The organism is Rudanella paleaurantiibacter (genome assembly GCF_009184635.1).
Lineage (GTDB): Bacteria > Bacteroidota > Bacteroidia > Cytophagales > Spirosomataceae > Rudanella > Rudanella paleaurantiibacter.
This window is the reverse complement of record NZ_WELI01000003.1, coordinates 692,058-749,728: the sequence shown is the minus strand read 5'-3', so window position 1 is coordinate 749,728 and position 57,671 is coordinate 692,058. Positions and strand designations below refer to the sequence as shown.

The following is a 57,671-nucleotide window of genomic DNA, read 5'->3' as shown; positions in this document are numbered from 1 at the left end:
ACGGCACCCCGAACGGCTCGGCTTCGATGCCTTTACCCTACCGTTCTACGAACGTTTTAAGAAGTACCTCACCACGGAGGGCTACAGCCTGAACACGATAGGTTCAACGATCAAGAATATTAAAATCCTGCTCAAACAGGCATACCGGGCCGGGTATCATGCGAACATGATTTTTCGGCACGAAGATTTTAAGAAGTGCTCGGAGGAGGTTGATAACGTGTATCTCGATGAGGAGGAACTACAACGGCTTTATGATCTTGACCTCAGCAAGAGCCAGAAGTTAGACCGGGTTCGTGATTTGTTTCTGATTGGTTGCTACACGGGCTTACGTTTCTCAGACTTTACGCAGTTGACACCCGAAAACGTGACGTTTGGGGGCCAAATACTTAACGTGGTGACACGAAAGACGGGGCAACGGGTTTGCATACCATTAAACCCGAAAGTGTCTGTTATTCTCCATAAATACGCCTATCGGCTACCTCGCACGATCAGCAACCAGAAGTTTAACGAGTACCTAAAGGAGTTGGCAAAGTTGGCCGAAATTGCGGAGCCTGTACAGCGGAGCCGAACAGAGGGCGGGGTCAAGATTACGCGCAATGCGGAAAAGTGGGAGGTTGTAACGACGCACACAGCCCGACGCTCGTTTGCTACCAATGCCTACCGCGCTGGCATTCCTACCATTGATATTATGCGGCTGACGGGGCACAAAACAGAGACCTCGTTTATGAGGTACATAAAAATCACGGCAGAGGAAACGGCTATTAAGTTGCTCAACCATCCTCACTTTCGGCAATCAGCAATCCGAATCGCCTAAACACACCTCGCCCCGTCCCGATCTGGCCGGGGCTTGTCTCTTTTCCTCATTTTACAACTGGCTCGGAAATGAAATTTCTGCACCTAAACGCATGGTTGAGTAACCTACACCAATGTCTTAGAATTGATACAAATATTCATTCGGAAAATGAGTATGATGATTATGTGAAACGCACCAAACGGTATATAGAAGATACGGTTTGGGGCTTGCTGATTTCTCATGTAATCCCATCGGATGAATTGTTTGAACTGTTCAGACAGGAAATTGAGGAGAACGTTACGACTGACCACCGGGCCGACAAATACGCGGAACTGCTGAGAATAAAATCAGACGAATTGAGGAGGGATTTAACCCGCTTTGTTTCGATTGCTGGCCTATTGCTCGACGTGCCGACACAACTACTTTACCAGAAATGTGCTGACGTACCTTTTTGGGCGTATGACGATGCCGACAGGGGAGAGAGTTACACCACAGTGGATTACGTTTGTTGCGCTGTTTCGGCTTGTCTCCAAACCCTCACCGTGATAGATGACTATTTGAGTGTTTACGGATCACAACCCACAACCCCGCAACAGGAGCCACCACAACCGGAGCCACCACAACCGGAGCCGGGGGTAAAACTTCGTTGGAATGCAAACAAAAGGGTTCTATATGACTTGTTTGCTCAACTGACATTGACAAATACCTATTCAGGCAAACCGCTAATTGACAACTCGTTGAAAGATATTGCTCTATTTCTCGCTCAGAGTATAGAGGGGTTTCCAAAGGCCTCAACAATTGAAAGAGAGTTAGAAAAAATGAGAGAAATAGAAGGTATTGAGAAGGTCAAACGGGGGCGTATTGACCTGAATATTTATAGAGAGTAACCATCTCCATTTTGTTACGGGAAATATTACACCCGTAAAACTCTACCACTTCACCCCCGCCAAATTTGAGCTGTAATCAAACCCCATTACGGCCATGTACGGCACAGTCACACAAATTCAAGTCACCCCCGACCAGCTCACGGAACTGGTACTGGGGGCCGTTCGCTCGGAGTTAGCGAACTACACCCCACCAGCCCCAGCGCACCCCGATCTACCGGAATACCTGACGCGCAAGGAAACGGCCAAACTGTTACGTATTGCGCTGGTAACACTCCACGAATGGACAAAGGCGGGTACGTTGCAATCATTCAACATGAACGGCCGAATCCGTTACCGTCGAGACGACGTGGTAAACCTCATTGCTCAAGTTGACACCCTCAAATACAAACAGAAATGAGCAACAACCAGAGCCCAGCACAAGGTTTACCACCGATTCCACCAATACCCCCGATTCCGCCTTTGCCTATTCCTACGGTGTGCCTGCCGTTATCGTCACGGCCTGATGAACACGGCTTGAGCGACTACGGTATCTTGTTCTATGCCATTGATGAGCTACATTTTGATTTACAGCTTGAGCAAGAACAAGGCTACGGGGATAAGGAATATTGGAAGGCAATAGAGCCAATAATTGACCGACTAAGGGCCAAACTCACAGAGTACGCCAAACCAGCCATTAAAGGCAAACCGTTACCGTGTATGGGTTTAGGTTATTTGACCGACGGGCACGGCCTGAGTGAGTGTAAGGTTGTTTTTGATGCCTTGGCAACCTATAAATTCGAGTTGCAGAACCAAGAAAATTGCTCGGCTTCTGCTGACTCTGACTATTTCAGATGTGCCTTTAGTTGGGTTGATTCGATGTTGCACGACCTTACGGAGGGGCTTATTCGTGTTATTGGAGAAGTGAGCCAAACCAATACCCAACCTGCCCAAGTAAACACCGTTGCCCGTGCTGAATCAGAGGAGTATCTTGATACCCTGGTCAATGATGGAAGTGAGGAGTTTCTTGATGCCCTCAACGCTGGCAATGCGGAGTTTCTTGATGCCCTCGGCTTCAACGAAAATCAGAAGGGAGGGCCGGAGCAATGATTTATCTACCCGCTTCGCACCTTATCACGTTTGCGCTCGATGCCGACAAAGGCCGTTACACCGTAGTTACCTGCTCACCCGGTTTTACCCGCGTCCCCCGTGAGGTTATCGTAGAAGATAGGCGGTTTAACGACGATATAAACGCCAACCTCATACTACGGGGACCAAACACCACCAAGAAGGAAAACGGGCGCAAAATCACCTTCTTTACCGGGCTACAGGAAACGAAATATAAAGGGGTTTACCTCGGCAATGTGATGACCTACGGCCGGGCGGGTGAACGAATCCGTAACGGGGTTATCGTGCGATTCTCCGACGATGCCGGGCGGCTCACCCTCCGCTACTTTCCGGCCTACTACCCCTACCCCGATGGCCGGGCCGCGTTTGTGGCAGAGGTTGTAGGCCGGGGCTTGATCTGACACTACTCACCACACCCGGCATAGGTACGGCCGCGCTCGATCACCGGGCCGTTTGTCCCTATGCCGGGCCTTTTTCATTCTGCCATGTTTGACGGTATCAAGATACTCGATGTGTCGGTGAGTGCTCACGCCCTGCTCATGCACCACAACCTGACGTTTGGGGGTAAAGTCGATTTGCAGACCGGGGCCGTGCTCGATCACACCCAGCGGGCCAATGACCGGGGGCTAACATTCAAAATCATTCCTACGAACCGGAGCCGGAGCGGAGCCGACAAATACCGGGCCACGTATGGCCGCGTTGAGCTGGCGGGGAGCCTGCACCGCTACGGCCGGGGCGGTCTGCACAATGCCGACGATTTTACGGCCGACGATGTAAGGCGGGTTGTTGAGGAGTTGGTGAGCACCTACGGCATAAACGCCCAAACCTCAACGCTCAACAACTTGGAGTTTGGCGTAAACCTCAGACTACCCTACCCGGTTAAAGACCTGCTACGGGCCTTAATTTGTTACAAGGGGGTTCCGTTCGCTCGATACACCGATAACGGGTTTGAGTACTATCAGGCCGCGTTTTCTCAGTATGCCGTGAAGGTCTACAACAAAGGCGAACAGTACGGTTTAGGGGCGAACCTGCTACGGTTTGAGGTGAAGGTTTTAAAGATGCAACACCTACACGGCCGGGGTATCAAATTGGGTACGCTGGCCGACCTGCTCAACACCGACCTTTACCCGGCATTGGGGCGGCTACTGGCAGAGGTGTTTACGGGCATTTTGTTTGATGAGCCGGGCGTGAGCGTTGACGATGTGCCCACCCGTCACCGTGAGCTACTGCTACAGGGACGAAACCCGCGTTACTGGCAGTTGCCCAACGACCTAAAAGGGAAAGAGTACGACCGGGTACGGAAACGGCTCAGACGGGAGGAGGAGCAATTTAGGAAACTGTTAGCCGATCGCAGGCCGGGCAATGAATGGCAGAGCGAAACGGCCGAGCTACTGATTCAGAAATGGGAGGAGTTGACCCGCCCGACGTGTCCGAAATTTACAGACTTGTCAGACCGTGGAACACTTACCCAACCGGGCGTAAATTGTCCGAAATTTACCGACTTGTCAGAAGGGTGTGAAAGGGGCAGTTTGTCCGAAATTTACCCTTTATATGTAGGGGCAATTTCGGACAAAGTGGGTTCACGGGAGGGGGCCAAACCGGGGAGCCGTGGAACACTCCCAAACCCGCGCCCAACGGCTACAATGTTACGGGCGTGTCCTGCCTTGTTGGAGGAGGTCGAACGGGGCCGCAGATGTTACCGTAAAGGCTCGAAAGAGGAGCGTGCAGAACGGGCGGCTCACCTACTCCGCAACGACCAGAGCAACCCACGAAACAACCTCAAACGCTCGATTAACAAGATTTACAGACAGCCTACTTTGTTCGATGTGGCTGATACGTTGCGGCTCGACCCTCGGCAACAGTCAGTATTAGGGGACAATAACGGTAACGGGTAAGGGCCGGGCAACAAAAAAGGCCGGGGGAACCACCCGGCCGGAGAGCCGGAGGAACCACCCGCCCGACTCTGCTCAAACCAGATACCGGAATAGTATCTGACACGGCAAACTTACTTAATTCGGGTGTTTCGGTTGTTTCCGTTGTAAAAAAGAAACTTTGCCGTTTGCTAATAAAAATATTCCTGTTTCGTCCGTAACTGCTCTAAACCGTCCGTAAACCCGTCCGCAATACAAAATTGTGAATAGTAAATAGTTGAATTACAGAGAATTATATCCAAAAGTGGGGGTCCTGGTTGGCCCACAAACCCCCATTTGCCGTTGGCAGGTGGGGGTTTGTTTTTTTAAGGCATCCGTCGTAAATCGCTGGGCATCACGCACAGGCCGACGCCCACCTGGGCCCGGCCTCAACCTAATCGACAAACGAAAAATGACCCTCAAAACTATTGATACCGGCTTCTTCAAACTCGACGGGGGAGCCATGTTCGGTGTTGTGCCGAAACCCCTCTGGAATAAACTCAACCCGGCCGATGCTCAAAACCGCTGTACCTGGGCCATGCGCTGCCTGCTCGTGGAGACAACCGATACCGACGGACGCCCTCGGCTTGTGCTGGTTGATACGGGTCTGGGCGATAAGCAGGACGACAAATTCTTCGGGCACTATGAGCCCCACCACGGCGACGGCCCCGATAAGGCCGAGCTGATTGCTTCCATTCGGCGGGCGAGCTATTCGGAAGCTGATATTACGGATGTATTGCTCACGCACCTGCACTTCGACCATGTGGGCGGGGCCATTCGGCGCGTGGCCGATCGCCTGGAGCCTACATTCGGCAACGCTACTTACTGGACCCACAGCGCCCATTGGCATTGGGCCACGCACCCCAACCCGCGTGAGAAAGCGTCGTTTCTGAAAGAGAATATTCTGCCGCTGGAAGAAAGCGGGCAGCTTCGGTTTCTGGATGAAGGCGGGCTGCCTTTATCCGGTATGGATCTGGTATATGTAGATGGACATACCGAGAAGATGGCCCTGCCGAAGCTTACCGTAGGGAACCAAACGGTGTTGTATTGCGCCGACCTGATTCCGTCGGCGGGGCACGTGCCCTTGCCTTATGTGATGAGTTATGATGTGCGGCCCCTGCTCACAATGGACGAAAAAGCGCGGGTGCTTACCCAGGCCGCGGCCGAAAACTGGGTACTGATGTTTGAACACGACCCCGTAACGGAAGCCGCTACCGTGGAGAAGACCGAAAAAGGGGTTCGGGTTAAAGATAAAGGCCCGCTCTCAGCGTTTATAGGGTGAGCAACCGGGCTTGTGTAAAAGCCTGGGCTCAACAAACCACTCACGTACGATTCGTTTATGGAGATAGGTCTGGTTTTGTCGGGTGGGGGAGCCCGTGGTATCGCCCATCTGGGTGTTATGAAAGCCCTCAATGAACAGGGGATTACCATTAGTCGGATTGCCGGCACCAGTGCGGGGTCTATTGCCGGAGCGTTGTTTGCCAACGGCTACACTCCCGAGGAGAGCCTTAAAATTGTCGAGTCATCGTCGTTTACGAAGTATCTGCGGCCCGCCTGGAACCGAATGGGCTTGCTCCGGATTGACACCGCCATTGATCTCTACCGGCAGTATTTACCGCACGACCGGTTTGAGCGTTTACAAATTCCGTTGCACGTAGCGGCCGTTGATCTGAATGAGGGTGATTTGGACGTGTTTGAGTCGGGTGAACTGATCCGGCCGGTACTGGCGTCCTGCTGTTTGCCGGGCATTTTTGAGCCGATGCTGATTAACAAGCGGCAGTACGTAGACGGTGGTGTGCTGAATAACCTGCCGGTTGAACTGATCGAAAACAAGGTCGACATTGTGCTGGGTTCGCACTGCAACCCGTTTGGGCTGACTAAGCCAATTACATCCATGCGTGGGGTGATTGAGCGGAGCCTGATTCTGGCGGTGCAGAGCAAAACAAAAGAACGATTTGCGAAGTGTAATGTCTTGATTGAGCCGCCCGAGTTAGCTAATTACGGCTTGTCGGATATAAAACGAGCCCGCGAATTGTTCCGAATTGGCTATCAGCATACCAAAGGAATGGCCCGCCAGATTGAGAAACAGATGCAGGCTTTGGCCTAACGAAAAACCCAGCTCACCGGCTGGGTTTTTTGTTGGGGTACCTGAGGTCGAAGTAAACGTCCGAAGTGGGACTACTTACTCAATCCTGTATGAAGGGTTGTTCATTGTGGGAAAAGTACAATCATGATGCGATTTTGAGAGATTTCTGTTGCCTTTTATGACCTATAAGAATGAGTAATTTTACTATAAGAAAATTTAATAACTGTTGGTTATAATGTAAATAAAGTAAAATAAAATTTGGCAAATGTTGATTTAATGAAATATAATTAGGTAAGTTTTTTGATTAGGCAAAATATTGCATTGTATGTATCTGCTCCTATTTTTGCAGGAATTCTACTTGTATTCTTCAATCTCAAACAAACTGTTCTTATGAGGAAAACTCTACTGGTGAGCCTACTGGTGTTATGCTCACTCTGGGCCTGGGCTCAGGAGAGAATCGTCACCGGTCAGGTCATTTCGGCCGACGACGGGGCGCCGATGCCGGGGGTATCGGTCGTTTTGAAAGGCTCCACAAAAGGGTCGAATACCGACGCTTCGGGGAATTATTCAATTAGTGTTCCTCAGAAGGGCGGGCGGCTTGTCTTTAGCTTCGTGGGCTCGGCCTCGCAGGAAGTCGAGGTGGGTAATCAGACCAAAATTGATATCAAGCTTGTTTCCGACAGCAAGGAGCTTGGCGAAGTGGTTGTAACGGCGCAGGGTCTTGTTCGGGAGAAGCGGGCACTCGGTTATGCCGTGAATGCCGTTGATAAAAAATCAATCGAAGACCGGCCGCAGGCCGACGTGGGTCGGGTACTGCAAGGTAAAGTACCGGGTGTGAACATCACGGCAACGTCGGGTGTGTCGGGTACGGGTACCAACATTACCATTCGTGGCTATTCGTCGATTACGGGTTCGGTACAGCCTTTGTTTGTGGTCGACGGGGTTCCGTTTAACTCAAGCACCAACACGCGGGGTGGTTTTACCAGCGGTGGTCAGACCTCATCGAGCCGGTTTTTGGACCTTGACCCTAACAACATTGAAAACATCACGGTACTGAAAGGCCTGGCGGCTACGGTAACCTACGGTGATCAGGGCCGGAACGGGGTAATTCTTGTGACAACTAAGAACGGTAGCAAGAAAGCCCGCAAAACCGAATTTACGGTGACGCAGTCGTTCTTTACCAACACAGCGCATCTGCCCAAGTATCAGAACGACTACGTGGGTGGTTTTCAGCAAAACCTCGGTTATTTCTTCAGTAACTGGGGCCCTACGCTTGATGAAGCCCGTATTTACCCATCGCAGAATACCAACACGGCTCTCACCAATCACCCGTACGCGTTTTTGTCGGTAGCAGCTACGCGGGCGGCCATGGCCCCCTATGTGGCTTCGGTGAGCCCATACACTATGCAGGTGTTCCCTAATAACGTGAGCGACTTTTTCCGCACCGGCAACATCTCGAACACGGGTCTGAATATTTCGGGCGGTGGGGAAAAGGTGAGCTACAACGTGTCGGTGGGGTATAACAATGAGCAGGGCTATATTCCAGAGAATGGCCTGAAGCGCTTAAACCTCGGCTTGGGTCTGAATGCCCAAATGAGCAAGCGGCTCACCATGCAAACGTCGATCAACTTTGTCAATACGGATCAGTTTTCGCCACCGCTCAGCTCAGGAACAGGTAACAACGCCAATGATTTCCCCTCGGTACTGGCCAACGTAATGTACACGCCCCGGCAGGTCGACCTGATGGGATGGCCTTACGAGAATCCGGTAGATGGCAGCTCGGTGTATTTCCGGAGCGGCAACGATATTCCGAACCCCCGCTGGGTGTTGGCCAACTACAAAACGACGGGCGTGGTAAACCGGATTTTTGCCTCTAACACGGCTACCTACGATTTCGGCAACGACTTGACGCTGTTGTTCAAAACGGGTCTGGATACCTACGACGAGACCCAGGACTTTATGATCAACAAAGGGGGCGTGCAGCTGGTAAATGGTCTGTACAACACCGTTAATTTCAAGAATACCATTTGGGACAACACCGCCATTCTGTCGTACAGCAAAGCGCTGACCGACAAGCTGAGTGTGTCGGCTAAAGTGGGCGGTAACCTGCGGAACGACCGGTTGAGCGTGTTCAACATGAACAGCCAAAACCAACTGGCCCGTAACCTGTTCCGGCACAATAACTTCATTGATAACGTGTCGTTTAACCGGACCGAAGAACAAACCCGGATGGGGGTTTTCGGAGAAGTTACGGCTGATTTCAACAACTACCTGTTTTTGAATTTCGCTGGCCGGAACGACTGGACCTCGACCGTAGAGAAGGCTAACCGCCGGATTTTCTATCCTTCGGGCAGTATTTCGTTCGTACCTACCACGGCCTTCAACGGGCTGTCGTCGGGGTTCATGAACTTCCTCAAACTGCGGGCTGGTGTGGGTACGTCGGCTGGTTTCCCGAGCCCCTACAACACGCGTAACATCCTGGCACAGAATGCCCGGGGCTGGCTCAATGCCGCCGGTGCACCGGTGCAAACACACTCGGTCGATAACACCCTGGGTAACCCTAACCTGAAGCCTGAGTTGCACACTGAATACGAGTTGGGTGCTGAAGGGAAATTCCTCAACAACCGGGTAAGCGTTGACCTGACCCTGTACCGTCGGATTACGCGTAACCTGATTACCAACGCTCCGCTCGATGCCGCTACGGGCTTTACCGGAACTACCATCAACATCGGTAAGATTCGGAATCAGGGTATCGAACTGAACCTGACGGCTAATCTGGTGCGGCGAGGGGCCTTCAGCTGGGATGCAACCGGTGTGTTCAGCCGCAACGAACCACTCGTGATGGACCTCGGCGGTACGTTACAGGAAGTACAGATCACAGGTTTTGCCGGTTTAGGTAACTTCGCGGTGGTGGGTAAGCCCTTCAACATCATCAAAGGAACGGGTTACCGCCGGAACGATCAGGGGCAGTTCCTGATCGACGGACAGGGGTATCTGCAAACCACCACTACCCCAATTGTCTTGGGCGACCCGAACCCGGCCTTTACCACGAGCCTGATCAACGAGCTGAGCTACAAAGGCTTGTCGTTCAGTATGATGTGGTCGTACCGGCATGGCGGAGCCATGTACTCATCGTCGGCCGGTGCCCTGATGGGACGGGGTCTGACGTATGATACGGGCCTGAAAAATGGCTATGACCGCGCTCAAACGTACATTTTCCCCGGTGTGAAAGCCGACGGGCAGCCCAACGATATTCAGATTACGGCATCTGACGTAGGCTTCAATAACCTCTATTTCTTCGGCGACGAAGGCCGTATGTACGATGGATCGACCATCCGTTTGCAGGAAGTGTCGCTGGCTTACCAGCTGCCCAAAACGCTTATCGGTAAGCTGGGTATCAAAGGGGCTTCGGTTGCCCTGACTGGTAACAACCTCTGGTACCGGGCACTGCACTTCCCTCCGGGCCTCAACTTCGATACGGATAACCTGGGTCTGGGGGTAGGTAACGGCCTCGGTTTCGAGTTCCTGACGGGGCCAAGTGCACGCCGGTTGGGCGGTACGCTTAAACTGACGTTCTAACCGATACCTCTTGGGAAGAGACCTAATTAACAGACTTAAAAATCATTGCAAACGATGATCAAATCCATAAAACTGTTTGTGCTGGCGTTGTGTACGGTGCTCATTAGTTCCTGCGAACTAGACCTGCTCGACAACCCCAATGCCGTAACGGCCGCAAACACCGATATTAATTACCTGCTCAGTCAGGTTGAGTTGACGTATGCCGGGCACTTCAATCAGCTCAGTGACCCCGGTATGCGCCTTACCCGGATGCTTAATCAGGGCGCGGCTATTTACGACAACGCCGTGACGCCCATTAGCAACGACGGAACCTGGACGACTGCCTACGCGGGCCTCCTGAATGACGTGAAAGCCCTGATTCCGTTGGCCGAAAAAGGCGAACTGTTTGTACATGCCGGTATTGCCCGCACGCTACGGGCGTCGGCGTTGGCTAACATGGTGGATGCCTTCGGCGATATCCCATACACGGAGGCCCTCAACTCGGAGAACTTCAACCCCAAAATCGACGGCGGAGCGGCCATCTATACCGCTGCCATCGCTGATCTGGATGAAGCCATCAAGAATTTCAGCGCCACGTCGAAAGGGGGTGCTACCGGCGATCTGTTCTACGGCGGCACACCCGACAGCTGGATTCGGGTGGCTAACACCATCAAGCTGAAAATGCTGCTGAACCGGCGCCTTATTGATAAGGCGGGGGCTACCTCGGCTATCAACGCCCTCATCACCGGTGATAAACTCATCAGCACAGCCGCGCAGAACTTCTCGTTCAAGTTTGGCTCGAACCTGACCAACCCCGACACGCGCCACCCGCGTTATGCCGGGCAGTACTCGCCCACGGGTGGTGGCGACTACCAGTCGAACTCATATATGGGCGTGATGCACGACAGCAAAGGATTCCCCGATCCGCGCATCCGGTACTATTTCTACCGGCAGGTAACCCGCAACACGGCCGACGTGAACGAACTCCGGTGCATCACGAACCAGAAACCCGCTCACTACGGCCCGAATGATGTGTTCTGTCTGCCCACCATGATTGGTTACTGGGGCCGCGATCACCTCAGCAACGAGGGTATTCCACCAGATGGTTTGCGCCGTACGGCCTGGGGCTTGTATCCAGCCGGTGGTTCGTTCGACAACGACGCGGGGCGTCCGGTAACGCTGGGTGCCGGTGCTGGTGGCGCGGGTATCCACCCGATCATGATGCGCTCATTTGTTGACTTTATGCTGGCCGAATCGGCTCTGACGCTCGGAACCTCGGGTTCACCCCGCGCCTTGTTACGCTCGGCAATCGAAAAATCGATGGCTGATGTGCGGGCTCTGGCGATGGGCTCAACGGAGGCTGGTAAGATCAGCACCTTCGAAACCGACCAGAAAATTGTGTGGGCCGATCAGGTGACGCGCTACGTGAACAAGGTACTGGCTGATTACGATGCCGCTACCACCGACGATGCCCGTCTGAACATTATTGCTACCGAATACTGGCTGGCCCTGTACGGCAACGGTGTTGAGGCTTACAACCTTTACCGGCGTACCGGTAAGCCAGCCAATCAGCAACCGGCGCTGGAAGCTAACCCCGGTCCGTTTGTACGGTCATACTACTACCCAACTTCGTTTATTACCCGGAACTCAAACGCCAAGCAGAAGCCGAACGTGACGGTACCCGTTTTCTGGGACAACAACCCGGCTGGTTTTGTGAAGTAATCCGTACTGTAAACGCAAACTTTGAATCAAAAGAACATGAAATACATCCATACATTTTGGGTAATGTTGCTGGTGATGGTTGTGGCCACCTCCTGCAAGACCGAGATGATCGAACGCATTGATGAGTTTAGTCTGGAACAGGGTGGGTATATGCGTACCGTGACCCCGTTCCCGGTTGCTGCATCGACGTTTAGCGTCAGCAAAGCCAACATGGGCGGCACCCGGATGCAGCTTGTGGCTGAGGCCGTAACCCCCGATATGGGCGCCTTATTTGCCTCGTACGACTTGTCGATCCGGTTTGTGGGCGTAGGGGCCAATGCGAACAAAACGACTACGTACGCTCCCCTGCGGTCGATTCCGGCTTCTGCCTACGCCAAAGACCCCACTACCGGCTATCCACGGGCTACCATCACGGTGACCGGTACCGAAGCGCTGACCGCAACCAAGCTGACAGCGGCCGACGTAGCGGCCGGTGATCGGTTTGAAATTACGGCCGTGATGAAGCTAACTAACGGCAAACAGTTTACAGCCGCTAATACCGGGGCAAACATCACGGGTGGGGCTTTTTACAGCTCGCCGTTCTTTTATCGCCTGAATATCGTGCAGTAAGCTGCCCCTGATTTGCTTACCGAGACCCTACCGGATGGCCATACTGGCTGCCCGGTAGGGTCTTTTGCTTTGAGCCTGTAAACGGTAACGGTTTATCTGTGTAATTATCCTCAGTGAACGAACCATTGATTAGGGGAATGGTGACTCATTGGCCGTTTCAACAAGTTGCAGCAGAATGTTGTCGGCTGTCGAATGAGGTCAAACCAGTGAAGCGGCTTTAACTATAAGGCTTCAAAGAAGTTAATAAAAATGACTGACTGGAAAAATAACGGACAAAAGCGGGTAGAGCAGCGAAAAAGTGGCTTGAAATGGCTGAAAAAGTGCAACAACGTTCAATTTGACGTGTCTTTTCTGAGAGTTACAGGCTTTAAGTAGAATTACACGAATTGCCTTAAATGCAGAAAGTCTATAAAGTTTTACAAACAATCTGTATTAAGAAATGGTAAAGAAATAATTTTGCGACCTGTCAAGTAAATACAAACAATCAATATAACTAATTATCCATGAGACACCTTCTATTTGTCTTATTGGCGTTGTGGGGACTATCGCAGAGCCCTGCATATGCTCAAGACCGACGGGTAACCGGAAAAGTTACCGATGCTACCGATGGCGCTCCGATTCCGGGGGCAACCGTACTCGTGAAAGGCACGACGCGGGGCACCCAAACCGACGCCCAGGGTAACTACACCATTCAGGTGCCAAACACCGGCACAACGCTGGTGTTCAGCTTTGTTGGGACTACCAGCCAGGAAGTTACGATTGGCACCCGCTCACAAATCGACGTTCGTTTGTCGAACGATGCCCGTTCGCTCAACGAAGTGGTGGTAGTTGGTTACGGTACGCAACAGGCGCGCGACGTAAAAGGCTCTATTGCCTCGATCAAAGCGGCCGACCTGAACAACGTACCGGTACAAACCTTCGAGCAGGCACTTGCCGGCCGGGCGCCGGGTGTACAAGTTACCCAGAGCAGTGGTAAACTGGGTGCCGGTCTGCAAATCCGGGTGCGGGGAGCCGCATCAATCTCGGCGGGTAACGACCCCCTGTACGTAGTGGATGGTATCCCCATTACGTCGCAGGACGGAAGCACCTCGACAACCGAGCCATACAGCCCTCTGGCTGATATTGACCCGAACGATATTGAGAGTATCGATATCCTGAAAGATGCTTCGGCGTCTGCTATCTACGGTTCGCGGGCCAGCAACGGGGTTGTGCTTATCACCACCAAAAAGGGCCGCGCCGGCCGTACCAACGTAAACATTGGTTATTACACGGGTATCACGAAGGCGACCAAGTTGCGTCAGTTCCTCAACCGCGATCAGTATATCGAGCTGTTCAGCGAGGCTGCTACCAACATGGGTTACGACCCAGCCGAAGAGTTCGACGGTGCGGGCATCGACATCACATCGACTACCGACGAGCGTTGGTCAGAAGCCGCTTTCCGGCAGGGTTCGGTCAACCAGTTTAACTTTAACCTGAGTGGGGGTAGCGAGAAAACTCGCTTCTACCTGAGTGGGGCTACCAACCGGCAGATTGGTATGATCAAGGCGAACGACTTCGGCCGGAACAACATCCGTCTGAATCTCGACCACACGGTGAGCGATCGTCTGTCGCTGGGGGCAAGCTTTGCCATTTCGCGTTCGATCAACAACAAGACTGCCGACGATAACGCGTTCTCGAACCCCGTACAGTTGAACGCCCTGCCGCCGTTGCAGCCTGCTTTTGACCCCGCCACGGGCGAACTGAACCGCCGGACGCTGTATTACAACGCCCTGATCGAAGTGACCGACGCCTTCAACCGGGCTACCAGCTACCGCTCATTCGGTAACCTGAACGGAACGCTACGTTTGGCCAAAGGACTCAACTTCCGCACTGAATTCGGGTATGACCTGCTGAACCTGCAGGAGGAAATTTACCGCACCCGTCGGACCGAAGACGGTGCCCCCACAGGTTACGGCTACCAGAACCAGCTGCGCAACATCAACTGGACAACCAACAATACCTTTAACTACAACAACTCGTTCGGCGACCACGCCATCGACGCGTTGGCGGGTATCACGTACCAGGAAAGCGACATTCAGAACGTGAATGCTACGGGTCGGGGTTTCCCCAACGATCAGTTTACGAAACTGGCCAGCGCGGCCCGGATTATTGGTGGTAGCTCAACCCAAACGGGCTACAGCATTCTGTCGTACATTGCGCGGGTCAACTACCGCTTCCGCGACCGGTACCTGTTGGGTGTGTCGGGTCGTATCGACGGTAGCAGCCGTTTCGGTGCCGAAAACCGCTACGGGGTGTTCCCATCGGTATCGGCTGGCTGGATCATCAACGAAGAGTCGTTCCTGCAAAACAATACGACCATCAGCCTGCTCAAGTTGCGGGCCAGCTACGGTCTGACGGGTAACTCTGAAATTGGCAACTTTGCCTCACGCGGGCTGTACTCTGCCGTATTCTATGCCGATCAGGCGGGTATTATCCCTTCGCAACTGGCTAACCCCCAGCTGGGTTGGGAAACCACGGCTCAGTTCGACGTAGGGCTTGAGTTTGGTTTGCTGCGCAACCGCATCAACGGTCAGATTGATTTTTACAATAAAGACACGCGCGATCTGCTTCTGAACCGGCCGCTGCCGGGCATCAGTGGCTACACGACCATCGCTCAGAACGTGGGTAGCCTCCGCAACCGGGGTGTCGAGTTCAGCATTACGTCGCAGAATACCACCAAGGCATTCCGCTGGTCGACTAACTTCAACATTGCCGTAAACCGCAACAAGGTAACGCAGTTGAATGGTCAGCCAATTGAGCCAGGTTCGCGTTTTCTGGGTCGGGTAGCCGTGGGCGAGCCCCTGGGCTATTTCTACGGCAAGAAGTTCCTCGGTGCTGATCCGCAAACGGGTGATGCTATCTACGAAGGAGCCGATGGGAAGCCAACCAACAATTACGCGGCTGCTCCGAACATGAAAGTGGGCGACCCGAACCCGGATTTCATTGCGGGTTTGACCAACAACTTCTCGTACAAGGGCTTCGACCTGAGCGTACTGCTCCAGGGCGTGTTTGGCAATGATCTGTACAACGTGGCTGGTTTCTTCCAGTCGGTCAATGGCGATTACTTCGACAACCAGACCGTCGATCAGATGAACCGCTGGCAAAAGCCCGGCGATATTACCATGGTACCCCAGGCTCGTTTGTACGAGGGCAACGGGGCGGGTGTATCGTCGCGCTGGGTGCAGGATGGTACGTTTGTGCGCGTGAAAACGGCATCGTTGGGGTACACCATCCCATCGTCATTGCTCCGCAAAGTGTCGATGCAGTCGGCGCGGGTGTATGTGTCGGGTCTCAACCTGTTCACGTTTACCAAATACACGGGCTACGATCCGGAGGTGAACACACAGTACTCAGCCACGTCGAACCAAAACGCCAACGTGACGCTGGGACACGATTTCTACACCCCACCCCAGCAGCGGACTATCACGTTTGGTATCAACATCGGGTTCTAGGCCAGAGCTGACTAAGACAGACATTTAAGCCATGAAAAAAACATTCGTATATATCTGTACCGCTCTGATGCTGGGCCTTACTGCCTGCGACGAACGGCTCGACATTCAGCCGCAGCAGAGCATCGATGCGGCTCAGGCGCTCAGCACCGAGCAAGACCTGCAAAGCGCCATTATTGGGGCGTATGGTCAATTGGGCAGCGGTGCCCTGTTTGGTACCAACTTCAACCTGCTGGCTGAGCTTCAGGGTAGCGAAGGCTACATTACCTGGCGGGGTACGTTTGTTAGCTTCCGTGAGGTAGCCAACAAAACAATGACCTTTGCCAATGCCGAAGCGGGCCGCACCTGGCTCACGGGCTATCAGGCCATCAGTACGGTCAACAACGTACTGGCTAACCTGAGCAAATCGACCAACGAAGCTACGCGCAAGCGGATTGAGGGCGAAGCTCGGTTTATCCGGGGCACCGTGTTGTTTGAGCTGGTGCGTTACTACGCCCTGCCCTGGGGTGCTACAACGGGCAACAGCCATCCGGGTCTGCCCCTGGTGCTGACGCCTTCAAACACCGTCGATCAGGCCAATACGCAGGTTCCGCGCTCGACCGTGGCTCAGACCTACGCGCAGGTGATCGACGACCTGACCAAAGCCGCCGGGTTGCTGCCTAACGACAATGGTACCCGGGCCGATAAGTTTGCGGTGTTGGCGTTCCTGTCGCGGGTGTACCTGCAACAGGGCGATTATGCCAAGGCGCTCGATGCCGCCAATCAGGTAATTGCGTCGGGTAACTACCGGCTGAACCCCGGTGTATCGGCAGTGTTCCGGAACCGGAATACGAGCGAGAGCATTTTTGAGCTCCAGCAAAACGACCAGAACAACGCCGGTACCAGCAACGATGGTCTGACGACGTTCTACGCCAGCCTTCCGGTCGATGGATCGGCGGTAGGTCGGGGCGACGTACAGGTGAACAATGCGTTTGTAAATTCATACGCAGCTACCGACGCCCGCCGGAACGAACTGTTCTACATCGGTTTCAAAGGAACCAACCGCTACTACACGGCTAAGTTTACCGATTTTGGGGCCAATATTCCCATTATTCGTCTGGCCGAAATGTTGCTGGTGCGGGCGGAGTGTAACCTGCGCCTGAACTCGGCCGTAGGGGCAAGCCCAGCCGCCGACCTGAACGCTGTACGTACCCGCGCGGGCCTGGCACCCATTGCCACTCCGACGCTGGCCAACGTATTGCAGGAGCGTCAGCTCGAACTGGCGTTTGAAGGTCTGCGGATTCACGATCTGAAGCGTCTGCGGCAGAGCACAGGTAACTATGCCTGGAACTCACCCTCGCTGGTATTCCCGATTCCGAAGCGGGAAATCGACGTGAACCCCGCCCTCACGCAAAACGAAGGCTACTAATGGAATTGAGCGAATGAGTGATTGGGCGATTTTTGTACTGAGAAAAATAGGTTTTATAGATATGCCCAACAGCATTAACCATTTGCGATACATTTAGGGTTAAGACTCGTCAGAAGCTGGCGGCTGGGATTATTCCGGCCGCCAGTTTTGTTTTTAGGCCGTTGGCCCGGTAGGGTGGGGATTCTAAACGCTTACTTCGCAGATCCGTTAAACCATTCAATACCCAACCGACTCTAAGCGTTACTAACAGAAAGTAGGTGTGGTTTTTGGGAAAGTTATTCGTGTTTTACAGCGTTAAAAACCAGAACCGAAACCGGCTTAATCAGTAAACACAGCTATGATGAAAACGCGACTTCTTTTAGCCCTGTTGCTCTCGGTATGGATTGGGAGCGGGGCGTGGGCACAGTCTGTTCAGTACACCACTGAGCAGCCCCGGGTCGATGAAGCCAACGACCCGGATGTGATTATTCAGCGCGTTGAGCTGACGAGTCAGTACACGATCATTTACATGCGGTACCGGTCGTCGAAAAAGTCGATGTTCCCCCGAAACACGCCCCGGCGATTGCCTTTCCCCTTGCCCAAAGATCTGGAGGGATATGAACAAGCGAACAGCAATACGATTACGTTTGTGGCTTCGGCACGGCTGTACGTGAATCAGGGCGAGAAAGCATTTAAGTTTATCCGTGCTGAGAATATTCCGGTGGAACGCCAACCAAACGATCGTCGTCGGGATGTCGAAGCCGGTGAACGGGTTGATTTTGTGGCGTATTTTGAGCGTATTACGCCCGGCTACGAGGTATTTGATCTCTTTGAGTGTAGCGACCGGAACCGGCCCGGCCAAACCTGTTTCAACTTCTGGGGGGTGCACATAACCAACCCAGCAAAGCAAAACCGCACTCCGCCCGCTCGTGTGCCCGATGTGCAGACCCGGCGTACTCCTCCGCCTGCTACCCCTACAAAGCCAGCCCCGGCCCCCAAAGTAGAGCCGACGCCCGAGCCAGAACCCATGCCAGCTCCGGCGCCTTCGGTATCGATGAAGGGAACCGTGCGTGATGCCAAAACGAAGAAACCGCTGGTAGCTACGGTCACGTACCAACTGTTGTCGGGGGCAGAGTCGGACGGGAATAATTCGGCCGATTCGGTACTGAGTGGCCGGTTGGCGGGTAATTATCAGATTGCCGCGGAGCCGCTGTCGGTGTATGCTGTTACGGCCAAAGCGAAGGGGTATTTCAGCCAAAGCGACACCTTGACGGTGACTAAAGCCGACAAGCTGCGCGATTTTGACCTGGTGCCCATTGAAGCTGGCACGAAGGTGACGCTGAAAAATATCTACTTCAACGTTTCGAAGTTTGACCTGAAACCTGAGTCGTTCCCCGAACTGGATCGGCTGGTGCAACTGATGCGCGAGAATCCCGGTATGAGTATCCGGCTCGAAGGCCATACAGATACCGTGGGCGATTTCGACGCGAACGTCGAACTGTCGCGCAACCGGGTGAACGAGGTGAAGGCCTATCTGGTGCGCAAAGGCATTGCTGCGGCCCGAATCGAGACGATTGGATATGGTCCCTCACGGCCGATCAACACCAACCGGGGGCTGAAAGAACGACCCGAAAACCGGCGGGTAGAATTGGTGATCACGAAGTCCTGAACAATGTGTGGGGGCTGGGGTTTTCTCTTTCAGGTCTCGCCGGTTCCGAACCGGATGCTGAACCGGGCGACCCTGGCCCCTCAACGTGAAACCAACTTTCCATCTCGACGTCGTACTCGACGCCATTGCCCATGCGGTAGCACCCTTCCCTAAGGCTGCCATGTTTGAACTGGCTGAGCGGGGGTACAATACCCTGTTCGAACAGCTTATTTCCTGTATTGTCTCAATCCGAACTCTCGACGAAACCACCATTCCGGTATCCTTGCGCCTTTTTGAAGTGGCCCGGACCCCGGCACAACTGGCCACACTGACCGTCGAACAGCTAACCGAACGACTCTACGGCACTACCTACCCTGACCAGAAAGCGTACACTCTGCTCGGTATTGCTCGCCGGGCTCTCGATGAGTTCGACGGGCAGCTACCTGCCGATTTTGACGTGCTGACTTCGCTCAAGGGTGTGGGGCCTAAATGTGCCAATCTGGCGCTGGGCGTGGCTACGGGGCAGGCGGCTATCAGCGTCGATGTACATGTGCATCGGGTGGTGAACCGCTGGGGCTATGTGCAGACGAAGCAACCTGAGCAAACCCTGAAAGAACTGGAACACAGGGTACCCCGCGAACGCTGGATTGACGTGAATCGGTTACTGATGCCGTTTGGGAAGCATATCTGTACGGGCAACTTACCCAAGTGCTCAACCTGCCCGGTATTAGCCTACTGCGAACAGGTAGGGGTGGAGCGGCATCGGTGAATCGAGCGCCCCTAGCCGGATTTACGGACTGTTTTCTGTATTACTTCGTACCTAACGCGAGTTATGAATAGGATACGCCGTACATGTTTATCTCACAAATAGTTGCTGGCGCGTGGGCCTTCGACAGGCTCAGGCTGACTATAAGCTTGAGTGTTGCCAGTCAGCCTGAGCCTGTCGAAGGCCCACGCGCCAGCTATTTTCCACAACTCATAAATGAGGCTCAATTAGGGCAAATAAGAGAGATAGTGGCTCTGCCGGGAATCGAAGGCGAACGCGCCCCCGGCCGGATCTAGCGTTTGGAAAACGCTTATTGGGTAAAGTGGTGGCTCTGCCGGGAATCGAACCCGGATCTAGCGTTTAGGAAACGCCTATTCTATCCGTTGAACTACAGTGCCATAAAAAACCTGCAAGGTTTTAAAAACCTTACAGGTTGGATGCAAAATTGAGCAAAAAAGGGCAGTTCAGCAACTATGCTTCCGTCGTTGCTCCCTCTAGGCCGTAGCCGTCTCCCTCCTCGGTAAAGTCGGTCAGCGGAATATCGAGCCAGTTGGGGTAAATCTGGTAATGCCGTTCGCGAACCAGCTTATACAGCAAATCGCGCAGCTCCTCAATGTTCTCCCGAGTCTGGGCCGAGATAAACACCACATTGTCGGCTTTCTTCGTCAGATACGTCTTTTTAAGGTATTCCAGAGCCGTTTTTTTGCGGGTGGAAACCGCCAATGGCTCGTCGCCTTCTTCATCGTATTCAGGGGCCCACTCTTCTTTCGGGACAAACTGATCTACTTTGTTGAAGACCAGAATAGTCGGTTTTTCGGCGGCTTTGATGTCGGCTAGAGTCGCGTTGACAACCTCAATATGCTCCTCAAACGAAGGGTGCGACACATCGACCACGTGCAGCAGAATATCAGCTTCGCGTACCTCATCGAGCGTCGATTTAAACGACTCGATCAGCGTTGTGGGTAGTTTTCGGATAAATCCAACCGTATCGGTCAATAGAAACGGGATGTTGCCCAGAACCACCTTCCGCACCGTTGAGTCGACGGTAGCAAACAGCTTATTTTCGGCAAACACATCGGTTTTGGCCATTGTCCGCATCAGGGTCGATTTGCCCACGTTGGTGTACCCTACGAGCGATACCCGCACGAGCCGGTCGCGCTCTTTCCGGCGGGTTTGACTCTGTCGGTCAATCTTCTCCAGTTTTTCCTTCAGAAACGCGATTCGGTCCTGCACAATCCGGCGGTCCGTTTCGAGTTCTTTCTCACCGGGTCCGCGCATCCCCACGCCCCCTTTCTGGCGGCTTAAGTGGGTCCACATACGGGTTAGGCGCGGGTACATGTACTGGTACTGAGCCAGCTCGACCTGCACGCGGGCCTGCGCGGTTTGCGCCCGCATCGAGAAAATATTCAGAATCAGCAAACTCCGGTCAAGAACCTTGATATCCTTAAACGTCGCTTCGAGGTTGCGCACCTGCGCGGGGGTCAGGTCATCATCAAAAATGATGGTGTCGACCGGGTTATCGATAATATAGGTCTGAATCTCTTCGAGTTTCCCCTTGCCCACAAACGTTCGGGTATCGGCCCGTTCGAGTTTTTGGGTAAAGGTTTTCTTGGTAACAATCCCGGATGTTTCGGCCAGGAACGCTAATTCGTCTAAGTATTCCTTCGTCTGTTCGGAGGTTTGCTTTTGGGTAACCAAAGCAACCAGAACAGCGGTTTCAGCCGGGCCGCCAGTGAATTGTTTTTGTGTTTCAATCATATAGAAATAACGGGTCTATTTTTGTAAAAGTTTCTGACATGAATGGCACGCGGATAACACCGATTAAAAGGGAGTAGCACCTATTTTGATGGTGTTTATGACCCTTTCATTATCTGTTGGCATAGAGATAATACGGATGTGGAAATCCGTTTTTATCCTTTACATCCGTTTGTTCCGCGTTCCTATCACACCGTAACGGCTTTCCACCGGCCTCGGCGAAATACCACGATTGCACATATCGCCAGCAGCGACTCGCTGAAGGCCACCGACCAGAATACGCCCTCGGGGCCCCAATGTAGCCATTCGGCTAGGGCATAGGCGAGCGGAATCTCAATCAGCCAGAAGCACACAATATTAATCAGCGTTGGCGTGCGGGTGTCGCCTGCCCCGTTGAGCGCCTGCGTCAGCACCATGCCATACGCATAGGCTACGTACCCAAGGCAGAAAATCCGCAGGCACTGCACCGCTACAGCCACCACGGCGGGGTCGCGGTTGAAAATGCCTACCACCTCGGCCGCGAAGATGTAGAACCCGATGCCCACTAAAACCAGAAACACCATATTGCCAATGGCTGCCCGCCAGGCTGAGGTTTCGGCCCGGTCGGGTTGCCCCGCCCCCAGGTTTTGCCCAACCAGCGTAGCGGCTGCATTGGCTAACCCCCACGAGGGCAGAATGGTGAAAATCAGAATCCGAATCGCAATCGTGTACCCCGCCACGGCATCGCTCCCGAAGCTCGACACGAGCCGCGTCAGAAACACCCAACTTGCCGACCCGATCAAAAACTGAGCTGTTCCGCCTGCCGAGAGGCTCAGCAGATTCCGAATCAGGTCGGTGTTTGGGGTAAGGTCGGCCCGGCGCACCTGCACAATGCCGCCCCGGCGCGTCAGGGCAGCCAGTTGATACAGCGCACCCGACGCCCGCCCGATGGTGGTTGCCACCGCCGAACCCATTACGCCCAGTTCGGGGAATGGCCCCCAGCCGAAAATGAGCACCGGGCACAGCAGAATATTGATGCCATTGGCGAGCCACAGCGACTGCATGGCTACCGAGGCCATACCAGCCCCGCGCAGGCAACCACTCAGGGTATGCAAAAGCATAATGGCCGGGGCACTGGCAAAAATCATGCGGGTGAAACCGACCCCGTTGGCAATGAGCCGTTCACTGCCGCCCATGAGTCGCAAAATGGTTTCGGCCCACAAAAAGCCGGGAAGCCCCAGCGCAATGGCAGCTGTCAGCGAAATCAAAATAACCTGACCAATGGCCTGCTCGGCTCCGCGTGGATTGTTTTCGCCAATGCGCCGGGCTACCAGAGCCGTTGCGGCCGTACTCATGCCAATGGCAAGGGCGTACACTACCGTCAGTACCGACTCCGTCAGGCCGACGGTGGCAACGGCTTCGGTGCCAATGCGGGCAACAAAAAATACGTCGACTACGGCAAATAGTGATTCCATCACCATCTCCAGAATCATCGGTACCGATAGCAGAAAGATAGCCCGGTTGATGCTGCCCGACGTAAAATTGGTTTCTGTACCGCGCAATGCGGCCAGAAATAACTCGAAAAACTTAGTCATTGTGAAAAAGTCAGAAAGGCCGGACGTAGCCCGCTGGCTATCGGCAACCCATGAAAAAAAGAGAGGAGCCACCGCTGAGGGTGGTTGTCGGAGAGAAAAGAAAACCCGCTTGGGGCTTTAAGCAATTAGCTTCATGGGCATTGGCGACCCGCAGATACCGGGCGCAGTTTAGAGGTACAAAAGTAGGAAAAAGAAAATCCCTTTGTCAAGCCCAACTGAGTAAACGGGTGGTGTATTAGCTCGGTTCTTGAAACTAATAGATTGATAGTCTGTTGGTTGTGTATGGGTAAAAAGATGTTGTCTCTTGAGGGGTTAGCCGCGTGGATGGCCGAACTATTGCGTACTGAACGGTACACACCCGACGAAAAGGGGGGCGTTTTTCGGGCATCGGAGCGGCCGGTTGAGCGTTTGGGGCTGGCGCTTGAGCCCGTTGCTGAGATCGGTGAATGGGTAAGCCAACACAAGCTCGATGCTGTTTGGCTGCACCGACCGTGGCAGCTTCCGGTCGATGCCCTCCCGCCCGATGTGGGTGTTTTGGCGCACCACCTGCCGTTTGATGAAACGTTTACGATGGGCTACAACGTGGCTTTAGCCGAAGCGTTGGCGTTGGGGCCACTCGAAGAAATTGGCTACAAACAGGCTATAGACCCTGGTGGCTCTGAGCTGCCCCGACGGGCCATCGGCATGATAGCTGATTTCCGGGAGCCTCGTTTGTTGGGGGATGTAGCCGGGCAGATTCAAACCTGTTTCGGTGGGTGGGATGATTGGGTTGGTAACCCCGAAAAGCGGGTGAGTCGGGTGGCGGTGGTGGGTGCCATGACGCCAGCCCTGGTGCAGGAGTCCGCCGACCGGGGCGCAACCCTGTACCTGACTGGGCAGTACCGAAAAGCGGCCGAAGCCACCGTGCGGGCGAGTGGGATAGGCGTACTGGCCGTGGGGCATCACCGCAGCGAGCAATGGGGCCTGCGGGCCATGGCCGATGTGCTGGCAAGCCAACTTACGGTGGAGGTGAGCCTCGCGTGAGGTTGCGCCCGCTGGGTTGTGGATCAGGGTTATAACTTGTTCAGTTCGGCCTGTAGCATCGGTACCGAATCATGGTCGGGTTGCTGCCGTGAAATGGCGTCGCGGAGTTGTCGCTGAGCCTCGGTTCGCCGGCCGGCCCGGTTGAGGAGCCGGGCGTGCACGAGCACCGTACTGGGGTGGTTGTGCAGTTGCACCGCTCGCTCAGACCAACGCAAGGCCTGCGCTAAGTCTTTTTTATCAGCCGATTGCTCGGTTAAGTTGCGGGCGAGGTCGCATAGTTGCAGCGCCGTCAAACGCGATACCGCCGACCGGTCGGCTTGCGGGGTCGTTGTTGCGGTTGAGTCGGTTGATTGGGTCGCTACCCCCGAATCTATCCGTTGCGATTGGAGGTACGCAAGCGAATCGGCGCGGGCCAACTCCGTTGCGGTGCGGGTCATGAGCCGGGTTTCGGCAATTTTTTTGGCCAGAGCAATGTAGTGAGCCGGTAGCCGCGATGCCCGGTAAAATCGAAGCCGAACGTCGTCGGCCTCGCGCTCCAAAATGGCTTTTTGCTCAACGGGTGTTTTGGCCAAAGCTGGGTTTTGAGCCTGTTGGCGGGCGTTGATATGCTTGATGAGTTGTTCGAGCTGTACTTCGTCCTGACTTGCCACGGCATCCTGAAAATCAAACTGTTCGGCCCGGCTCAGGGCTTTGGTCAGACCGGGTAAGAGGGGTTGTTTGGCCGCTTGCCCCGCTACCGAAGTGGTTTGCCTGGCGAGCAGCAAATAAGCCTTGGTGTACGTGGTCGACAGGACATCGCTCAAAAACTTGATTTCATCGGCCGCAAGGGTATCGGCTTTGGGCAGGATTTTTACGTAATCGTCGAGTACGTCGGCGGTGGCCCGGTCGTATTCGGTTTGTTTGAGCAGCATACCCCGCAGGAATTTAGCCGAGCGCTCGCCCCGGTCGTATTCGGCATTCCAGATGGCCATTGTACGGGCCTCTTTGGCGTCGGAAATAGCTTTTTGGGCTTCGGCCAGAAACTTGTCGATCCCATTGTAGCCGATGGCCCGGTGCAGCAGTTTGCCGTCGGGCGTCAGAAACAGCGACGTCGGGTAGCCCTGTACCCCGTACCGTTTGGCAATGCTTTGTCCGTCGCCTTTTTCAGCGTCGAGTTTGTAGTTAACAAAGTGTTCGTTCATGCGGGAGGCCACCCGTGGGTTTGGGAATGCCTGCGACGTCATGAGTTTGCAGGGGCCGCACCAGGTGGTGTACACATCCACAAAAATGGGCTTGTTCTGGCGCTTGGCTTCACTCAAAAGTTGCCCCCAGGAGCCCTGAAAAAACCGAACACCATCGGCCATTGCGGTTAGCCCAGTGCTCAAAACAAACACACTCAGAAGTAAAAATCGACGCATGGGACTGAGATTACAGTTTACAGTTTGTGGTTTACAGTCTACGGTTTGCAGTTCACAGTTTGGGGTGCCCAACTTTCAACTATCACTAACGCTTAACCACCAACTCCTAACTCGTTTCAATTGCTGGCAGAAAGATACGAAACGTAGCCCCTACACCCGGCTCGCCAACGGCGGAAATATATCCACGGTGATTTTCGACGATGCGACGGCATATAGCGAGCCCAATCCCCGACCCATCGTGCCGACTCCGTGATTTGAGCCGCAAAAAAGCCTGAAATACCTGCTCGTCGCTGGTGCCCTCAAAGCCGGTCCCGTTGTCGCTCACGCTTATTTCATGGTACAGAGCCGTACCCGTTGGCTCGGCCTGCCCGGTTGTTTGTATGGCTACGTTGGGCAGCTCAGTGTACGGAATAAGGCGTGCCCTGATCTCAATCTCCGGCGTGATGCCCGCCCGCCGAAACGTGAGCGCGTTGGTGAGCAGGTTGAGCAGTAACTGGCGAATCTGCGCGCGGTTGGCCGTGAGCACCGGCAGTTGACCAATCGTAAGCCGTGCTCCACTCTGATGAATGAGCGGCCACAGGTCTTCGGTTGCCAACTCATTGATTAAAGCCGAAAGCTCGAACGACTCCATGTGCTGGGTTTGCGCACTCAAGCGTGAGTAAGCCAGCAGATCGTGCAGAAACATATCCATACGCCGGGCGGCCGTTTGTACGCGCCGGAGCACATCAATCCCGTCGGGCGGAAGTTTGTCGGAATACTGTTGTTGCATCAATTCGGTGAACGACAGAATCTTACGAAGCGGAGTGATGAGGTCACCGGAGGCTACCTGCGCAAATTGGCGGAGGTTCTCGCCCGAGCGCCGGAGGTCGAAATTGCTGATTTCGAGTTGCTCTCGCTGGGTTTGAAGGTCTGTAACGTCGAAGGCCGAGATAGTCAGCGAGTAGTTCAGGGGGGCAATGGCCATATCGTACTGCCGGTTTCCGAACGAAAAAATGGTTCGTTCGGGCATCCCTGACTGGAGCACCCGCTGACAGACGTCGAAAAAGGCGTTGCCGGAAACCGCCATGCCAATCGGCATGAACGTCTGGGTCATCCGGTCGAGGGCCGACAGGTTGAACCAGTGACGGGCTGTCTGGTTAGCGAGCGTCACCTGCAAATCGAGCAGGTCGCCGGTTTCGCTCAGTTCGGGCCGGAGGACCAAAATAGCACTTTGGGTGGTATTGAGGACTCGTTCGAGCAGGGCCGCCTGATCGTGTTGTTGTAGCTCGCGCTGTTTCTGTTCCGTTACATCGTTAAACGACTCGATAAGTACATCGCTGTAGCGGACAGTGCGGCTTTCGTACCAGCGGGTTTGGCCGTTGGGAAGCGTAAACGAGTTCAGAAACTGCGTTGGCTGACCAGTTTGGTAGGCTTCGAGCCACTTTCGGAACAGCAGACTCCCCTGAATGGTCGGGTAGAGTTCGAGCATCCGGTGGCCCAAGAGTTGCTCGGCCGATTTGCGGGCGAGTTGAATCGCGTGCTGGTTGACAAGCAGGTACCGGAAGTCGATAATAACACCGGAAGCATCGTGAACAGGCTCCAGGCAGGTCAGGCCCGTCAGGGCGTTCTGCACAAGCGCGGAGAGGTGGTCTGGCTGCGGCTGGGTCTGGTCGGGCTGATCGCGGGCGAGGGGGTAATAGTTTATCAGAACCCGACCTTCAAATGGCGTCAGTTGCACGTCGTAATCCTCGGGCGTTTCACTACCCGGAAATCGGAACTGGGCCTCAAACCGGCTCGATGCGCCACTCTCGGCAACCTGCGCTAGTTGATGCAGTAACCGGCCCGATGGCTCAAGGCCCAGCAAGACGGTGATTGGCTGCCCGATGAGCTGTTGCCGGGGTTGACCAAAATCGCTCAGCGCCCGCTCGTTGAGGTCAACCAGCACCCCGTCGGTAATGTCGCCCGTAACGGCGCTGCGCAACGGTACGCAGACCATCAGCCCGTACAAAATCATCTGATTGGCCGGCTGGGTTGGGGTACGAGTGACCGATTGAAGAGGAGTAAACATTGTTTACATCAGAACGGGTTACGGGTAAAGAGAGACGTATAGACCTCAATTAAAGAAACAAGTTAGTTAATCGGGTCTGAATGCCCATCAGTAGGCTGGATTAAAAGTCGGCCTCAGTACTCTTTGGGCAGATACTCAGGGGTGTAGCACTGAACCAATCAGACAGGCAATTTGTGATACGTTTGTGCCCTGGCCAGTGGCCCGGCGCTGCATTCATGTATGGCTAAAAGTAAAGCGTCTCATTCTTCTAATCCAGCACAACCGGCCGCCGAGACACTCAGTTGGCGAGATCGGTTTAGTGCACTCAAAAACCTACCCGCCTTTTTTCGGCTGGTGTGGCAAACCTCGCCCGGTCTATTTTTGGGCAACGCCTTCGGGCGATTGGTACGGGCGGCTATCCCGGCGGCCGCCCTCTATGTGGGTAAACTGATTATCGACGAGGTGGTGCGGCTCATGGCGCAGGGTGCCAATCCTGATACCACCTACCTCTGGCAACTGGTGGGGGCCGAGTTTGGCCTGGCGGTGCTGGCTACAGCCCTGGGGCGACTGGTGTCGCTGCTCGACAGCCTGCTGGGCGATCTGTTTGCCAACCAAACGTCTATCCGGCTCATGGAACACGCGGCCTCGCTCGATCTGGAGCAGTTTGAAGATGCCGCCTTTTACGATAAACTCGAACGCGCCCGTCGGCAAACGACCGGCCGCACGGTATTACTATCGCAGGTATTTGGGCAGGTGCAGGAAATCATTTCGGTGGTGTTTCTGGCGGCTGGTCTGGTGGTGTACAACCCCTGGCTCATCGGGTTGCTGGTGCTGGCGGTATTGCCCGCCTTTGCGGCCGACAACTACTTCAATCAGCGGAGTTACTCGCTCTCGCGGAACTGGACCCCCGAACGACGCGAACTGGACTACCTGCGCTACGTGGGTGCTGCCGACGATACGGCCAAGGAGGTAAAGATTTTTGGTCTTTCGGGCTTCCTCATCGACCGGTTCAGAACATTGTCGTGGACATACTACGTCAAAAATCGTGCGTTGGCCATTAGCCGGGCGGGCTGGGGTACGGTACTGACGGCCTTAGGCACGGCGGGGTATTACGCGGCTTATGTCTGGATTATCGGGCGGGCCGTAGCCGGGCAGATTTCGCTCGGTGATCTGACGTTTCTGGCCGGGGCGTTTCGGCAGGTGCGGGGTTCGCTGGAAAGTATTCTGTTGCAGTTCAGTGGTTTAACGCAAGAGGCTCTCTACTTGCAGGATTTGTTCGACTATTTCGCCATTCAGCCCAAAATCCATTCACCCAACGACCCCGCTGTTGGCGAGCCACTCCGGGTGCCGCAACCTATTCGGGAGGGGTTTGTGTTCGAAAACGTGGGTTTTCAGTACGCCAATGCCCCCGAACGCTGGGCAATTCGGAACCTGTCGTTTACGCTGCGGCCGGGCGAAAAGCTAGCCCTGGTGGGCGAAAATGGCGCCGGGAAGACGACGCTGGTCAAGTTGCTCGCTCGTTTGTACGACCCCTCGGAAGGGCGTATCCTGCTCGACGGCCGCGACCTGCGTGAGTACGATCTGGCTGATCTCCGGCGCAACGTTGGGGTGATTTTTCAGGATTATGTCCGGTTCAAAATGTCGGCAGGGGTCAACATTGCCGTGGGCGATATCGACGAACGCACCAATCAGCCCCGGATCGAATCGTCGGCCCAACGGAGCCTGGCCGATTCGGTGATTGCCAAGCTCCCCGCCGGGTACGATCAGCAACTGGGGCGCTCGTTCAACAAGGGGGTTGAGCTGTCGGGGGGCGAGTGGCAGAAAGTGGCCCTGGCACGGGCCTACATGCGCGACGCCCAGCTGATTATTCTCGACGAACCAACAGCAGCCCTCGACGCCCGCGCCGAATACGAGGTGTTTCAGCGGTTTGCGGGCCTTACGGAGGGCAAAAGCTCGGTTATTATCTCGCACCGGTTCAGCACCGTCCGGATGGCCGACCGTATTCTGGTGCTCGAAGGGGGCCGTCTGATCGAGCTGGGCTCTCATGCTGAGTTGCTGGCGCAGGGTGGCCGCTACGCCGAACTGTTTCAGCTTCAGGCAAGAGGGTATCAATAAGAAAGGAGGAAAGCAGGATGGGAGGAAGGGGCTGGAACAAGAAACGGGCTGATTGGAGTTATGGCTTCGATTTAATCCTTATCCCTTTCCTCCATTCTCCTTTCTTCCCTTCTCCATGTACACCATCTTTGTTTTGTACCAGGCATTACCAGCCTGGCTGTCGCTTTCACGGAGTCAGCGCGAAGCCTTCTTTGACCGCAAAACCACGCCCCTTTTTGCCCGGTTTGAGCAAGAGGTACAGGTGCGCCTATTCGATGCCGAAGCGTTTCATGCCCGGTTCTCCGATGTGATGATGATTTCCTGCAACGACCTCAATCAGTATTACGTGTTTATGGAGGCTCTGCGCGATACCGAACTGTTCAGCAAACCCTATATTGAGGTAAAAGAGGTAATTGTAACCCGCGAGAACGGGTTTAAGCCATTTGGGAAAGTTGGCGGTTGAGAATAGCCCCGGCTGTTTTGGCTCTGTTTGGGGCTTAGCGCGCCCAGGTTGGCGTAGGGGCTGCGGGGTTGAATAGCTCGTCGAGGTAGTAAGGCCGACGGGACCGTTTGTCGCAAACAGGCTCACCAATAGGGTAGCGGCAAACGGCATACACCGAAACATCGTCGGGGTTCATCAGGCTGGCGTATGCGCCATTCGGAAGCCGGTCGTTGCGGTGGTCGCGTTTGAGCCAGCAGTGGCCTAACTCGTGGAAAACGAGTGCTTCGCGTTCGGCGTTACTCGCGTTTTTCCAGCACAAATCCTCCATTTTGATCGTAATCCGGGGTGTTTGACCGGCGGCAAGGGTGCATTGCGCACAGGCATCGGCCCGGTTGGGTTGGCCAAATGTGATAATGAGGTTGTCAGCCGGAACGGTTTGCCCGTAGGTCTGGGCCACTTCGCGAAAGGCCTTCACGTACGGCTCTACCTCGGCCGGAACGCTGTATTGTTTGGGTTCGGGGGTAGGCTCCCTGCGGGGTTGGCAACTCAGTAAACCAAAGAGAGCCAGAACAATAAAGACGTTGGAGCTTGACATGGGCATCGACAGAAGTCTTTTTTTTGAATCGGGTGGGCATTAGGCCGCGCCATGACTTCGGATGCTTTCGCGGCCCCGCACCCGCCACGCGAGCCAGGCCACAACACCCAGACAAGCCGCAAACCATCCAAACGGCAACCGTAAATCGAGCAGCGACAACCCGCCAAATACAAGCGTGGTGGCAAAACTCGCCAGTCCCTGCAAAGCCTGATTAAGACCGAAAACTTCGCCCCGGTCGGCATCGGTGGTGCGTTGGGCCATAAGCCCTTCAATAAGCCCCTGAATAAGCGAAATAGTCAGGCAGTCGACCGTTACCAGCACATAAAGGCTTACCCGCGACGTACCTACCAGCCCGTAACCAGCCAAAACCGGCACCGAGAGAGCCGCTAGCCAGAATATGGCCCGGGCCTGTGGAATCCGGTCGGCGAGGTAGGTGTAAAACACGAAGCTGATGACCACGCTTAGGGCCCCGAAATACATGAAAAAGTAGGAAATGTCGCGGGCGTCCATCTGCAACGGGCCAAAACTGGCAAACGTGACAAAGTAGAAGTAATACCCGATACCCAGGGTCAAGGCCAACTGCATCATCACGAGCTGCTTAAGGCCGGGTGCCTGCCGGTCTTTCTCCAGAAGCCGACGCCAGAGGGTAGTCACGTTGAGCGCCTTAATCAACTCCTTTCTTAGTTCACTTGCCGACACCGCCGACGTGCCCGGCCGGGTTTCGCGTAGTAGCAGGCTCAGCCCTACGTTTAGTACGGAAAGGGTTACGGCCATAACCACCACAACGGGAGCCTGATGGCCGGGCTGGGCATCGAGCAGGGTGAGCAACAACCCCGATACCGCCGGGCCAATCACGAACCCGAGCGAGATAATGGAGCCCTCGATACCGAGGTTTTTGAAGAGCTGCTCTTTGGGTGAAATATCGGTAATGGCCGACCGGACGGTGGCATACATGCCGTTGGTAAGTCCGTCGCTGACGCGGTTGGCCAGAAAAGCACCTAACCGGAGGGGGAAAAGCAGGCTATTGGCCAGTAGGGTACCCACGGCCGAGAGAACGAAAATTGGCCGGCGACCGTAGCCATCGGAGAGTTTACCCAGCAGGGGCGCCGAAAATAGCTGCATTCCCAAAAATAACCCCGTACCGGCGGCCAGCCACAGTTGGGGTCGGGTAGTGGTTCGGACAAACTCGGGCAGGATGGGGCCAATGGCCGAACCCACCACAACGTCGATAAAAATAATGGCGTAGATCAGCAGCAGTCGGCGGTCGGTCAGCATAGGGCACGAAGTTACCGCCCTGTTGCTTATCAGCAGTGCCGAAGGGTCTGTTTTTGTGAAGCCTTCGGAATAATGAACAGTGCTCAGTACTGGATATTAGACGTTGGACGTTAGACCTCCTTATCTAAAGGTAGTAAGTCTAATGTCCAGTGTCTGAAGTCCGAATGTCCAGTACTGAATGTACATTTTACATTCACTGATAAGACCTCTTAGATCCGGTGCAGAATTGACCAGAAGAAAAACAGCAGGCCGCAGAGCCAGATAAGGGCTAAGCTCCCAAAAAACAGCTTGAGCGCGTCAGGAACCGGCGAAACAGGGTACTTCTTCATACAGCGCGGATATATGGATAAACAGATACGTTTCGAAAACCTGACTTACTTCAGGCCGTCAGAGTAAGCCCGGATGGGCTCACTCGACGGGTCCTGGAGCACTTCGTTTTTGGATAGAGGAAGGTTCTTGGTACTCTGAAAAGGGTAAGGGTTTATGAGTCAGGTAATCGGTGTGGTCTTTGATTGGTTGGTAATCACTGCTGGTGAGGGCAGTGGTACGAAAAGAACAGGTGTGGACAGAAACAAACTGGTGTGGACAAAGCCGGATTGGCCGGAGCTTTGTTCGTTTTGAACAAGACAAAGTTGGTTGATTGGTGGGGCGTAAGAACCGACAGAAATGCCCAAATCGGAAAACGAGTATTTTAGCGGGCAGGCGGGGAGTATTTACGCGTATTTTGCTAAAACAGGTGTTTTTACGGGTACTTAACCCGTACTTAGTCCTGTTTTTTGTCTATTCCCCCTATGTTCGTTTATGCATTCTGCTACTAAGGCCCCTGAACCTCAGGAACCGTTTGCCATTCCGCTCGAAACGGCTCAGCAATACGCCGAAAACTGGATCGAAGCCGACCCCCAGAAAGACCCGAATCTGAGCCCGACTGATATGCGCGCTTTTCTGGTGCGTAAAAAGGAGTTTATCGAGATTCTGAGTCAGTACGATACCGAGTATATCCGCATGTACGTAGGGCGCAAGCCAGTTGCGGAGGCCCCTGGCTCGCTGGAGGCCTGCTTGGTGCTGGTGTCGGCAGCTCGTCGGGGCGATGTTCAGCCCGAGGTGAAAGGCAAAAACCCCGACGATATTATTGACCTGATCGGGACCGTAGAAACTGAGCGCCAACTGTCGGAAGAAAACTACTACGTGTTCGACTTTTCAACCCTTTGTCCACCCGCCTGCGACACCGAAAGCCCCTTGTTTGTCCGCCCGCCGGGTACGGGTTGCCGGTAAGTATAAAGTAGTCTCAGCACGGGACATTAGAGGTTGGACATTAGACGTTGGACATTCCTATCTAAAGGTAGTAAGTCTAGCGTCCAGTGTCTGAAGTCCGAATGTCCAGTACAGTTTTGGTTTTTTGTTAATCCGTTAATTTAAAGGTCTTTATGGTTGAAACGTTTACGTATTGGTTTGTTAGGTACGGAAGTGCCCTGCTCATTATTTCGACATTGGTGCTTCTGCTGCGTTGGCGCACACTGAGCCCCGGTCTACGCTGGATCAGCCTGTTTATTGCCACAGCAACCCTCGGCGAGATCATCTCGAAGGTCACGTCGCGCTACCTGCATATCAATAACCTGGCCCTGTTTCATGGCTACACCTTTATCGAGTTCAATGCCATTGCGCTGTTTTACCGGCAGGTTTTCGGCTCCTTTGTGCCGCGTTGGCTCATTCCCGCCGTAATGGTGTTCTTTTCGGGGTTTGCCCTCATCAACACGTTGTACATTCAGGCGGTAACGGGCATCCATACCTATACGCTCGTGCTGGAGTGTCTGCTCGTGATCGGAATGGCGCTCCTGGCGTACTACCAGATGCTGGCAGAACTCCGCACAACCCGGCTCGAAACATCGCCCGTGTTCTGGATCAATACGGGTTTTCTGCTGTACTTCGCCGGGGTACTGTTCCTGTTTATGCTGCGGAATGTCTTCATCAAATCGGCGGGTTCGTCGTTTGAGCTGCTGTCAAACTACCTTCACCTCGGCGTGATTATCTTACTGCACCTTTTCATTAGCATTGGTTTATGGCTCAGTCCCAAGAGTCGGTTGATCTCATATTGATATTAGTGGGTGGGTCGGCGGCTATGATTCTGTTGGTCGTGGGCGTGGTAGGATTCATTCTGCTGTACCAAAAGCGCATTGTGGAGCAGGAACTGCTTGTGAAACAGATGGAGCTGAACTACCAGCAGGCGGTAGTGTACCAAACCCTCGATGCGGTGGAAGACGAACGCAAGCGAGTAGCCCGTGACCTGCACGACGAAGTCGGCGCGGCTCTGTCGGCCATGCGGTTGCTGGTGGGGCAGATTGGCCAAACGGCCGCGCCCGGTACACCCCCTGCCGAATTGAGCAGCAAAGTGAAAGGGGTAATTGATAATACCATCGATAACGTCCGGCGCATCTCGAACGATCTGTTACCGCAGGGGCTCAATGAACTGGGGCTGGCCTACGCCCTGGAGGGGCTTTGCGAAACGGCCATGAATCTGGTAGATGTGGATATTCGGCTGACGGTAGACGAAGAGATAGCTGTAGAAACGCGTACCAGCCTTATTTTGTACCGGCTGGTGCAGGAGTTGCTCAATAATGCCGTGAAATACGCCGAGGCTACCGAACTGAACCTGCAAATAAGCCAACAGGCCGATGGGCTCCTGCTCGAGTACAGCGACAACGGTAAGGGGTTTGACTTTTCAACGGCGTACCAGAAGAAAAGCCTCGGTCTGAAAAACATCGAAACCCGCGCCCAGATGCTCAACGGGACCGCTACGTTTGTGACTAAGCCGGGCGCGGGGCTACACGTAACGGTTCGTATTCCTCAGCCAATTGCACTCTCACCCACGTTATGACACCCATTCACGTAGCCATTGCCGACGATCAGGTGCTCTTCAGAAAGGGCATGGTTTCGATTATCAATGATTTTCAGGACATTCGGGTCGTGCTCGAAGCCGACAACGGCCGGGCTTTGCTCGACGGCCTCGCTACGGCCGACCCCCAGCCCGAGGTGGTGCTGCTCGACCTGTCGATGCCGGAATTGAACGGCGTTGAAACCACCAAACTACTGCACAAACAGTACCCTGATATTCGGGTCATTATTCTGTCGGTGTACAGCGAAGACCGGTTTGTAACGCACCTGATGGATTTGGGCGTGAGTGCGTACCTGTTCAAAAATGTGGAGCCGGCCGAGGTAGAACGGGCTATTCGGACGGTGGTTGAAAAAGACGTTTATTTCAACGAAGCGTTTTTGTCGGCCATGCGCAACCGGCTCAACACCCGCAAGCCCCGGCGGCTGCTGACCGATGATCTGCCCGCTACCCTGACCCCCCGCGAAATTGAGGTGCTAAACCTTATTTGTCGGCAACAAACGGCCCCCGAAATTGCCGAAGCGTTGTGCGTCAGCATCCGCACCATCGACGGACACCGGGCCAGTTTGCTCGAGAAAACCGGCGCCCGTAACACGGCTGGTCTGGTGCTGTTTGCCATGAAAAACAACCTGGTCGATCCGTCTATCCTGTTGTAAAAAAATGTCCCTATGTTGGGGAAATTGAGCCGGATGGTTCATGTTTGCAGGGCTGTCCACCTTTTTTCCTATGATTGAATACGACCCCAAAGACTGGCTCCGGTTTGTTTTCTCGATCCACAAGGCCGATACCATCCGGAAATTGGGCCCGGCACTGGCGGCTACGGCGGCCTATTGCGCGTTGGTTGCCTACGTGGTCATCGAGTATGTGCATCCCGGCCCCGACTCCGATCTGAAGAACATCGCCATCATGCACTCGTTGCTGGGTTTTGTGCTTTCGATGTTGCTCGTATTCCGAACCAATACGGCCTACGACCGCTGGTGGGAGGGTCGCAAAGCCTGGGGTGCCCTCACCAACAATTCCCGGAATTTGGCTCTCAAGCTGGCCCACATCCTCGACCCGGCCGATACCGAGTCACGGCAGTTTTTTCGGGCTATGATTCCAAACTACGCCATTGCCCTGAAAAACCACCTGCGCGGCAACCATCGACCCGATGAGTGGACACCGTGCCCCGGCTTTGACCCCCACACCGTGGCTCCCGACCGGCATCAGCCCAACCAGATAGCCATGCGGCTGTTTGGAAAGATGGACGAACTGTACGGACGGGGTACGTTCAGACCCGAGCACCTGCTGGTGCTCAACGATGAGTTTACGTCATTTACTGATGTCTGTGGTATTTGCGAGCGGATACACACTACGCCAATTCCGTTTTCGTACTCATCGTTTCTGAAAAAATTTATCGCGGTGTACTGCCTTACCCTGCCGTTTGGGTATGTGCTGTCGCTGCATTACTGGGTGGTGCCGGTGGTGGTGTTTGTGTTTTACGTACTGGCCAGTCTCGAACTGATTGCCGAGGAAATCGAAGACCCCTTCGGCAACGATGCCAACGACCTGCCCACCGATCAGATGGCGGCCAATATTCGGAAGGCGGTGTCGGATTTGCTCTGATGCCTCTGGCAAGCGAGACGCGAGGTGTTACGTCTCTACATATTTTTTGTGCAGACCTGTTTTATGTATAGACGCGACACGTCGCGTTTACGCTCTTCGTTATGGAAAATACCGAAACAACCTCCCGCAACGACTTAGGCACCGCGCCGGTGCAACGGCTTTTTTTTCGGTTTTATGTGCCCAGTCTGATCAGCATGGCGTCTATTGCGGCCCATCAGGTCATCAACGGTATCATTCTGGGGCAGCAGGTAGGCAAAGAGGCTCTGGGCGCTATTGGCCTCTACACGCCGGTGCTATTACTGTTCATCGCGTTTGTGCTCAGTATCATGATTGGCGGGGGAATTTTGTTTGCCCGGCACGTGGGGGGCAACCGGCCTGCCGAGGCCCGGCAGGTTTTCGAGGTGGCTACTACGCTGGTGTTGGGGGTGAGCACGGTAGTGGCTCTGAGTGCACCCTGGGTTACGGGGCCGTTGGTCAATTGGCTTGCGGCCGGGCAACCGCCCATACTGGTTCAGTACACCACCGAATTCACCTACTGGAGCCTCTTATTTACGCCTTTTTTCTTGATTCGGGTGCTTTGGGGCGGTTTCCTCTCAAATGATAACGCGCCCGGAGTTACCAAAAATGCTACCGTACTGGCGGCCATTCTGAACATTGTGCTCGACCTGATTCTGGTGGTTGTATTCCCATATGGGGTGGCCGGGGCGGCCATTGCCACCGGTCTGGCACTGCTGGTGGCGGTGGTGTACCTGGCCGTGGGCATCGAACGGCGCAAGGGACATTTGAGCCTGCGCCGGTTTCGGTTGGGCCTTCGGTTTGCCGAGTGGCCCGAACTGTTCCGGCTTGGCTTTCCGTCGTTTGTGTCAGAAATATCGGTGGCATTTGGGTTCTTTCTGATCAACCGGAGTTTGTTGCCCTACGGCGCGTTGGCGTTGTCGGCGTTTGGGGTGGTCAACCTGTTGAGCAATCTTTTTCTGCGGCTGTTTACGGCAGCTATGCTTGCTATTCAGCCGATTATGGCCTACAACATTGGTGCTCGCCAGCCGCATCGCGTGCTCGAAACCCTCCGGTTTGCGCTGCTCTTCACCTTCACGGTGGGGGTAGGGGTGTACCTGATTGGCTTTTTCGGAGCCGATTTGCTCATTAATGTCGTTTCGGGGGATGAGTCCGACGAGTTTAAGCAGGTCGCCACCCGCGCCATTATGCTGTCGTTTGTCCTGTTTGTGGCTACCGGCCCCAACTATGTGCTGGTTATGTACATCCAGATAATTGGGCAGGCTACCCTGTCGACGCTGACCAACGTAATCCGGGGGTTCCTGCTGATTGCGTTGTTGCTGCTCGTATTACCGGAACCGTTGGGGATGCATCTCAACGGCGTTTGGCTGGCCCGCCCCCTGGCCGAAGTGTTCCTGTTACTGGGTCTGGGTTTGTTTCTCTGGTACCGTCGCGACCGGTTTTTCAGCGACGATACCATCCTGCGTACCCGCTCCTGAACTAGATCAGTGCAACCATCTCCTCTGATGTCTTACACCCTGTTATTCAATATTACAAACTATTGAATAACAGGATTTTGTCGTGTTTGCAATTGCTGGTTATAGCTATTGTTTCAACCACTGCCAGCAACCTCCGTTGGGGGGTCTTCGGCACGAGCTAGCAACCACTGCCAGAGTCTTCGACTACTGGCAGGGTTTAGAGTGGTGTAACCCTGCCAGTGGTCGAAGACTCTGGCAGTGGTTGAAACGAAAGAATTAAGCCGGGAATAACTGAATCACTCAATACTGCTCTTTCCCACAGCTACCGCACGGAATCGCTGCTAACCACTGGGCTAAGTGTCGACACACCATTTTCGTTGAATGCTTCGATCGCGAAGTAATAGGGTACTCCTACGTTGAGAGCCCGTAACTCAAACGCACCGGGGTGGTCGTGCCAGAACTGGTAGGTCTGGTAGAGCTTATCGGGCGCAATTCCCCAGCGGATATTGTACCCAACGGCACCCGGCACTTTGGTCCAGGTCAGGTCGGCGTTACGTTCGTCTTTCTGGCGCTTGGCGGTCACTGTCGGGGTGGCCGGTGCTTTGCCGAGCCCGTTGCCAAATACCCGAAATCCGTTGATGGACAGGTGCTTGCCGGCCGTGTACACGTGTTCGTAGCGTACGTACCGCGCCCGTACGGGTTTGCCGTTGGTTCGGAGCGGAATTTCGACGTAGGCGCAGGTGTGGTCTTTTTTAGGCTCTTTGGTCAGGTCGGCTACGGTTTCCCAGGTTTTGCCATCGGTAGAGGTCAGAATTTTAAACTGGGTGTACACCGTCGAATCGGAGTCGAAAATGGCGAGCTTGTAATCGAAATAGTTTACCTGCACGGCCCGAATGTCGTGTTCGGAACCGAGGTCGGTCGTGAGCGTTTCGCCGGGGCGATTTTGGCCCGCTACCCAAAACGTGCGCGGGTTTTCGTCGGCCACCCGGTCGGCGGTTACGGTGTCGGTGGGGGCCGTTGCCAGCGTCGACGAGGCTCGTACCGGTTTTTTGTAGTTCAGCAGCATCCAGCCTGTAAACGACTCATCGGGAGCCTGTCCCTGTAGACTGCCCCATTTTTTGTCGGCCAGCCGGTGCGGAAAATCGCCAAACCGGGTGTTTACATACATTTGGTCGTCTTTATCAAACCCGGCCGGGTTCATGACAATCCGGCGTTCCATACCCCAGTTTACCCCAATCCAGGTGGTGCCGGTGTTCCAGTAGTTGCCAAAATTGTCGAGAAACGTGTTGCCGTGCCCGCAGCCCGTAGCGTAGCCTCCCGGCTTGTAGGCCACCGGGTTGTACGGAGCATACTCAAACGGTCCGAGCGGACTTTTGCCCACGTACGTTCCGTTGCCGTACACGTTGTATTCGGTGCCGGGCGCGCCATATTGCAGGTAGTATTTACCGTTGTGCTTGGTCATCCAGGCTCCCTCGGTGAACGGCTTGAACGGGTCGGAGTGGTTCGGGCCAAACCGTTCCCAGCCGTGCTTATACGGGTCGAGCCAGAACATGGCCTTGTAGGCTTCGGCCGGATTGTTACCCGCGTAGGTCAGGTTGCGGCTCTTGTCGAGTTCGGCACCAAATAGGGGGTACACGTTCGACGACCCCCAGTACATGTACCATTTGTCGGTGTCGGGGTCATGAAATAAGGCCGGGTCCCAGGGGCCAATGTCTTTGGGCAAACGCGGTAGCCAGCGGTTGTAAAACTTCAGTTTGCCTTTTTCGGGTTCTGTCGAGATAAAAATGGGCCGTTGTTCAAAGGTGCTTTGAAACAGGTAGAGCGTGTCGCGTACCGACAGGGCCGCCGGGGCACACATGTCTTCCATAGGCCACTTGTCGGGTACTACGTACCGCCAATTGACCAAATCCTTGGAGTGCCACCAGCCCCCCTGTATGGTCACGAAGAGGTAATACTCGCCGGGATTGTTGCCTTTCTTGTGGTTGATAATGACCGGATCGGCCCCCGACCGGTACGAAATTCGCTCGTTTAGCTGCTCAAAGTTGTACCGATAGCTGATGTCCATCGGGTTGCAGTACGTTTGGGCGGTACGCTCGCCCGTGGGGGTAGTGAGCGGGGCTAAGGGCTGAGCCAGCGCCGTGCTGCATCCGAACAGCAGAAAGAATAGGCTACGCATTCAGAATAGGGTTTTGTTGCCGGAATCCGGTGGAAGTGTCCTGAGGTTCGTGCCGTAATTTACGTGTCTAATCGCGGCTTCCCACCATTCGGTCGTACACCTCGTCGAAATCGGCGTTTCGGCTTTGGCGGAAATGTTCGGCGTGGTAATGGTCGAGCTTATCCAGAATTTGGGTCAGCAGGGCTTTCTCGCCATCGGTCAGTGAACTATAAGCCACAGCGCCTACGCGGTTCATCACGGGCATGGCCTGTTGAATGGTTTTGAGGCCCTCCGGCGTGATTTTTAGCCGTCTCGACCGGCGGTCCTGCTCATCAGGAAACTCCTCGATATACCCCATTCGGATCAGCCGGTTTATCACGTCCGTACCGGAGGCAAACTCCGCCATCATTTCGTAAATCAGCTCGCTTTTCTTGGGGGTACCCATTTGCATGAGCGCAATAAGGTACACGGGCTCTTCAATCGACCGGAAATCGAAGGGTTGCATGGCCTTCTTGGAATAGAAATAGGCATACTTACCCAGGCGCCCAACCAAAGCCCCCAGCCGGGCCTCTACCTGAACCGGCACCGGCGATCGGTAAATTTGACCGGTCATACTTTCGAGCCACTGCTTGTTCATGAGGCCATCCTGTTCGGGTGTCTCTTCGGCAGTTTCCCCGGTCGATAGGTCCGTGTGCTCTGTCAGATAGTGCAGGCAAAAGCCGGGTAAATCGGCGTTGGGCGTGGCTGCACTGTAGCGGGCCCAAGCATTGACCAGTTCAATTACGTTGGCTTCTCCTCTATCCATTTTTACTATGATATAATACTAAACTCAATGCCTGACTGTAAAATTACTACGAAACTAAAATTTTTTCACCTGTTCAGAACAAAAACTATGAAGTCGTAGTAATATTGCAGAAAGTATCAGGGATAGTTATGGACTCATAGTTATTGAATGGGGGTTTTATCCCGATGCGGAGCGTACAAATACCCAACTAATGCCAACCGAACCGGTATGATTGCGGAATTAAAAGGCGCGGGCAAAGAATACCGCACCGGCGACCAAACGATTGTTGCCCTACAGCCAACCACCCTACAACTGAATGAAGGCGAGTTGATGCTCATTATTGGGCCGTCGGGGTCGGGCAAAACTACCCTGCTTTCCCTGCTGGGCTGTGTGATTTATCCCAGCTATGGCGATTTGTGGGTCAATGGGCAGCATGTGAATACGCTGAAGGAAACAGCCCTCGCCCGGCTTCGGCTCGATACCATCGGCTTTGTTTTTCAGAACTTTAACCTGCTGGCACCCCTCACCGCCGAAGAAAACGTGATGATGCCCCTTCAGCTACAAGGGGTAGGGAGTGCCGAAGCCCGCACCCGCACCGAGCAGGCCCTTAAAACCGTGGGCATGACCGACCGTCGGAAGAACCTGCCCAAACAGCTTTCGGGCGGGCAGCAGCAGCGCATTGCCATTGCCCGTGCGCTGGTTACAAACCCCAAGCTGGTGCTCTGCGATGAGCCGACGGCCGCCCTCGACAAAGACTCGCTGGGCGTGGTCATGCACGAACTCCGCACCCTGGCCGACGGGGGTAAATCCGTGGCTGTAGTGACCCACGACCCCCGCCTGAAACAGTACGCCCACCGCATTGTGGAGGTGGATAACGGCTACGTCCGCGAACTAGACAATACGTCGGCAATCTGAACCTGATTATCATCAACCCCCATCCCATTCTGAACGAACCAACGCATGAATAGAGCACAACGACCGATACTCTTTGGCCTGATAGCCGTTGCTTTGGGTGCCTGTGGCGGCAAAAATGAGAAATCTGCCCAAACGCAGGACACCGTCCGAACGGTGCAGGCCCCCAAACAGATTGATGAGGTAGTGGGCATTGCCATCATCGAGCCAGCGGCCCGCATTTCGCAGCTCTCGGCCGAAACGGGCGGATTAGTCCGTAGTATAAACGTCAACGTGGGCGATCAGGTCCAGAAAGGACAGGTGATTCTGACGATGGACAACGCCGTGGAAACGGCTCAGCTTCAGCAGGCCAATGTGAAAATCAAAACCCAGCAGGACGCCATCGAAACGGCTCGCCAGAACGTGCAGACACTCCGCGTGCAACTCGAAAAAGCACAGGCCGACCAGAAACGTAACGAGACCCTTTTTGCCGGGAAAGCCCTCACCCAGAAAGACCTCGACGACTCGCGCTATGCCGTGCAGAACCTGCAACAACAGATTCGGGCGGCTGAGGCACAGGTGCGGCAGGCGCAGGGGCAGGTGGCATCGCTCCGGGCCGATATTCAGTATGCCAATACCGTGGCGGGTCTGAAAACGGTGAAAGCCCCGGCAACCGGTACCTTGCTGAGCCTGGATGCCAAGGTGGGGCAATACCTGACCAACAACCAGTCGATCGGTGAGTTTGCACCCGAAGGCCCTCTGGTGGCCATTACGGAGGTTGATGAACTCTTTGCCCTGAAGGTCAGCGTGGGGCAGAAAGCCTACGTTCGTCCGCAGGGTAGCGACGAGCGGTTGAGCACGGGCACAGTGGTGCTGGCCTCGCCGTATCTCCGCAAGAAATCGCTCTTCGCCGACAATACCGCCAACCTCGAAGACCGGCGTGTGCGGGAGGTTCGGGTACAGCTCGACGACCCCGGCAAAGTCATCATTGGAGCGCGTGTAGAATGCGTCATTAATGTAAAATGAACGATGAATAATGTATAATGACACTCAGTGGCCAAATTAACTCTCCATTATTCATTTTACATTTTACATTACCCATTACGATGTTCAGAACGGCCTACAAATTCATTCGCTACGACAAGGCTAAGTCCTTGGGTGCGTTGGCGGGCATTGTGATTTCGGTGTTTCTGGTGGGTCAGCAGGCGGGTCTGTTTATCTTCCTGACCGACGCCATGCGTAGCCTTGTCGATAACAACAAAGGCTACATCTGGGTGACGGATGAAACAACCACCAACGCCAATCAACTGAGCCTGCTCGATACCCGAAAAGGCAATGAGATTGCTTCGTTGCCCGGTGTAGAGCGTGTGTACCCGGTTGTGGTGGCTACGGTGGGGGCCAAGTTTGCAAACGGTAAGACGAGCGGAATGGCGCTTGTTGGCTCGCAGGCGCCCGGCTTTGTGGGTGGCCCGTGGCGGCTCTACACGGCCAAGCCGCAGGATATGCTCCCCGATGGCGCCATCATCACCGACTTTTACGATGCCAAAGCCCACGGGGGCCTCAAACCGGGGGATTATTTCGAGATTAACGGGAAAAAGGTGTACAACGCGGGCCTGACGCGCGGTGCGCGGTCGTTTGGGGGCGGCTTACTCGCCTTTACCACCATCGAACGCGCCCGCTACCTCGGCAACGTATCGACCAATAAAGTCAGTTTTTATCTGGTAAGGCACAAACCGGGCGTTACCGAAACCTCGGTTATTCAGGCGATCAACGGATCGATCAACGGCGTGCGGGCCTGGAATGCCGATGCCCTCTCCGAGACCACCGTCCGCACGGTGCTGGCCACCAACGGCATTGCGGCTTCGTTTGGGAGCCTGATCGGGTTCGCCATCATTTCGGGGTTGGTTATTATCGGCCTCACGCTCTACTCAGCGGCCATCGACCGGATCAAGGATTACGGCACACTGAAAGCCATCGGGGCTACCAACGGCTACATCAGCCGCCTTATTCTGATGCAGGCCTTTTTATTTGCCGTGGTTGGTTTTGTGGTGGGGCGGGGGCTGGTCGAAGGGTTCCGGTACGGGATTGCCCAGTCGGGTACGCTATTTTATTTCCCCGGCTGGTTCGATTTTGCCCTGTTTGCCGTAACCATTCTTATTTCGCTGGGCGGGAGTGTTTTTGCCATTCGTCGGATCAACAGTCTGGAACCCGCAACCGTATTCCGGGGGTGATTGGTAGAGACGCAAAATTTTGCGTCTCAGTATCCGGCAGGTATACAAGATCAAATAACCATCCGGTCAGGAGACACAAAATTTTGTGTCTCTACATAAATACCATTTACAATCATGAGACTCCTCATTTTCCTTTTGCTCTGTTCTTTATTCGCGCAATCGGTTGTTGCTCAGACAGCCGTTTCGCTGCCAGAAGCCCTGAAACAGGCACAAGCTAACCGGCCCGAACTGACTAACGGGCAGCTTCAGGTGCAACTGGCGGGCAGTGATGAGGCTCGTCGGCGGGCGCGGTGGCAGCCCCAGGTCAATGCCGGGGCCGACCTACGCTGGAATACCCAAATTCAGCGTAGTGTGATCAAAAACGCACCGTTTGCCAACAATCAGGACATTGTGCTTCGGTTTGGTACACCTATCAATAACTTGCTGAATGTGCAGGCCGAGCAGAAAGTGTACGACGCCCAAAGCCGGGTGGAGCGCGACATCAACCGGCTCAATGTAGAAAGTCAGCGGGCTTCTCTCGAACGCCTAAAAGTGGACGTGCGCCAGCAAGTGACCGAAGCGTATTACCAGGCGGTGTTTAACCGGGAAAAAAAGCGGCTCTCGGAACAGGCGCGGATGCGGGCACAGACGTACCTCGATCAGGCCAAAACGCGCCTACAGGCAGGGACCTTGCTCGAATCAGACTACAACCGGTTTGTGCTCGACCTGAGCAATGCGGAGTTGACCCTGCGGAACGATGGGCGGGATTACGCCCTCAGCCTCGACAACCTGCGCTACCGGATCAATAGCCCGAATGCGGTGGAGCCGGCCGACTCGCTGACGGCCCTGTTTGCCCAGTTTCAGGCCGACGAAAGCGCCACAAACGAGCGCGTCGAACTGCGGCAGGAAGATCTGAGCCGACAGCTGAACCTTCTAAACGAACGCAAAGAGCAGGCTCGACTGTCGCCCGTGGTATCGGCTTACGGCGCGTATGCGGCCCAGCAGCTCGCTGATACGTTCAATCCGTTTGCGTCGGGCACGTGGTTCCCGTACAATTATGTGGGGCTGCGGGTCAACGTTCCAATCTTCGATGGCCGACAAACCCGCCTGAACCGGCAAGACTACGTGACGCGGGCGCAAATCAGCCAGAATACCCTACAACGGCTTCGCAATGATTTCGACTACGAAACCCGCGCGGCTCGCAATACGCTTGAACAAGCCCGCGAGAACCTGACCGAAACCCGGAAGAACATCGAACAGGCGCAGAATATCCTGGCTATCGACCGGGTGCGTTTTGATGCCGGTACGCTCTTGCTCGCCGATTTCCGCAATAGTGAGTATGCCCTTCAGCAGGCTGAAAATAATTACCTCCGGGCGGTTTACGAGGTGTTGCTGGGGCAGTTGCAGGTACGGAAAGCGTTGGGGAGTTTGTGACGCGTAGATGCTATAGACAAGTAGAAGAAGCTTACCAGCCTCCCCACTCGCTCACCACCTCGTAGCCAAACCGGGCAATGAGCCCGAATACAACTACTAGAAACAGAGCCCGGATAAATGCCGAGCCGCGCCCGATAGCCATTCGGCTCCCGATAAACGAACCGGCCATGTTGCAGAGCATCATCGGGATGGCGAGTTCGTAGGTTACGAAGCCGTTGGTAATAAAAAAAATGAGCGACGATACGTCGGCTACCACGTTGATGAGTTTGGCCTGCGCCGAGGCCCGCAGGAAGTCGTAACCGAGCAAGCTCACAAACCCGAATACCAGCAGACTACCCGTACCCGGCCCCACAAACCCGTTATAAAACCCGATGGCTCCGCCCAGGGCTCCGGCCAGCCACGGAAGTTTATGGGGAGCTACCCGCAGGTTTTCTTCCTGCCCCAGGGTTTTGTTCCGATAGGTGTAGATCGCAATACCCGTCATCAAAACCAGCATGATGGGTTTCAGTACGGCACCCGGTAGCATACTGGACAGCCGCGCGCCCAGAAATGAGCAAATACTGGCTGCTACGGCCGCCCACAGCACAATAGACCACGGCACGGCCACCCGCTGAATATATTGCCAGGCGGCTACGCCCGTGCCCATAAACGACGAAAATCGGTTGGTACCAATGACACGCGGCACCGGAAAATGGGGGAAAAGCAGAAAGAGAGCAGGAATCTGAACCAGACCCCCACCGCCCACTACTGAGTCGATAAAACCGGCTGTCAGGGCCGTTAAACAAAGCAAAATAAGGGTGGTAAACTCAGGCATACGCGACGACAAAAGGGCAAAATTATACTTTACGAGGAACTTTACTTTCGTAAATGTTTCACATCAGGGGTAAAACAGGACCGGGTCAGTCGCTTAGACTCACTTTCGGGTGCCTACCCGTGGAACAGGTTTGGATAATTCTGCGTACCTATTGACTCGAATACCAAAATCGACAAACTTAGATAGTCCATTAGTTTAGGTTTCACTCTTTAAACAAACCGTGTGACACTATGAGACTTCAAATTCATGCTGTGCACTTTACGGCCGACCGTAGCCTGCTCGATTTTATCCAGGCGAAGCTGAACAAGTTAGACACTTTCCACGACCGCATTATCAGTGGTGAGGTGTTTCTGAAACTCGACGGGTCGGAAACCAACAAAGTGAAAGAAAAAGTCATGGAGGTGCGGCTGCTCATTCCGGGCAAAGAGCTCTTCGTGAAAGAACACGATAAGACGTTTGAAAGCGCCACCGACCGCGTGTTGGAGGTGCTCAAAGATAAATTGGTTCGTTGCAAAGAAAAACGCAATGACTTTTCGAGTTCAACCATCGCGCAGGCTAAAGAGCGCATGAAAATGGACGAACCCGTTGAAGTTGATCTAGACGATTAATACCTTATATCTCCTAACGCAAAAAGCCGCCGACTCCCTTGAGTTGGCGGCTTTTTTAATGGCTAATGTAAAGTGGTTAATGGCTAATCAATACGGAATTACCCATTTTACATTAGCCATTATACATTTTACAGCCCAAACGCTTCTTTGATTTTGTCGACGAAGTCGAGCTTCTCCCAGGTGAAGAGTTCCACCTCAACCTGCTTGGTAGAGCCGTTCGAACCGAAGGTCTTGGTAACCACTTCGTTTTTGCGGCCCATGTGACCGTAAGCGGCCGTTTCCGAATAAATCGGGTTACGGAGTTTCAGTCGTTGCTCAATCGCGTAGGGGCGCATATCAAAAATCGACTCAATCTTGCGGGCAATCTCGCCGTCGGTCATGTCAACTTTGGCAGTGCCGTACGTATTCACGTATAGACCACAGGGTTTGGCCACCCCGATAGCGTACGACACCTGAACCAGTACCTGATCGCACAGGCCGGCTGCCACCATGTTTTTGGCAATGTGGCGCGTGGCATATGCCGCCGAACGGTCTACTTTCGAGGGGTCTTTGCCCGAGAAAGCACCACCACCGTGAGCGCCTTTGCCGCCGTAAGTGTCTACAATGATTTTACGACCCGTCAGGCCGGTATCGCCGTGGGGGCCACCAATCACAAACTTACCCGTGGGGTTGATGTAATAGGTGATATCATCGGTAAACAACCCCTGAAGTTCGGGCTTCAGTTTGGCTTTCACCCGCGGAATCACAATGTTGATGATGTCTTCCCGGATTTTGGCCAGCATTGCCTCGTCGGAATCGAAGTCGTCGTGCTGCGTCGAAACCACAATCGTGTCGATCCGAACAGGCCGGTCGTCGTCTGAGTACTCAATGGTCACCTGCGACTTGGCGTCGGGGCGGAGGTACGGAATCAGATCAGCGTGGTTGTTCCGAATGTCTGACAGCTCCTGCAGGATCTTGTGCGACAGATCGAGCGGCAGCGGCATGTAGTTTTCGGTCTCGTTGGTGGCGTAGCCAAACATCATACCCTGATCACCAGCACCCTGCGCATTGGCTTTGGTCTCGAAATCGTCGTTAGCTACGGCCCGATCAACCCCCTGATTAATGTCGGCCGACTGATCATGTAAGGCTGAGAAAATACCGCATGAGTTAGCCTCAAACATATATTCGCTCTTGGTGTAGCCAATCCGGCGGATCACCTCGCGGGTAATTTTCTGAACGTCGAGGTAAGTTTCGGTTTTGATTTCACCGGCCAGCACCACCTGACCTGTAGTTACGAGAGTCTCGCAAGCCACCTTACTCGACGGGTCGTAGGCAAGGAAATTATCAATCAGCGCGTCCGAGATCTGATCGGCGACTTTATCGGGGTGTCCTTCCGAAACGGATTCGGAGGTAAACAGATACGGCATATTGTCGGTCTGAACGTAGTTTTAAAGCACAAAAGTAAGAGTTTAGCGTTCAAAAACCGTACCGTACTGGCGAGTTGCCCGTTTCGGGAGTCGTTAGCTCAGCAACTTCCGGCGCAATACGTCAAACAGGGCCATCGTAAAGGGGACTTTGGGCATCGACCACATTACCCGCAGATCCTCACCCAGACTGGTGTCTTCATCCAGAAACTTGAACACCTGCGCCGGGCTGTTGTGCTCGTAAAGCAGCGTAAACATATCGTCGGCAGGGTAGCGGTGTTTCTGAAGTACGTTCAGGAAAATACTGTCGTAGAGTTTGAACCGGCTTTTAAACAGAGATTTTTGCCGGAATGGTTTTCCGGTTTGGGCGAGGCTTTGTACCAGTTCACGGAGGTAGCGCTGCGTGCGCTGAAACGTGTACCCCGTTGAGGCTTTGGTATGTCCGCCGGCTGTACCGATTCGGACAATATGCTCCGATGGGTTTTCCTGGGTTGGGACATCTGACATCGGAATCACGCCAAACTCGGTTTCACAAATCTGGTAGGTGCCGGTGTCTAAATGCTGGGTAATGTACTGCCCCAAAGCGGCCTCGTAATCGGCGTCGGTCAGGAGGGTTTCGTTGAAAAGAGTAAACTCAATCAGGGCTGTCTGCGCATCGAAAGGCAGGACGTACGCAAACCGGCAGTCGCCGTGCTGGGCCACCCGGAAATCCATCATCCGGGGCTGATCGACGTTGAAACAGGGTTTCTCGGTCCGAATCACCCACCCTTTGAAATGTTGCAACAGATTATGGTTGTCGGGGTCGTCGAGTTTGAGCGCAAAGGTGCTATCGAACACGTAGTCGGCCATGAGGGGTTCGTCGTCGGCAATAACAAACCCACCCTGAGCGGTTTCTTTGATACGGTTGATATTGGCTTGCCTGATTTCGATGTTCGGAAACCGGGCCAGATGCTCCTGAATGTGGGCGTAGAAATCAATGCCCCGCAGCATTTTGTAGCGGTAGTCGCCAATATTCAACAGGCCCGAAAGCGTAGTTCCATGAAACTCGACCCGGTCCCAGTTACGAAACAGAATCGACTCAAACGGACCTTCGCCCCGTTCCCAAAAACACCACGTACGGTCGTTACGGTTTTTTGATTCGCGGTCGAGCAGTAAAATGGAGCGGTCGCGCAGGGGCGATTGAGTCAGGTAATAGGCCATACTCAACCCAGCCATGCCACCGCCTGCAATGATGAAGTCGTATTTTTTCATCGGGTCGATGATGCACTAAAGCCCCGCCGATTGCCGACAGGGCTTTACCAAATAACTATACGTTCTGTAACTTGTTTGCATTCACCCGCGATGTCATCTTGTTTTGAACGATGACATCGCGGGTGAACCGGGGCGGGGTACCCGGCGGTTAGGCCCGCCCTACACCAGCACGTGCCGTTCGGCGTGGTAGCTCGACCGTACCAACGGCCCTGCCTCTACGTACTTGAGACCCCGGCGGAGGCCTTCTTCGCGGTAGCGGTCAAACTGCTCGGGCGTAATCCATTCAATTACCTCGTGGTGCATCTTGGTGGGTTGCAGGTACTGACCCAGCGTCAGAATATCCAGCCCGTTTTCGGCCAGATCATCCATTGCTTTGTGCACCTCGTCGGTGGTTTCGCCCAGACCCAGCATAATGCCGGTCTTGGTGCGTTGGCCGTACTCTTTAGTCCGCCGAATTTGCTCCAGGCTACGCTCATAGCGGGCTTGCGGCCGCACGCGCCGGTAGAGCCGCTCCACGGTTTCCATGTTATGCGACACGACTTCCTGACCGGCCTCAATCATCCGAATGAGGGCATCCCAATTGCTTTTCACGTCGGGGATGAGCGTTTCGATGGTTGTTGTCGGGGAGGCTTCTTTCACGGCCCGCACGGTCTGATACCAGATTTCAGCCCCGCGGTCTTTCAACTCGTCGCGGTTCACCGAGGTAATCACGGCGTGTTTGACTTTCATCAGCACAATGGCCTCAGCTACGCGCCGGGGTTCGTCGGTATCGTATTCGTTGGGCCGACCGGTGGCTACGGCGCAAAAGGTACAGCTCCGGGTACACACATTTCCCAGAATCATGAAGGTTGCCGTACCGGCACCCCAGCACTCGCCCATGTTGGGGCAGTTGCCTGATTCACAGATAGTATGGAGCTTATAGGTATCAACAAGTTTGCGGACTTTGGCATATTCGGGGCCAACCGGCAACTTCACGCGCAGCCAGTCGGGCCGCTTTTTACGTTGCTCGGTGGATGGGATAACGGGTAGTTCAATCATGGTACAACCTCGTTCGGTGTTTTTGTACAGAATGCAAATCTACGGGCTAAAGTTCTGGTTGCCTCGTTTCAGCTTTGCGTTTTCACCTCCTCTACCAATTCGTTGATTCGTTGCCGGGGTAGGTCATTATATTGAGCCGCCAGTTTATCAATATCCAGCCCCTGTTTGTACGCAACCGTCAGCAGAGAAACAAAAGCATCTTCTTTCCCTTTTTCGATGCCTTTCTCAATGCCTTTCTCGATACCCTCCTCAATGATTTGGTCATACGTTGACATAGCTGTTCTGTTTACTTGGTCGGTTGCGAATAAAGACTGAAAAAATGCTTTAGGCCGGATGTCCAGGTTCTTTGATAAATAAATGACTGTGGTAATTAAATAGTTCTTTCCGGATTCGGTCTGAACCAGTTCATCCAACCATACAAACAATCGGTGGCGATATTCAAGTAATCGGGCTTCATTTTCCCGATGCTTCATCAAAAATAACGATGTTGCCAGAAATCTATTCCGAAAGCCAAGAAGCTGTTCATCATCATAATGTGAAATATCGAAAATCAGATACCGGAACATCGGCAGAAACTCTTGTAATGCCGCGTCGACCGCTCCAAAGTAGTGTGAAAGAGGCTCGTACTCCCACCGTGCCTTTCCATGATAGATTATAACCGGGATTAAGAGGCCGGGCGGTTTGTTTTGCTTTTTGGCTTCCTCCCAACTATTCAGTAGATATCTCAGCAATTGGAAATGCGGATATTTCTCTTTTTGGCTTTTGTGCTCAAACAGAATCGCAATCTGAACCGGAGTACTACTTTCGTAGACGCAGTCGTAGACAGTGTCGGCAAAGTATTCTTCCAGCGTAGGGTCCGTGTACGATGTGTTACGTAGTGTGAGGGTGGGCAGATTAAGTTTCTCCCGTAGTGGTTCTGGAAATACTTCCCGCACAAAGTCAGCCGCTATATCCTGCCGTGAAAAGTTTTCCTTGAAAAATTTGTCATGAATATTTTCAGGCATCGCTATGGAGATTACGCCTAAACGTACAACAAAAAGCGGAGCCCCGGCTGAGGCTCCGCTTTTCTATCTGTATGTGCTTGTCTATTTCTTCGATCCAAAAAACAGGGTAGCGTAGCCTGATGAGAAGAACGCTCGCTTGTCGGCCCCGGCCATGATGGAGATAGGTTTGGGGAACAGCTCGGCCAGAAAACCGATTTCAATACCCGTGGTGTTGTTGCGGAAAGCGCTTAATTCAAAATTGACAGCCGCTTTCACGTTGGCTCCTGCCGTAAACTTCGACTCACCGAAGCCCCGAAACAGACCGCCCGAGCCAGTGGGTAGTGCCCCCGTACCGGGCTGCCCGCCCGTGCCGTAGAGCGATGAGGCTGGCACCGTGCGGGTGCGGTTACCGCTTTCGCTGATGGTAACGTAGTAGGGTTTCACAATGCCCAATGAAGGCCCAACGGCAAAGATGGCATTGATCGAGATGCCTTCGTCGGCACTGCGTTCAAACAGGGAGATTTCGCGTCCGTATTGCGGGCGTACCACAAACAGGTAATTTTCTTTTCCGTATGTAAACCGCGAGCCCGTAAAATTTACGGCCTGTTGCACCTCTTTCGGGTGCTTCACGTTTACAACCTCTACCGCAAAGTAGCGGTATTGTGGCCGTCCCAAAAAGGTCTCAGCAAGGCGTTTGCTTTGCCGGAAAGCAAAGCCGCCCAGAAGCCCCGAATTAGTGTTAGTAGTTACGCCGAAGGTGGTCACGGACTGGTATGGTTCATCTTCGGCGTCGGCGGACTGCTGCATCTGTGCATAGCTCGGCCCTGCCAATAGCAGAGAAGAGACTAATCCTACACCTAAAAATTTGTATAAGCGTTGCATGACCGTGAGTTTCAGGAACTAAAAATAAAAAGAAAAGAGCAGTTTACAATAAAATGTCCATTTGCTTTTAGGTTAACGATGTTAACCGTTTTATGTTTGAGGGGAAACGCGATGAATTATGCCAACGATTCACATTGATTATACGGGCGACCTACGCACCGAATGTACACACTTACAGTCTGGTACACGTATTCATACCGATGCCCCCACCGACAATCAGGGGCGGGGTGAGGCCTTCTCGCCCACCGATTTGGTGGCCAACGCTTTAGGGGCTTGTATTCTGACCACGATGGCCATTTTTGCCCGCCGGGATGGCATAGAGCTGAAAGGGAGTTCTATGCGTGTAACCAAGGTGATGAGCGCAGAGCCCCCGCGTCGGATTGCGGCAATTCATGTGGAGCTGACCCTGCGGGCCGAAAACGCCGACGGCCCTTTTATGCCCGACGACGAAACCCGCGCCCGGCTCGAACGTATTGCCCATACCTGCCCGGTAGCTATTAGTCTGCACCCCGACCTGCGGCAGGAAGTGACCATTGAGTGGGCTACAACCCAACCCGTTTGAACACTTTTGCGAATTAATTACTTAGTGGATTAGGATTTGATTAGTTAATTCTTGACGTATGAAAAAGCAAACTCGTAAGCTGGAGCCTCCCAGTAGCATGTACCTATTGGCGGTACTGCCGCCGTCGACGATTCAGGACGAAGTGACGGCGTTTAAGCAACAGGCGCTGGAGCGCTTCAAAACGGGTCATGCCCTCACGGCTCCGCCCCACATTACGCTGTTACCCCCCTTCCGAAGCAGCCGAACTGATTTCTCGATTCTGCGTGAATTTGCCGCCGAGCAGTCGCCAATTGATATTCAGCTCAAAGACTTCGACCGGTTTGATCAACGGGTGATTTTTGTGGATGTGGTTCCCAACGAACCTCTGACGAGTTTACAAAAAAGCCTGGAGCTGTACGCACACTACCATCTGGGTATTGAGCCCGAGTACCGGCCTTTCCGCCCGCACATGACAGTGGCTTTTAAAGACCTGAAACGCCCCGCTTTCCCGGAAGCCTGGGCTTACTTTGCCGAGCAGGCCTATGAGCGGTCGTTTACGGCTGATACCCTGTACATGCTCAAACACAATGGCTCAACCTGGGAAGTGTTGGAACAGTGGGCCCTTAGTAATAATTAGCGGGGTTGCGTTGCTTCGGGCAACAGTAGGCCACCGCGCCAAAGAGCCGTCGAGCAGGGAAGTTGCCTGCCCGACGGCTTTTTCGTTGGGTAATCTATTCGGCTGGGGCGCGCAAATCAAGTGTATGAAACAGAAACAGTCGCGCTACGTGGTTATTCACAAAGCTGTTGCCAGCGGCCGTTTGCTGATACAGATTCATGTAGCCTCCCTGCAAAATCAGGTTCTTGCGAATGGGGTATGATAAACCCACAAAAAAGCGGTTCTGGTCGAAATAGTTGTAGGTGATCTGCTTGCCGGCGTTAACAAAAAGCTCGTTCTGAACCACCGCGTTTACCACGCCCGGCCGAATGGTTTTACCAGCCAGGGGCATTTGTAGTAGCAGGTTGTAGCGCATTCGCCAGTTGAACCCGTAACCGTCGGCCAGCTGATCGCCCTGCACCCGTCGGTTGAATCGCTGCTCGGCCCGTACCCACTGGGTCAGAAAGAACTTACCGGCATGGCCCGACCACCAGATTTGCTGCCAGGGGCGGTGTTCGGGGCGAATAACTCCGCTCGGCGATAGATACGAGCTGATGAAGGCATACCCCGCCGTGAGCCGGATATTATCGGCTGCGTAGTAGGTGAGCCCCGCCCGGAGCAGTTGCTGATTCCAGCGTTGCAGAAAGTCGGTCCGGCGGAGGTGTACTTCGGCCCAGAGGCCCGTTCGGTTGGTAAAGCGGGTCTGATTCAGGTAACCGACCCAGGCTTGTTCTTCGTCAGTAACTCGTTTCTGAACTTGCGCCTGCGCCCAAAACGAGGTGAGTAAGAACGATGCAATCACGCAAAACTGTTGCATAAAGAAGGTGAAGTATGGTGAACGAATGGGGACTTTCCGACGGTCATTGCCGTATCGGTAGCTACCCATTTCTGGTGAATAATGGCGCAATATAAATGGTTAATTAAAACTATAAAACCAATAGATTATAGCTATTAAAGTCTATCTAAAACCGGGATTATTGGGAGAATTGCTCTCTGTCTGCTCCAAAAAGGTCTGAAAATTGGGGTATTTACGCTGGGTGGGTGTTGCGTAACCAGGGAGTGGTTTTTACAAACTGCCAGCCAGTGAGGCAGAGGGCAATGGCCAACCAGCCAAGAGCCGGTATGCCAAACATAATGAGCAGTAACCCGGCCAGAAACCCGCCTAATACTTGTTGCTGCCAGCGGTCGGGGTTCCAACGGGGGCGGTAGGCAAACGTATGGAAAAACAGGAGCCAGCCAAGGCCCGTAAACCACAGCGTTCCCATGTAAACCGGGCTCACACGCACGGGCGCATTGTACAGCAGTACCGGAAGTTCGGGGAGCCAAAGAACGGTGTACGCCAGAACATACCGACCCAGTCGGCCCCAGGGCGAAATAGGCAGGTTGGGTAACAGCCGGAGCCATGTTTGCTCAAACTCGAAAAACAGGCGGCAGAGGGGCGCATGAGCCACCAGGCTCATCATCAGGCCAATCAACAGCAGTCGTTGGTCATAGTCGTCGGTGGGGTATAGGCGGCATACCCCAATCAGGAGACCCACCGAGGCCGCTTTGGAGAGTAACGTGGCTACCGGCCGGTGACGCAATAAAAAAGAAGGATAAAACAGGACGTACGGGATTGACCAACGCCAACGCGGCAACCGGAGAGCACGCTCAGGGTAGGGGTTTCTGACGCGTTCGTCGAGCCCATAGGCACTCGCGCTCACCAGCAACAGGACCACACCGGTCAGCGCGGCATTGGCGGCCCAGGTCTGATGCACAAACCCCCGCTGAAGCATCCAGCCCGCGTAGGCTTCGACGGGTAGTAGCAGGGCTGCCGATACCAGTACCCAGCCAGCCCAGCGTGTAGAGCGGGGGAGCAACCGTGCCGACAGCAAAAACCGTTGGGGGGGCTCGCTCAGGAGCTGCCGGGTAAAGACCGTAGCCCGGAGCGTGTACAGGCCCCAGAGACTGGCGGTCAAAGCGAGCAAAAACGGCGACGTCAAAATGGCCGCCATAAGTGCGTGGTGGTCTTGCGGACGCATGAATCCGAAGGCCAGATAAACAACCACACCAAGAAAACCGGCATTGCGGGTGTAGTAAGGTGCAACCAGCGTGCGGAGTAAAAGAGTCATGGGAGCGGGGATGGCGCGCCTAAAAATAGTATCATTGTCGGCTGAAAGCCACAGAAAAATGACAAACGACAACCCAACCGACCCTTACGACAACCGATACGATAGCCGACCGACCGACAATCAGGACCAGACGCAGGCGGCACCGGGCAGTAGCCCATTAGATCTGTTCAAACCCGCGCCCGACTACCGGGTGACCCCCGTTTTGCTGTGGCTCAACATTGGCCTGTTTGCGTTGATGGCGCTGACTGGAGTCGACGTGTTGCAGCCCTCCAGCGAGGGTCTGATTCGCTGGGGAGCCAATTTTACGCCCCTCACCCTCGACGGCCAGCCGTGGCGGCTACTCACCTGCTGTTTTATCCACATCGGTATTCTGCACCTGGTGTTCAATATGTACGCGTTGATGCAGATTGGCCCGATTCTGGAGCCTTTACTGGGAAGCGTGCAGTTTGGGGTGACGTATCTGGTTACGGGCCTGATGGGTAGCGTAGCCAGCCTGTGGTGGCACGATATTATTGTCAGCGCGGGGGCATCGGGGGCGATTTTTGGGTTGTACGGCGTATTTCTGGCCTTACTCACCACTAACTGGCTACCGGCCGAAGTGCGCAACGGAATGCTCAAAAGTATTGCCCTGTTTGTGGGTTTTAACCTGATGCTGGGTATGAGCGCCGGTATCGACAATGCGGCTCACATTGGCGGTTTACTCGCGGGTTTGCTCACGGGCTACACCTACTACCTGTTCATGTTGCGGGCGGGCCGATCGGCCAACCGGCCGTTGGTGCCATTGCTGTTTCCTGCCGCTTTGGTACTGGCCACGGCCGTGCTGGTGTACGCCTACACCGACAACCCGATGGCCAAATACGAGAAAATTATGGAGCGGTTCGGGGAGTTGGAACGGCAAGCGATGGACTCGTTCAAACTGCCGCCTAACACGCCTGCCAAAGGGGTGGCCGATGCCCTGAGCGAGCGGGGTATCCCGGCCTGGGAAGAGGCCATTCGGACGTTGCAGCAGGCCGATTCGCTGGACCTCTCTGAGTCTCTCGACCGGCGAACGACGTTGCTAAAAAAGTATAGCCAGCTGCGCCTGAACAACTTCCAGCTTCTGCAAAAATCACTGCGCGATACTACCCACCGCTACGATGCCCAGATTGAAGCCACTGACCGGCAGATCAGCGACGTGATGAAGCAACTCAAGGCCAGCCGTTGACCGGGCCATAAGGCAGTATAAAACCGGGCTGCTTTGTTTTTCTGCTAACAGGCCGGGTCAATAGCCATAGCGGTCCCGTAAAAACTGACTCAAACCTTAATCACTGGTCCAATGGAACATGCACAATCTCGCCGTCGCTTTCTGGGAACGACGGCCGCTCTCGTGTCGGGAGCTATCGTAGGAAGCCAAAAACTGTTTGGGGCACCCGCCCTGATTCGGAGCCTCAAGGAGTCGAGTTCGCTCATCAATGGTGTGCAGATTGGTGTAATTACGTACTCGTACCGCGATATGCCCGATCAGAGTGCCGAGGCTACCCTTAAATATGTGCTCGACAGTGGAATCAGTGCGATTGAGCTGATGGGCGGCCCGGCCGAGTCGTTTGCGGGGGCACCCAAGAATACGGTCGATATGCGGTCGGTGTTTCCGTTGATGCGCAAGCGTCGCGAAAATCAGACACTCACCGACGACGAGCAAAAAACGCTGGCCGAGGCCGACGCGCAGATGAAAGCCTACCGGGCCGAAGTGGCCAAATGGCGGCTGTCAGTACCGATGAGCAAGTTTGAGCAGGTTCGGAAGATGTACAACGCGGCCGGGGTAAGCATCT

At 54.3% G+C, this 57,671-nt stretch carries 49 protein-coding genes and 1 tRNA gene (2 of these 50 cut by a window edge); 33 read left to right on the top strand and 17 right to left on the bottom strand.

Annotated features, from left to right (window positions below; all coding sequences use genetic code 11):
• The 15 genes from F5984_RS11620 to F5984_RS11550 all read left to right on the top strand — a co-directional run.
• Positions 1–814, top strand: the 3' portion of a protein-coding gene (locus F5984_RS11620; protein WP_246168928.1) for a site-specific integrase. Its footprint begins 497 nt before the window's first position; only the last 814 of its 1,311 coding nucleotides appear in the window; its start codon lies beyond the left edge, outside the window; it ends in the stop codon at positions 812–814.
• Between the two features lie 68 nt (positions 815–882).
• Entirely contained in the window at positions 883–1,680 is a 798-nt protein-coding gene (locus F5984_RS11615; RefSeq protein WP_152124400.1) for a hypothetical protein, read from the top strand.
• 94 nt (positions 1,681–1,774) lie between these two features.
• Positions 1,775–2,077, top strand: coding sequence for a helix-turn-helix domain-containing protein (locus tag F5984_RS11610; RefSeq protein ID WP_152124399.1), 303 nt, complete (start codon positions 1,775–1,777; stop codon positions 2,075–2,077).
• Complete coding sequence (locus F5984_RS11605; protein ID WP_152124398.1) at positions 2,074–2,766, top strand: hypothetical protein; 693 nt, start codon at positions 2,074–2,076, stop codon at positions 2,764–2,766. The genes F5984_RS11610 and F5984_RS11605 overlap by 4 nt, the downstream gene beginning before the upstream one ends.
• Positions 2,763–3,185, top strand: a complete 423-nt coding sequence (locus F5984_RS11600; RefSeq protein ID WP_152124397.1) for a hypothetical protein — start codon at positions 2,763–2,765, stop codon at positions 3,183–3,185. Before F5984_RS11605 ends, F5984_RS11600 begins: the two co-directional genes overlap by 4 nt.
• A gap of 84 nt (positions 3,186–3,269) precedes the next feature.
• Positions 3,270–4,679: a hypothetical protein gene (locus F5984_RS11595; protein WP_152124396.1), complete on the top strand. Its 1,410-nt coding sequence runs from the start codon at positions 3,270–3,272 to the stop codon at positions 4,677–4,679.
• A gap of 427 nt (positions 4,680–5,106) precedes the next feature.
• The gene (locus tag F5984_RS11590) at positions 5,107–5,976 is read left to right on the top strand and encodes an MBL fold metallo-hydrolase (protein ID WP_152124395.1); all 870 of its coding nucleotides are present in this window, start codon (positions 5,107–5,109) and stop codon (positions 5,974–5,976) included.
• A gap of 57 nt (positions 5,977–6,033) precedes the next feature.
• The gene (locus F5984_RS11585; RefSeq protein ID WP_152124394.1) at positions 6,034–6,801 is read left to right on the top strand and encodes a patatin-like phospholipase family protein; all 768 of its coding nucleotides are present in this window, start codon (positions 6,034–6,036) and stop codon (positions 6,799–6,801) included.
• A gap of 369 nt (positions 6,802–7,170) precedes the next feature.
• Entirely contained in the window at positions 7,171–10,359 is a 3,189-nt protein-coding gene (locus F5984_RS11580) for a SusC/RagA family TonB-linked outer membrane protein (RefSeq protein ID WP_152124393.1), read from the top strand.
• Between the two features lie 54 nt (positions 10,360–10,413).
• On the top strand, positions 10,414–12,060 hold the full coding sequence (locus tag F5984_RS11575; protein WP_152124392.1) for a SusD/RagB family nutrient-binding outer membrane lipoprotein: 1,647 nt from the start codon (positions 10,414–10,416) through the stop codon (positions 12,058–12,060).
• A gap of 36 nt (positions 12,061–12,096) precedes the next feature.
• Positions 12,097–12,669, top strand: a complete 573-nt coding sequence (locus tag F5984_RS11570; RefSeq protein ID WP_152124391.1) for a hypothetical protein — start codon at positions 12,097–12,099, stop codon at positions 12,667–12,669.
• A gap of 503 nt (positions 12,670–13,172) precedes the next feature.
• Positions 13,173–16,160 (top strand): SusC/RagA family TonB-linked outer membrane protein, encoded by a 2,988-nt coding sequence (locus tag F5984_RS11565; protein WP_152124390.1) that lies wholly within the window; start codon positions 13,173–13,175, stop codon positions 16,158–16,160.
• Between the two features lie 31 nt (positions 16,161–16,191).
• Positions 16,192–17,565, top strand: a complete 1,374-nt coding sequence (locus F5984_RS11560) for a RagB/SusD family nutrient uptake outer membrane protein (protein WP_246168926.1) — start codon at positions 16,192–16,194, stop codon at positions 17,563–17,565.
• A 340-nt stretch (positions 17,566–17,905) separates the two neighbouring features.
• Positions 17,906–19,213, top strand: coding sequence for an OmpA family protein (locus tag F5984_RS11555; RefSeq protein ID WP_152124389.1), 1,308 nt, complete (start codon positions 17,906–17,908; stop codon positions 19,211–19,213).
• Between the two features lie 85 nt (positions 19,214–19,298).
• Positions 19,299–19,961 (top strand): endonuclease III domain-containing protein, encoded by a 663-nt coding sequence (locus F5984_RS11550; protein WP_152124388.1) that lies wholly within the window; start codon positions 19,299–19,301, stop codon positions 19,959–19,961.
• 320 nt (positions 19,962–20,281) lie between these two features.
• Here F5984_RS11550 and F5984_RS11545 read toward each other — a convergent pair.
• The 3 genes from F5984_RS11545 to F5984_RS11535 form a co-directional block, all read right to left on the bottom strand.
• Positions 20,282–20,356, bottom strand: a tRNA-Arg gene (locus F5984_RS11545).
• Between the two features lie 73 nt (positions 20,357–20,429).
• A complete protein-coding gene (gene hflX, locus F5984_RS11540) occupies positions 20,430–21,716 on the bottom strand; it encodes a GTPase HflX (protein ID WP_152124387.1) in 1,287 nt (428 codons plus the stop codon).
• Between the two features lie 185 nt (positions 21,717–21,901).
• The gene (locus F5984_RS11535) at positions 21,902–23,287 is read right to left on the bottom strand and encodes an MATE family efflux transporter (protein WP_152124386.1); all 1,386 of its coding nucleotides are present in this window, start codon (positions 23,285–23,287) and stop codon (positions 21,902–21,904) included.
• 294 nt (positions 23,288–23,581) lie between these two features.
• Here F5984_RS11535 and F5984_RS11530 point away from each other — a divergent pair, with 294 nt between their 5' ends.
• Positions 23,582–24,310 (top strand): Nif3-like dinuclear metal center hexameric protein, encoded by a 729-nt coding sequence (locus F5984_RS11530; RefSeq protein WP_152124385.1) that lies wholly within the window; start codon positions 23,582–23,584, stop codon positions 24,308–24,310.
• Between the two features lie 29 nt (positions 24,311–24,339).
• Here F5984_RS11530 and F5984_RS11525 read toward each other — a convergent pair whose 3' ends face one another.
• Both F5984_RS11525 and F5984_RS11520 read right to left on the bottom strand, forming a co-directional pair.
• A complete protein-coding gene (locus F5984_RS11525) occupies positions 24,340–25,707 on the bottom strand; it encodes a thioredoxin family protein (RefSeq protein WP_152124384.1) in 1,368 nt (455 codons plus the stop codon).
• 106 nt (positions 25,708–25,813) lie between these two features.
• Complete coding sequence (locus F5984_RS11520) at positions 25,814–27,754, bottom strand: PAS domain-containing protein (RefSeq protein WP_152124383.1); 1,941 nt, start codon at positions 27,752–27,754, stop codon at positions 25,814–25,816.
• Positions 27,755–27,973: 219 nt separating this feature from the next.
• On the opposite strand from F5984_RS11520, the gene F5984_RS11515 reads away from it, so the two are divergent.
• Together F5984_RS11515 and F5984_RS11510 are read left to right on the top strand one after the other, a co-directional pair.
• On the top strand, positions 27,974–29,848 hold the full coding sequence (locus tag F5984_RS11515; protein ID WP_152124382.1) for an ABC transporter ATP-binding protein: 1,875 nt from the start codon (positions 27,974–27,976) through the stop codon (positions 29,846–29,848).
• 115 nt (positions 29,849–29,963) lie between these two features.
• A complete protein-coding gene (locus F5984_RS11510; RefSeq protein WP_152124381.1) occupies positions 29,964–30,290 on the top strand; it encodes a darcynin family protein in 327 nt (108 codons plus the stop codon).
• A gap of 34 nt (positions 30,291–30,324) precedes the next feature.
• On the opposite strand, the gene F5984_RS11505 is transcribed toward F5984_RS11510, so the two are convergent.
• Positions 30,325–30,864, bottom strand: coding sequence for a putative metallopeptidase (locus tag F5984_RS11505; protein WP_152124380.1), 540 nt, complete (start codon positions 30,862–30,864; stop codon positions 30,325–30,327).
• Positions 30,865–30,903: 39 nt separating this feature from the next.
• Entirely contained in the window at positions 30,904–32,139 is a 1,236-nt protein-coding gene (locus F5984_RS11500; protein ID WP_152124379.1) for an MFS transporter, read from the bottom strand.
• 801 nt (positions 32,140–32,940) lie between these two features.
• On the opposite strand from F5984_RS11500, the gene F5984_RS11495 reads away from it, so the two are divergent.
• The 6 genes from F5984_RS11495 (at position 32,941) to F5984_RS11470 (ending at position 38,124) form a co-directional block, all read left to right on the top strand.
• A complete protein-coding gene (locus F5984_RS11495) occupies positions 32,941–33,411 on the top strand; it encodes a hypothetical protein (protein ID WP_152124378.1) in 471 nt (156 codons plus the stop codon).
• Between the two features lie 152 nt (positions 33,412–33,563).
• A complete protein-coding gene (locus F5984_RS11490) occupies positions 33,564–34,232 on the top strand; it encodes a hypothetical protein (protein WP_152124377.1) in 669 nt (222 codons plus the stop codon).
• Positions 34,196–35,011, top strand: coding sequence for a sensor histidine kinase (locus F5984_RS11485; protein WP_152124376.1), 816 nt, complete (start codon positions 34,196–34,198; stop codon positions 35,009–35,011). Before F5984_RS11490 ends, F5984_RS11485 begins: the two co-directional genes overlap by 37 nt.
• A complete protein-coding gene (locus F5984_RS11480; protein ID WP_152124375.1) occupies positions 35,008–35,682 on the top strand; it encodes a response regulator transcription factor in 675 nt (224 codons plus the stop codon). The genes F5984_RS11485 and F5984_RS11480 overlap by 4 nt, the downstream gene beginning before the upstream one ends.
• 70 nt (positions 35,683–35,752) lie before the next feature.
• On the top strand, positions 35,753–36,631 hold the full coding sequence (locus tag F5984_RS11475; RefSeq protein ID WP_152124374.1) for a bestrophin family protein: 879 nt from the start codon (positions 35,753–35,755) through the stop codon (positions 36,629–36,631).
• 101 nt (positions 36,632–36,732) lie between these two features.
• Positions 36,733–38,124 carry an MATE family efflux transporter gene (locus tag F5984_RS11470; RefSeq protein ID WP_152124373.1) on the top strand — a complete coding sequence of 464 codons (1,392 nt, stop codon included), beginning with the start codon at positions 36,733–36,735 and terminating at the stop codon, positions 38,122–38,124.
• A gap of 301 nt (positions 38,125–38,425) precedes the next feature.
• Here F5984_RS11470 and F5984_RS11465 read toward each other — a convergent pair whose 3' ends face one another.
• Both F5984_RS11465 and F5984_RS11460 read right to left on the bottom strand, forming a co-directional pair.
• Positions 38,426–40,279 carry a family 43 glycosylhydrolase gene (locus F5984_RS11465; protein ID WP_152124372.1) on the bottom strand — a complete coding sequence of 618 codons (1,854 nt, stop codon included), beginning with the start codon at positions 40,277–40,279 and terminating at the stop codon, positions 38,426–38,428.
• Positions 40,280–40,346: 67 nt separating this feature from the next.
• A complete protein-coding gene (locus F5984_RS11460; RefSeq protein ID WP_152124371.1) occupies positions 40,347–41,063 on the bottom strand; it encodes a MarR family winged helix-turn-helix transcriptional regulator in 717 nt (238 codons plus the stop codon).
• A gap of 207 nt (positions 41,064–41,270) precedes the next feature.
• On the opposite strand from F5984_RS11460, the gene F5984_RS11455 reads away from it, so the two are divergent.
• From F5984_RS11455 to F5984_RS11440, 4 genes are all read left to right on the top strand, one after another.
• Positions 41,271–41,957: an ABC transporter ATP-binding protein gene (locus tag F5984_RS11455; RefSeq protein WP_152124370.1), complete on the top strand. Its 687-nt coding sequence runs from the start codon at positions 41,271–41,273 to the stop codon at positions 41,955–41,957.
• A 45-nt stretch (positions 41,958–42,002) separates the two neighbouring features.
• Complete coding sequence (locus F5984_RS11450; protein WP_152124369.1) at positions 42,003–42,959, top strand: HlyD family secretion protein; 957 nt, start codon at positions 42,003–42,005, stop codon at positions 42,957–42,959.
• An 80-nt stretch (positions 42,960–43,039) separates the two neighbouring features.
• On the top strand, positions 43,040–44,164 hold the full coding sequence (locus F5984_RS11445; RefSeq protein WP_152124368.1) for an ABC transporter permease: 1,125 nt from the start codon (positions 43,040–43,042) through the stop codon (positions 44,162–44,164).
• A gap of 114 nt (positions 44,165–44,278) precedes the next feature.
• The gene (locus F5984_RS11440; protein ID WP_152124367.1) at positions 44,279–45,577 is read left to right on the top strand and encodes a TolC family protein; all 1,299 of its coding nucleotides are present in this window, start codon (positions 44,279–44,281) and stop codon (positions 45,575–45,577) included.
• A gap of 31 nt (positions 45,578–45,608) precedes the next feature.
• Here F5984_RS11440 and F5984_RS11435 read toward each other — a convergent pair whose 3' ends face one another.
• On the bottom strand, positions 45,609–46,391 hold the full coding sequence (locus F5984_RS11435) for a sulfite exporter TauE/SafE family protein (RefSeq protein WP_152124366.1): 783 nt from the start codon (positions 46,389–46,391) through the stop codon (positions 45,609–45,611).
• A gap of 230 nt (positions 46,392–46,621) precedes the next feature.
• On the opposite strand from F5984_RS11435, the gene F5984_RS11430 reads away from it, so the two are divergent.
• Positions 46,622–46,999, top strand: coding sequence for an HPF/RaiA family ribosome-associated protein (locus tag F5984_RS11430; protein ID WP_019990166.1), 378 nt, complete (start codon positions 46,622–46,624; stop codon positions 46,997–46,999).
• Between the two features lie 128 nt (positions 47,000–47,127).
• Here F5984_RS11430 and metK read toward each other — a convergent pair whose 3' ends face one another.
• The 5 genes from metK to F5984_RS11405 form a co-directional block, all read right to left on the bottom strand.
• On the bottom strand, positions 47,128–48,405 hold the full coding sequence (metK, locus tag F5984_RS11425) for a methionine adenosyltransferase (protein WP_152124365.1): 1,278 nt from the start codon (positions 48,403–48,405) through the stop codon (positions 47,128–47,130).
• A 93-nt stretch (positions 48,406–48,498) separates the two neighbouring features.
• Positions 48,499–49,653 (bottom strand): lycopene cyclase family protein, encoded by a 1,155-nt coding sequence (locus F5984_RS11420; RefSeq protein WP_152124364.1) that lies wholly within the window; start codon positions 49,651–49,653, stop codon positions 48,499–48,501.
• Between the two features lie 159 nt (positions 49,654–49,812).
• A complete protein-coding gene (gene lipA / locus F5984_RS11415; protein ID WP_152124363.1) occupies positions 49,813–50,691 on the bottom strand; it encodes a lipoyl synthase in 879 nt (292 codons plus the stop codon).
• Between the two features lie 68 nt (positions 50,692–50,759).
• On the bottom strand, positions 50,760–51,695 hold the full coding sequence (locus F5984_RS11410) for an Rpn family recombination-promoting nuclease/putative transposase (protein WP_152124362.1): 936 nt from the start codon (positions 51,693–51,695) through the stop codon (positions 50,760–50,762).
• An 81-nt stretch (positions 51,696–51,776) separates the two neighbouring features.
• Positions 51,777–52,556 (bottom strand): hypothetical protein, encoded by a 780-nt coding sequence (locus F5984_RS11405; RefSeq protein ID WP_152124361.1) that lies wholly within the window; start codon positions 52,554–52,556, stop codon positions 51,777–51,779.
• 118 nt (positions 52,557–52,674) lie between these two features.
• Here F5984_RS11405 and F5984_RS11400 point away from each other — a divergent pair, with 118 nt between their 5' ends.
• Together F5984_RS11400 and F5984_RS11395 are read left to right on the top strand one after the other, a co-directional pair.
• Positions 52,675–53,118 carry an OsmC family protein gene (locus tag F5984_RS11400; RefSeq protein WP_152124360.1) on the top strand — a complete coding sequence of 148 codons (444 nt, stop codon included), beginning with the start codon at positions 52,675–52,677 and terminating at the stop codon, positions 53,116–53,118.
• Positions 53,119–53,176: 58 nt separating this feature from the next.
• Positions 53,177–53,734 (top strand): 2'-5' RNA ligase family protein, encoded by a 558-nt coding sequence (locus tag F5984_RS11395; protein ID WP_246168923.1) that lies wholly within the window; start codon positions 53,177–53,179, stop codon positions 53,732–53,734.
• A gap of 94 nt (positions 53,735–53,828) precedes the next feature.
• On the opposite strand, the gene F5984_RS11390 is transcribed toward F5984_RS11395, so the two are convergent.
• Positions 53,829–54,569 carry a DUF2490 domain-containing protein gene (locus F5984_RS11390; protein ID WP_246168921.1) on the bottom strand — a complete coding sequence of 247 codons (741 nt, stop codon included), beginning with the start codon at positions 54,567–54,569 and terminating at the stop codon, positions 53,829–53,831.
• A gap of 211 nt (positions 54,570–54,780) precedes the next feature.
• Positions 54,781–55,863 (bottom strand): hypothetical protein, encoded by a 1,083-nt coding sequence (locus F5984_RS11385; RefSeq protein WP_185155485.1) that lies wholly within the window; start codon positions 55,861–55,863, stop codon positions 54,781–54,783.
• A gap of 58 nt (positions 55,864–55,921) precedes the next feature.
• On the opposite strand from F5984_RS11385, the gene F5984_RS11380 reads away from it, so the two are divergent.
• Together F5984_RS11380 and F5984_RS11375 are read left to right on the top strand one after the other, a co-directional pair.
• Entirely contained in the window at positions 55,922–57,067 is a 1,146-nt protein-coding gene (locus tag F5984_RS11380) for a rhomboid family intramembrane serine protease (RefSeq protein ID WP_152124358.1), read from the top strand.
• 111 nt (positions 57,068–57,178) lie between these two features.
• Positions 57,179–57,671, top strand: partial view of a sugar phosphate isomerase/epimerase family protein gene (locus tag F5984_RS11375; protein ID WP_152124357.1) — the start only. It continues 545 nt past the right edge of the window; the window shows 493 of its 1,038 coding nt (coding positions 1–493); its start codon is at positions 57,179–57,181; the stop codon falls past the right edge of the window.

What these genes read in the sequence shown, in the direction of transcription:
- F5984_RS11615 (WP_152124400.1), top strand. Translation starts at nt 883, where the DNA reads ATGAAATTTCTGCACCTAAACGCATGGTTGAGTAACCTACACCAATGT.
- F5984_RS11470 (WP_152124373.1), top strand. Translation starts at nt 36,733, where the DNA reads ATGGAAAATACCGAAACAACCTCCCGCAACGACTTAGGCACCGCGCCG.
- F5984_RS11430 (WP_019990166.1), top strand. Translation starts at nt 46,622, where the DNA reads ATGAGACTTCAAATTCATGCTGTGCACTTTACGGCCGACCGTAGCCTG.
- F5984_RS11580 (WP_152124393.1), top strand. Translation starts at nt 7,171, where the DNA reads ATGAGGAAAACTCTACTGGTGAGCCTACTGGTGTTATGCTCACTCTGG.
- F5984_RS11610 (WP_152124399.1), top strand. Translation starts at nt 1,775, where the DNA reads ATGTACGGCACAGTCACACAAATTCAAGTCACCCCCGACCAGCTCACG.
- hflX (WP_152124387.1), bottom strand. Translation starts at nt 21,716, where the DNA reads ATGATTGAAACACAAAAACAATTCACTGGCGGCCCGGCTGAAACCGCT.
- F5984_RS11505 (WP_152124380.1), bottom strand. Translation starts at nt 30,864, where the DNA reads ATGTCAAGCTCCAACGTCTTTATTGTTCTGGCTCTCTTTGGTTTACTG.
- F5984_RS11590 (WP_152124395.1), top strand. Translation starts at nt 5,107, where the DNA reads ATGACCCTCAAAACTATTGATACCGGCTTCTTCAAACTCGACGGGGGA.
- F5984_RS11485 (WP_152124376.1), top strand. Translation starts at nt 34,196, where the DNA reads ATGGCTCAGTCCCAAGAGTCGGTTGATCTCATATTGATATTAGTGGGT.
- F5984_RS11585 (WP_152124394.1), top strand. Translation starts at nt 6,034, where the DNA reads ATGGAGATAGGTCTGGTTTTGTCGGGTGGGGGAGCCCGTGGTATCGCC.
- F5984_RS11440 (WP_152124367.1), top strand. Translation starts at nt 44,279, where the DNA reads ATGAGACTCCTCATTTTCCTTTTGCTCTGTTCTTTATTCGCGCAATCG.
- F5984_RS11455 (WP_152124370.1), top strand. Translation starts at nt 41,271, where the DNA reads ATGATTGCGGAATTAAAAGGCGCGGGCAAAGAATACCGCACCGGCGAC.
- F5984_RS11480 (WP_152124375.1), top strand. Translation starts at nt 35,008, where the DNA reads ATGACACCCATTCACGTAGCCATTGCCGACGATCAGGTGCTCTTCAGA.
- F5984_RS11475 (WP_152124374.1), top strand. Translation starts at nt 35,753, where the DNA reads ATGATTGAATACGACCCCAAAGACTGGCTCCGGTTTGTTTTCTCGATC.
- F5984_RS11420 (WP_152124364.1), bottom strand. Translation starts at nt 49,653, where the DNA reads ATGAAAAAATACGACTTCATCATTGCAGGCGGTGGCATGGCTGGGTTG.
- lipA (WP_152124363.1), bottom strand. Translation starts at nt 50,691, where the DNA reads ATGATTGAACTACCCGTTATCCCATCCACCGAGCAACGTAAAAAGCGG.
- F5984_RS11490 (WP_152124377.1), top strand. Translation starts at nt 33,564, where the DNA reads ATGGTTGAAACGTTTACGTATTGGTTTGTTAGGTACGGAAGTGCCCTG.
- F5984_RS11515 (WP_152124382.1), top strand. Translation starts at nt 27,974, where the DNA reads ATGGCTAAAAGTAAAGCGTCTCATTCTTCTAATCCAGCACAACCGGCC.
- F5984_RS11565 (WP_152124390.1), top strand. Translation starts at nt 13,173, where the DNA reads ATGAGACACCTTCTATTTGTCTTATTGGCGTTGTGGGGACTATCGCAG.
- F5984_RS11400 (WP_152124360.1), top strand. Translation starts at nt 52,675, where the DNA reads ATGCCAACGATTCACATTGATTATACGGGCGACCTACGCACCGAATGT.
- F5984_RS11405 (WP_152124361.1), bottom strand. Translation starts at nt 52,556, where the DNA reads ATGCAACGCTTATACAAATTTTTAGGTGTAGGATTAGTCTCTTCTCTG.
- F5984_RS11435 (WP_152124366.1), bottom strand. Translation starts at nt 46,391, where the DNA reads ATGCCTGAGTTTACCACCCTTATTTTGCTTTGTTTAACGGCCCTGACA.
- F5984_RS11450 (WP_152124369.1), top strand. Translation starts at nt 42,003, where the DNA reads ATGAATAGAGCACAACGACCGATACTCTTTGGCCTGATAGCCGTTGCT.
- F5984_RS11600 (WP_152124397.1), top strand. Translation starts at nt 2,763, where the DNA reads ATGATTTATCTACCCGCTTCGCACCTTATCACGTTTGCGCTCGATGCC.
- F5984_RS11570 (WP_152124391.1), top strand. Translation starts at nt 12,097, where the DNA reads ATGAAATACATCCATACATTTTGGGTAATGTTGCTGGTGATGGTTGTG.
- F5984_RS11530 (WP_152124385.1), top strand. Translation starts at nt 23,582, where the DNA reads ATGTTGTCTCTTGAGGGGTTAGCCGCGTGGATGGCCGAACTATTGCGT.
- F5984_RS11495 (WP_152124378.1), top strand. Translation starts at nt 32,941, where the DNA reads ATGCATTCTGCTACTAAGGCCCCTGAACCTCAGGAACCGTTTGCCATT.
- F5984_RS11390 (WP_246168921.1), bottom strand. Translation starts at nt 54,569, where the DNA reads ATGCAACAGTTTTGCGTGATTGCATCGTTCTTACTCACCTCGTTTTGG.
- F5984_RS11510 (WP_152124381.1), top strand. Translation starts at nt 29,964, where the DNA reads ATGTACACCATCTTTGTTTTGTACCAGGCATTACCAGCCTGGCTGTCG.
- F5984_RS11500 (WP_152124379.1), bottom strand. Translation starts at nt 32,139, where the DNA reads ATGCTGACCGACCGCCGACTGCTGCTGATCTACGCCATTATTTTTATC.
- F5984_RS11445 (WP_152124368.1), top strand. Translation starts at nt 43,040, where the DNA reads ATGTTCAGAACGGCCTACAAATTCATTCGCTACGACAAGGCTAAGTCC.
- F5984_RS11555 (WP_152124389.1), top strand. Translation starts at nt 17,906, where the DNA reads ATGAAAACGCGACTTCTTTTAGCCCTGTTGCTCTCGGTATGGATTGGG.
- F5984_RS11560 (WP_246168926.1), top strand. Translation starts at nt 16,192, where the DNA reads ATGAAAAAAACATTCGTATATATCTGTACCGCTCTGATGCTGGGCCTT.
- F5984_RS11395 (WP_246168923.1), top strand. Translation starts at nt 53,177, where the DNA reads ATGAAAAAGCAAACTCGTAAGCTGGAGCCTCCCAGTAGCATGTACCTA.
- metK (WP_152124365.1), bottom strand. Translation starts at nt 48,405, where the DNA reads ATGCCGTATCTGTTTACCTCCGAATCCGTTTCGGAAGGACACCCCGAT.
- F5984_RS11460 (WP_152124371.1), bottom strand. Translation starts at nt 41,063, where the DNA reads ATGGATAGAGGAGAAGCCAACGTAATTGAACTGGTCAATGCTTGGGCC.
- F5984_RS11595 (WP_152124396.1), top strand. Translation starts at nt 3,270, where the DNA reads ATGTTTGACGGTATCAAGATACTCGATGTGTCGGTGAGTGCTCACGCC.
- F5984_RS11380 (WP_152124358.1), top strand. Translation starts at nt 55,922, where the DNA reads ATGACAAACGACAACCCAACCGACCCTTACGACAACCGATACGATAGC.
- F5984_RS11465 (WP_152124372.1), bottom strand. Translation starts at nt 40,279, where the DNA reads ATGCGTAGCCTATTCTTTCTGCTGTTCGGATGCAGCACGGCGCTGGCT.
- F5984_RS11575 (WP_152124392.1), top strand. Translation starts at nt 10,414, where the DNA reads ATGATCAAATCCATAAAACTGTTTGTGCTGGCGTTGTGTACGGTGCTC.
- F5984_RS11525 (WP_152124384.1), bottom strand. Translation starts at nt 25,707, where the DNA reads ATGCGTCGATTTTTACTTCTGAGTGTGTTTGTTTTGAGCACTGGGCTA.
- F5984_RS11385 (WP_185155485.1), bottom strand. Translation starts at nt 55,863, where the DNA reads ATGACTCTTTTACTCCGCACGCTGGTTGCACCTTACTACACCCGCAAT.
- F5984_RS11605 (WP_152124398.1), top strand. Translation starts at nt 2,074, where the DNA reads ATGAGCAACAACCAGAGCCCAGCACAAGGTTTACCACCGATTCCACCA.
- F5984_RS11410 (WP_152124362.1), bottom strand. Translation starts at nt 51,695, where the DNA reads ATGCCTGAAAATATTCATGACAAATTTTTCAAGGAAAACTTTTCACGG.
- F5984_RS11535 (WP_152124386.1), bottom strand. Translation starts at nt 23,287, where the DNA reads ATGACTAAGTTTTTCGAGTTATTTCTGGCCGCATTGCGCGGTACAGAA.
- F5984_RS11520 (WP_152124383.1), bottom strand. Translation starts at nt 27,754, where the DNA reads ATGTTTACTCCTCTTCAATCGGTCACTCGTACCCCAACCCAGCCGGCC.